The following is a 54339-nucleotide window of genomic DNA, read 5'->3' as shown; positions in this document are numbered from 1 at the left end:
TCCCCGCGCCGAGCGCGGTCAGGATGCCGTCGCGGCATCCTTCCACTGCGAGACGAAGGTGCGCACGTCGGTGAGCTCCTGCTCGGAGATGCTGTGCGTGAGGCCCTGATAGACGCGACCGGACAGCTCGGAGTGATCCGGCAGCCACTGCGCGGTGTGGTCGATCAGGTGCGGCGGGATGACGTCGTCGTGCGTGCCGCGGCCCCAGAACACCCGTGGCCTCGTCTCCCGCAGCAGGGGGTCGTTCGGCAGATCGCCCGGCGCGACGTACCCGCTCAGCGCGACCACCGCGCCGAAGCGCGACGGGTCGAGCCGGAGCGCCTGCAGCGAGACAGCGGCTCCCTGCGAGAACCCGAGCAGGGCGACGGATGCCGCACCGCCGGCCTCCTCGTCGAGCCACGCCAGCACGGATTCGGCCGCCGTCGTGATCGCCGCCGCACTGCGCGACTGCAGATCATCGATCGGGTACCAGGAGCGGCCGGGCATCGGCCACGGCGGCGTCAGCGGCGCGGCGAGCGCAGCCACGGCGATGCCGTCGGGCAGGTAGGGCACCAGGCCGAACAGGTCGCGCTCGTCGGCGCCGTAGCCGTGCAGCAGCACGAGCAGCGGCCTGCCTTCGCGCGGGCCGTCCGACCACAGGGTCGCGGCGGGATCGATCGAGAGGCTCACTCCTTCATCCTGCCAGCGACCGGGGACGCTGATAGAAAGGACCCATGACCGTGCGCACCCCCGACCCCGACCCGGACGGCGACTTCGGCTTCGACGACGTGCCCGCCAGCCAGTCGAACCCGGCGTGGCTGAGCGACATCGAGCTCGAGGAGGCGCGGCGCCGGTTGCCGATGCTGTACGTCGAGGCGATCCCGGTGCGCACCGACGGATCGGGTCAGGTCACCGCGGTGGGTGCGCTGCTGCGCTCGACGCCGCTCGGGGAGATGACTCGCACGGTCGTGTCGGGCCGCGTGCGCTATGGCGAGACGATCCGCGACGCCCTGTTCCGTCACGTCGAGAACGACCTCGGCCCGATGGCGTTCCCGCTGCTGCCGCCCGCGCCGGTGCCGTTCGCGGTCGCCGAGTACTTCCCGATCCCCGGCGTGAGTGCCTACCACGACGACCGTCAGCATGCGGTGTCGCTCGCGTTCATCGTCCCGGTCACCGGCACGTGCGAACCGCGGCAGGATGCGCTCGAGGTCACCTGGTTCTCTCCCGAGGAGGCGGGGTCCGACGCGGTTTCCGCCGAGATGGAGGGCGGCCGCGGCACACTGCTTCGGCAGGCGCTCGCGCACCTCGGCCTGCTCCGGTAGATCGCGGGACGGCTCCCGGCGCCCTGACACCCCGGCATGAGCGCTGACACCCCGCCTACGCGCGGAAACCCCGGGTTGCGAACGCGTGAAACGCGGGGTGTCGGCGGTAAGTCGGGGTGTCGACACCGCAGTCGCCTAGGCTCGGGCGGGTGACCGACCCGATCGCCTTCCCCACCGCCCCCGCCGACTGGCTCGATTTCGTGAACACCCGGGTCTCCGAGCGTCTGGAGCGAGCCGCCGCGCTCGCCGTACAGCTCACAGACGGCGCCACGCGCACGACCCTGCAGATCCTTTCACTGTGGAACGACCTGCAGATCGAGCTGCGCCGCGCCCGCGACGAGGCCGACGTGCTGTGCGAAGTGCATCCCGATCCCGGTGTGCGCGCCGCGGCCGAGAAGGCGGTCGCAGCCGCCAAGGACGCCGCCGCCGCTCTGTTGGCGGATGCCGAAATCGCGGCCGTCTTCACAGCGGCCGACCCGGACGGGTTGGACGCGGATGCCGCACGCTTGCGCGAACGCATCCTGCGCGAATTCCGCCGGGGCGCGGCGGACCGCGATGAGGCCACCCGGCGACGAGCCCGCGACCTGGCCGCGCGCGACAGCGAACTCTGCCTCGCGTTCGCGCGGAACATCCGCGAGGGGCGCCGCGAGATCCGGGTCGCCCGGGAGTCTCTGGCCGGACTCCCCGAGGACTTCATCGCGCAGCATCCGATCGGCGACGACGGGCTGGTGGCACTCTCGACCGACGCGATCGATGTCATCACGGTGATGACCTACGCCCGCGACCGCGCCGCCCGCATCGTGATGCGCCGCGCACACGCCGACCTGGCGTGGCCGGCGAACGACGAGGTGCTCTCCGAACTGCTTGAGGTGCGGCGACAGCGTGCCCAGCTGCTCGGGTACGCAAGCTGGCCGGACTACCAGACCGAGACCCTGATGGTCGGGTCGGCCGCCTGCATCGCGTCCTTCCTCGACGAGGTGGACGAGGCGTCGCGTCAGGCGTCGGAGGTCGAGTACGTGCTGCTGCTGGAGCGGCTGCGTGAAGACGAGCCGGACGCTGAATCGGTGACGACGGCCGATCAGCACTACCTGCTGGAACGGTTGCACGACGAGCGTTTCGCCGTCGACGCGCAGGAGGTGCGTCGGTACCTGCACTTCGAACGGGTGCTGACCGGGCTGCTCGACATCACTGGCAGGCTGTTCGATATCGCGTACGTGCCGTCGTCGGATCCCGCCTGGCATGACGATGTGCGCAGCTTCGACGTCGTCCGCGCCGGCACCCGGATCGGACGGGTCCATCTCGACCTGCATCCGCGGGAGGGCAAGTTCAACCACGCGGCAAGCTTCCCGCTCGCGCCCGGTGTGCGCGGGCGGGTGCTGCCCGAAGCGGCCCTGGTGTGCAACTTCCCGCGCGGACTGATGGAGCATCGGCAGGTGCAGACGTTCTTCCACGAGTTCGGCCACCTCGTGCACGATATCCTCGGCGGCGATCAGGAGTGGGTGGATTTCTCCGGCATCGCGACGGAGTGGGACTTCAGTGAGACACCCAGCCAGATGCTCGAGGAATGGGTGTGGGACGCCGGTGTGCTCGCCACGTTCGCCCGCGACGAGGCGGGAAAGCCGATTCCGGCCGACCTCGTCGAGCGGATGCGCGAGGCCGACGCGTTCGGGCGCGCGCTGCTGGTGCGCACACAGCTCGGGCACGCGCGCGTCTCCTACCAGCTGCACATGGACCGTCCCGCCGACCTGGCCGCGGCGACCGAGCACTGGTACGCCGTGTCGACGCCGGTCGCGCGGCTCGACGGCGCGCACACCTACGCGGCGTTCGGGCACCTGACCGAGTACGGCTCGTGCTATTACACGTACCAGTGGAGCCTCGTGATCGCGCGCGACCTGCTGACCGGCTTCCGGGGGCTCATGGATCCGGCATCCGCCACCCGCTACCGACGCCAGATCCTCGAACCAGGGGGCAGCCGCGACGCCGCCGATCTCGTGGAGTCGTTCCTCGGACGCCCGTTCGCGGTCGATGCCTACCGGGAGTGGCTCGGGGCGCACTGACACCTCGACATGAGCGCTGACACCCCGCCTACGCACCGACACCCCGGGTTGCGAATGCGTGCAACGCGGGGTGTCGGCGGTAAGTCGGGGTGTCGGCGCCCCAGCCGCGAGGCTCAGGCGGTCGTCAGGCGAGAGAGCTCCGCGACGAATGCGTCGACGTCGGACTCCTGCGTGTCGAACGAGCACATCCAGCGCACTTCGTTGCGTGCGGCATCCCAGTCGTAGAAGCGGAACGCCTCGCGCAGGCGGTCGGCGACGCCGTCGGGCAGCGTGGCGAACACGCCGTTCGACTGCGTCGGCTGCGTGAAGGCGACGCCGCGGATGCTGCCGTCGGCGATCCCGCGCTCGATCGAGGCCCGCAGTCGCTGCGCCATCGCGTTGGCGTGCCGCGCGTTGCGCAGCCACAGGTCGCCCTCGAGCAGCGCGATCAACTGCGCCGACACGAAGCGCATCTTCGAGGAGAGCTGCATGTTGAACTTGCGGGAGTAGATCAGGCCGTCGGACGCCTCGGGGTTCAGCACCACGATCGCCTCGCCGAGCATGGCGCCGTTCTTGGTGCCGCCGAAGCTGAGCACGTCGACGCCGGCGTCGCGGGTGAACGCGCGAAGCGGGAGATCGAGGGCCGCGGCCGCGTTCGACAGGCGTGCGCCGTCGAGGTGCAGCTTCATGCCGCGCTCATGCGCGTGGTCCGCGATCGCACGGATCTCGTCGGCGGTGTACAGGGTGCCCAGCTCGGTCGACTGGGTGATCGAGACGACCAGCGGCTGCGCGCGGTGCTCGTCGCCCCAGCCCCACGCCTCCTGGTCGATCAGCTCCGGGGTGAGCTTGCCGTCCTCGGTCGCGACGGTGAGCAGCTTGAAGCCGCCGATGCGCTCTGGAGCGCCCCCCTCGTCGACGTTGATGTGGGCGCTGGATGCCGAGATCACCGCGCCCCAGCGCGGGAGCATCGACTGCAGGCCGGTGACGTTGGCTCCGGTGCCGTTGAAGACCGGGAAGGCCTGCACGCCCTCGCCGAAATGCTGCTGGAACACCTCCTGCAGGCGGGCGGTGTAGACATCCTCCCCATATGCGACCTGGTGGCCGTCGTTGGCCGCCGCGATCGCGGCGAGGACCTCGGGATGGATGCCGGAATAGTTGTCGGATGCGAAGCCTCGGACGGCGGTGTCATGCAGAACGCTCACCGAACAAGCCTATTGCCTGAGAGGGCCGCTGCCCGCCCGCAGACAGGCTGCCGAGAGGTGCCCCTGTCGGATGTCGGAGGCGGTGATTACGCTCGGATCCGTGATGGACACAGCTGGTTCTCCACGTGCGGACAGCGCCGATGCGGGCGCGGTGATCCCGGGTGATCCGCGCGCCACCCGGGCGTTCACGAACGTCCTGGTCAACACGCTCATCGCGAACGTGACGACCAGCTTCCTCTGGTTCGCCCTGACGTTCTGGGTGTACATCGAGACGCAGTCGGTGCTCGCGACGGGCATCATCGGCGGCGCCTACATGCTGTTCGTCGCCTTCTTCTCGATGGTGTTCGGCACGATCGTCGACCGCAATCGCAAGCACACCGTGATGCTGCTGTCGAGCCTGGTGTCCGCGGGCGCTTTCGCGGTCGCCGGAGGCATGTACCTGTGGCAGCCGGAATCGGCACTGCTCGATCTGGGTGCCCCCTGGTTCTGGCTGTTCTCCGGCGTCATCCTGTTCGGCGGGGTGATCGAGCAGCTGCGCAACATCGCACTGTCCACGACCGTCACCCTGCTCATCCCCGAGGAGCGCCACGCGAACGCCAACGGCCTCGTCGGCACCGTGCAGGGCATCGCATTCCTGGTGACGAGCGTGTTCTCCGGCCTGTCCATCGGCTTCCTCGGCATGGGCTGGACGCTGGTGATCGCGATCGCGGCGATGGGCCTGACGTTCGCGCATCTGCTGTTCATCCGGATCCCCGAGGACAAGCCGCAGCCCGACCCCGACGCCCCCAGCGCCCTCGACTTCCACGGCAGCGTGCGCGCCATCCGCCTGGCGCCCGGCCTGTTCGCGCTGATCATCTTCTCCACGTTCAACAACCTCATCGGCGGCGTCTACATGGCGCTGATGGACCCGTACGGCCTGACCCTGTTCAACGCGCAGCTGTGGGGGTTCGCGCTGGCGTTCTCGTCGACCGGGTTCCTCATCGGCGGCGCACTGGTGGCGAGGTTCGGCCTCGGCAAGAAGCCGGTGCGCACCCTGCTGTTCGTGGTGATCGCGATGGGTGTGCTCGGGTCGCTCTTCATGATCCGGGAATGGTGGCCGCTCTTCGTGGTCGGTATGTGGATGTACATGACCCTCATCCCGCCGGCCGAGGCGGCGGAGCAGACGATCATCCAGCGGGTCGTCCCGTTCGAACGCCAGGGGCGGGTGTTCGGCGTCGCCGCGGCGATGGAGGCGGCCGCAGCTCCCGTGACGGCGTTCCTGATCGCTCCGATCGCCGAGTTCTTGATCATCCCGTACATGAAGGGCGAGGCGGGTCAACGGCAGTGGGGCTGGCTGCTCGGCGGCGGTGAGACGCGGGGCATCGCGCTGATCTGCTTCTTCGCCGGGATCGTCATCGTCGTGGCGGCGGTGCTCGCCTTCTTCACCCGCTCGTACCGGAAGTTGAGCGACCTGTACGCCCGCGCGCCCGAACCCGCACCGGAAGAGGGCGGGGGAGCGGATGCCGGAGCCGCTGCAACACCGGAGCAGGAGGCTCCACCCGCCCTGCCCGACCCGGTCACAGCACGGGGCGGGTTCGCGGAACCGCGCCGTGCTGAGGCGCCCGACGACGCGAACGACCCCGACGCCGCCCGTGGATGAGGCGATTGACACGCGCGTGCGTGTCGTCGCGGCGAACCGCGTGCCGTGGGACCATCTGCAGACGATCCTCACCGGCACCGCCCGCCGCTGTCAGTGCGAACGTCAGCGGCTCGGCGACGGCGACTGGTGGCACATGCCCGAGGAAGAGCGCGCGGCCCTGTTCCGCAACGAGCTCGGGTGCGACGATCCGCGCACCGAGGACACCATCGGCGTCGTCGCCTACCTCGACGACGAACCGGTCGGCTGGTGCGCGGTCGACCGCCGCAGCGTGTACGCCCGGCTGCGCGGGTCGCCGGTGCCGTGGCTGGGGCGCTCGGAGGACAAGGACGACGACGCGGTGTGGGCCATCCCGTGCCTCATCGTCAGGCCGGGATTCCGCGGGCGCGGTCTGAGCTACCCGCTCATCGCCGGCGCGGTCGAGCATGCGCGCTCCCGCGGCGCCCGTGCGATCGAGGGCTATCCCATGCTCACGGGAGGCGCCAAGGTCACCTGGGGTGAGATGAACGTGGGCGCCGTCGGCCCGTTCGCGGCGGCCGGGTTCACCGAGGTGAGCCGCCCGACCGTGCGCCGGGTCGTCATGCGGCTGGAACTCTGACGGGTGGTCGGCGCCCTAGTGGTCAGAGGGTGATCACCCGGTCGTTCAGCTCTCCGGCATCCGTGTCCCACAGCGAGACCACGGCGGCGGCGAGCGCGTCGGGGTCGAGCGCCTTGACCCGCAGCACGACGGATGCCGCGCGCAGCGGCTCACCGGCATCGCGCGCGGCCTTCGCGAAGCCCTGCGCGACGGCGCGGGCCCACGCCTCGCTGGCCGCCTTCACGGCGGTGTAGTTCGCGCCGCCCGCGAGCGGTCGCTCCACGGTGGTCGAGGAGACGATCGCGAAGCGTCCGGCATCCGCTGCCTTCAGCGCCGCGTCGAAGGCCCTGCTCGTGGCGCGGACCGCCTGGAGCGCCGGCAGCAGCGCGGCGAAGTCCTCGTCGGTCTGCCCGGCCAGGCCCCCACCGCCGCGCCACCCGCCGACCAGGGGGAGTACGCCGTCGACGGCGCCGAGGCGCTCGGCGAGGGCGGACATCTCGGCGAGTGAGGTCGCATCCGCGACTTCGGTCTGCGCGCCGGCATCCGTCAGCGGCGCGAGCCGCTCGTAGGAACGTCCTGTCGCGACGACCCGCGCGCCGGCCGCAACCAGCGCGCGGGTCGTCGCCAGGCCGGCCGCGCTCGTCGCCCCGGCGAGGACGACGGTGCGACCGGCGAGACGGCTGTCAGTCATCGGTGCCGCGGATGCCGACGGTCGACTCGATGACCGGCTTCATCTTCTTGTCGAGGGTCTCGAAGAACATCGACAGCGGGAACTCGTCGTCCATGACCGCGTCGGTGTACCCCTTCGGGGCGCCCGCGAGGATCTCGTCGCTCAGGCCGCGCGCCCACTTCGAGGCGGGGTGCGGGGTCAGGACGCTGCGCACCAGGTCGTAGGCCGCGAGCCAGTGCGCCACCTTCGGGCGGTCGATCGAGTGCCAGTACAGGTCGTCGATCGCGTCGCCGAGGGCGACGACCGCGTCGGGCACGTTCTCCCAGTCGAACGCGAGGGCGGTGTCGGTCCAGTGCAGCACGCCGCGCTGGTGCAGCCACGCGAACAGCAGCTGACCGCCGACCGCGTCGTAGTTGCGGACGCGGTTGCCGGTGATCGCGAAGCGGAAGATCCGGTCGAAGATCACGGCGTACTGCACGAGAGGCGCGTGCTCGAGCATCTCCTGCTCGGCCGGGGTGAGCTCCTCACCCGCCTCGACGCGTGCGGTCAGCGCGCGCTGGATCTTCACCGACTCGCGGAACGCGGTCATGTCGCAGCGCATCTCCTCGAGGGAGTACAGGAAGAACGGCATCCGCTGCTTGATCATGAACGGGTCGAACGGCAGGTCGCCGCGCATGTGGGTGCGGTCGTGGATGATGTCCCACATCACGAACGCACGCTCGGCGAGCTTCTGGTCGTCGAGCATCGCGGCGGCGCGCTCGGGCAGCTCCAGGTTGGTGATCTCGGATGCCGCTCGGACGACGCGACGGTAGCGCGCAGCCTCGCGGTCCTGGAAGATCGCGCCCCAGGTGAACGATGGGATCTCGCGCATCGCCACGGTCTCGGGGAACAGCACCGCCGAGTTGGTGTCGTAGCCGGGCGTGAAGTCCACCAGGCGCAGCGAGACGAACAGCTTGTTGCCGTAGTCGCCGGCTTCGAGCGCCGCGATGAACTCCGGCCAGATCGTCTCGACGATCAGCGCCTCGACGAGACGGTCGCTGGAGCCGTTCTGGGTGTACATCGGGAACACGACGAGGTGTCGGATGCCGTCGATGCGGTGCTGCTGCGGCTGGAACGCCACCAGCGAGTCGAGGAAGTCCGGAACGCCGAAGCCCTCGGCGGCCCAGCGGTCGAAATCGGCGATCGACGCGGTGAGGTACTCGGCGTCGTGCGGGAAGGCGGGGGCCAGGGCGCGGATGCCGGAGGTGATCGCGGCAACGAGCTCACGAGCCCTGTCGTGATGCTCGGCGTCAGGGATCGAGCCGTCCTTCACCTGCAGTTCGCGGATCGCGATCGCCGCAGCCTTGAGCTGCGCCCAGGCGGCGGAGTTCTCAGCGGTGGAGGCGTCCTCGACGACCTCGGGCTCGCCGATGATGGCCTGGTTGCTGGTGATGATGGACATCGGACCCTCCGATCGTGAGGTAAGCGGAAAATTTCCGGCGTTCAGTGGATGTATCCGATATTATTCCATGCATGGACGATTCTGTCGACCGCGCCATCCTCACCGCGCTCTCCCGCGACGGGCGGGCCACGCTCGCGCAGCTGTCCGAGGCCGTCGGCCTTTCGGTGTCGGCCGTGCAGTCCCGCCTCAAGCGGCTGGAGACGCGCGGCGTCATCGCGGGGTACCGGGCGATGCTCGACCCCGAGCAGGTGGGGACGCCGCTGTCCGCGTTCATCGAGATCACCCCGCTGGACCCGGCGCAGCCCGACAATGCCCCGGAACTGCTGGAGCATCTGGAGGCGATCGAAGCCTGCCACTCCATCGCCGGGAACGCGAGCTACATGCTGTTCGTGCGGGTGCCGTCGCCGCGCGCCCTCGAGGAACTGGTGCGCGACATCCGTCTCGCTGCGAACGTCAGCACTCGCACCACGGTCGTGCTGCAGACCTACTACGAGCACCGCCCGATCATCCCCGTGGGGAAGTAGCGCTCAGCCGCCTGGCATCCGCGCGCCCGCTTCCAGGCGTCCGCGTGTCGTGGGAGCCGAAGGCAGGTTCCGGGGCGTTCCCACCGGACTTCGGCTCCCATGCTGCGCCCGCCGCCGCACGCTGCGCCCCGCCGCCACCCGCCGGATCCCTCATCGCCGCGCTCGCTAGGATGCCTGCGTGGCAGCATCCTCGAAGCAGAAGAAGGCGAAGCGGCGCAGCGGCGGAAGCGCATCCCGGCGACCGGTAGGCAACCCGGCGAAGCGCCCGACCACCACGACCCGCGAGCCGGTCACCGCGAAGGACTGGATCGGCGCCGCGCGGCTGCGCACGCTCCCCCTGGCCGTCGCTCCCGTGGTGCTCGGCACCGGCGCGGCGCAGGTGGTCGATCGCAACCTGCACTGGGTCATCGCACTGGCCTGCCTCGCCGTCGCCGTGCTGCTGCAGATCGGCGTGAACTTCGCCAACGACTACAGTGACGGCATCCGCGGCACCGACGCCGACCGGGTCGGCCCCGCCCGCCTCACCGCCTCGGGCCGGGTCCCGGCCAAACGGGTCCTGATCGTCGCGCTGGCCTTCTTCGCGCTCGCCGCGTTGGCAGGGTTGGCCATCGTCGTCCGCACCCAGCAGTGGTGGATGCTGGCGGTCGGCGCCACGTGCATCGTCGCCGCCTGGTTCTACACCGGCGGCAAACGGCCGTACGGGTACAACGCCCTCGGCGAGGTGTTCGTGTTCGTGTTCTTCGGACTCGTCGCCACGCTCGGCACCACCTGGGTGCAGGCGTTCGCGCTGCCGCTGGAGGCCTGGCTCGGCGCCGTCGCCGCGGGACTCTTCGCGTGCGCGGTGCTGCTCGCCAACAACCTGCGCGACATCGACCAGGACCGCGCGGTCGGTAAGCGCACCCTGACCGTGCTGATCGGCAAGCGGGCCACGCAGCTGCTCTTCACCCTGTTCGTCATCGTGCCGTTCGTGTTCGCGGTGTGGTTCGCGCTGCTCTACCCGATCGCGTGGATGTCGCTGCTGGCGCTGCTCGCCGGCATCCCGGCCATCCTCATCGTGTGGACCTACCGGCAGCCGCGCGAACTCGTGATCGCGCTGGGACTCACCTCGCTGACAGCCCTCGGCTACGCCGCGTTCGTCTACTGGGCGCTGGTCGGCTGACACGTGGAGGTCGCGTCCTTCTCCCTGCCGGCCCGTGCCGGCCTCGAGAGCGAGGACGCGCTCGCCGTCGGCGACGGGGTCGTCGTGGTCGTGGACGGCGCCGGCCTGCCGAAGGCGATGCGGAGCGGATGCCGTCACTCGGTCGCCTGGTACGCCCGCGTCCTGGCCGAAGCGTTCCGCGAACGCCTCGAGGATGCCGGCACGGCCATGAGCGATGCGCTCGCCGACACCATCGCGCACGTCACCGCCGCGCATGCGCACACCTGCGACCTCGACGCAGGTTCCCCCAGCGCCACGGTCGCGGCCTGGCGGCTCACCGGCGACGAGGTCGAGCACCTCGTGCTGTGCGACGCGTCGATCGTGCTGATCGCCCGCGACGGCACGGCTCGCGAGATCACCGACGCCCGCGTCGACGCGGCGGCGCAACGCGGGGCCGCCTACATCCTGGGAGACGGTCCGCACACCGACGAGCAGATCGCCGCGGCCCGATTCGCCGCCCTCGACGCCGCGCGCAACACCGCGGGCGGGTTCTGGTGCTGCCACACCGACCCGGATGCCGCGCAGCACGCCCTCACCGGACGCACCGCCCTCACGGACCTGGCGGCCATCGTCGCCGCCTCCGACGGCGGCACCCGCGGGTTCCAGCTGCTGGGCGCGCACTCGATCGAGGAGTTCGCGCGGCTGGCATCCGCTCGTCTGCTCGACGAGATCGCCGCGGCGATCCGCGCTGCGGAGGGCGGCACCGATCTCCGCCTCACGAAGAGGCATGACGACATCACGCTCGCGGTGGCGAGCTTCTGAGGCTCAGGCCTCGCGGCCGTCCTCGACGTCCTCATCGCTGGGGCCCGCGGTGCGGGCAGCGCGCTTCTCGTGCAGCTGACGCGACACGTCCGAGAGTGGGGCGCGCAGGAAGAGCAGCGAGATGCTCATGCCGATCAGCGCCGCGAACAGCGCCGCCAGCCACCAGTACTCCCGGAAGATCGGGAAGAGCCACAGGATCCCGAGCGGGACGAGGAAGGCCAGCAGCCGCAGCACGGTGTACACGAGGAGGGGCGGCAGCTTCACCCGTCCAGTCTAGGTCGGTGAGGATAAGCGTCGGCTGGGTGGGCGCAGCGGCGAAGGTCGTGCACTCGTCATTCGCGGAAACCAGACGTCACGCTCTGCAACCTCCGACCCCCGTGTCCCACCCGGTGGGTAGCGTCGAACCCATCGCGGCGTTCCGGGTGGTCCCGGGCCTCAGCTCATACCTGACGGCGCTGCGGGTTCGATTCCCGCCGTCGCGTCCGATCCGCAGTCCGCTCCGGACCCGCCGCGCCCCCGCGGACCTACACTGGAAGCATGGCCCGAGTGCTGATCGTCGGCGGGTTCCTGGCCGCCGCGTTCTGGATCTTCAGCATCGTCGACTGCGCTGTGCAGCCGGCGGCGCGGCACCGTGGCGTGTCCAAGGCGCTGTGGGTGGCGATCGTCGTGCTCCTTCCCGTCATCGGCGGCATCCTGTGGTTCGCCATCGGCCGGCGTCGGGCCGACCACGGCGACGCACCGCTGATCGCGCCGGACGACGACCCCGAGTTCCTCCGCGGGCTGAACCGCACCGAGCAGGACGAGCGGATCCGCCGCCTCGAGGAGGAGCTCGCGCGCCTCGAGGACGAGTCCGACGGCTCGGACCCTCGCCCGTGACGGCATCCCCGGCCAGCGACCAGGCCGCAGCCCTCCTCGGCGAGCTCATCGCGAACGGCGTGCGCGACCTCGTGCTCGCCCCCGGCTCCCGCTCGCAGGCGCTGGCGCTCGCCGCGACCGCGCTCGCCCGTGACGGGATGCTGCGCGTGCACGTCCGCATCGATGAGCGGGTCGCCGGTTTCACCGCACTCGGCCTCGCCCGCGAGACCCGCGTGCCCGTCGCCGTGGTCTGCACGTCGGGCACCGCCGCGGGCAACCTGCTCCCCGCCGTGATGGAGGCGTTCCACGCCGGCATCCCGCTGCTGCTGCTCACCGCCGACCGCCCGCCGGAGCTGCGCGGGGTCGGCGCGAATCAGGCGACGATCCAGCCCGGCCTCTTCCGCTCGTTCGTGCGGATGGAAGCGGATGCCGACGTGCCGGCGCCCGTGGAGGCGGGCCCTTCGACCGGCCCTGCGGCCCACCCTGGCGCGGCCGCGCCGGGAACCTGGACCGGACTGGGCGTCCGCGCCGTGCACGCCGCCCTCGGCCTGGAAGGCGACGGGATTGCCGGGGTCCCGGGCCCGGTGCACCTGAACCTGCCGATGCGAGAGCCGCTGTCCGGAACGTCGACGGTCCACGCCCAGCCGGGCGCCGCCCCCGCGTTGCACTCTCCTGCCCCGGTGGTGCTCACGCGCGGACCGCGCACCGTGGTCGTCGCGGGCGCCGATGCGGGGCCGGCGGCGGAGGCGCTGTCGTACGACGGCGGCTGGCCGCTGATCGCCGAGGTGGTCAGCGGGTCGCGGTACGGTCGGCTGCTCGTGCACGGCTACCGTCAGCTGCTGCGCGAGCCCGAGCTCGGCGGACGGATCGAGCGGGTGGTCGTGTTCGGGCACCCCACCCTCAGCCGCGAGGCGGCCGCTCTGCTCGCGCGCGTCGACGTGGAGGTCGTCGCGGTGCGCGCCGGCGGCGAGGCGCTCGACCTGAACGGGCGCTCGCGCCCCGTCCCGGCCGTCGCCGTCGAACCCGGACCGGCGGATCGCGACTGGCTGGGCGCGTGGATGACGGCATCCGCGGCGGCCGCCGTCGATCTCAGCCCGCCCGCCCCGGACCAGGCCGGCCTCTACTCCGATGACAAGAATGCCCGGCTCGGCGCGGTGCGTGCCGAGCTCGAGGCCGTGCGGCGGCGGCTCGATCGCGCGCTGCTCGCGGACGCGGTCTGGCGCGCCACCTGGCCGCACGATCGGCTCGTGTTCGGCTCGTCGCGGCTGGTGCGCGTCGCCGATCAGGTGCTGGGTGGCAAGAAGGTGCCCGTGCACGCCAACCGCGGCCTCGCCGGCATCGACGGCACGATCGCGACGGCGATCGGCATCGCGCAGGCCAGCCAGGCCGACGGCGCACCCGGGGTCACCCGCGTGCTGCTCGGCGACCTCGCCTTCCTGCACGACGTCGGAGCTCTGCTGATCCCCGGCGACGAACCCACACCGCGCCTGCAGGTCATCGTCGGCAACGACGGCGGCGGCACGATCTTCGACGGCCTCGAGGTGGCGGGATCCGCCCCTTCGGGTGACCTCGACCGCGCGTTCTACACTCCGCAGACGGTCGACCTGAGTCAGGTGGCCGCCGCGTACGGCTGGGAGTTCGCCCTGGTCACCACCCGTTCGGCGCTCGACCAGGCCCTCACCACGGCCGTCACCCGACCGCAGATCATCGAGGTTCCGCTGGAGCGTTGAGCGGGGCATGCTGGTCGGATGAGCATCCCGGTCTGGACCGCGCTTCCCACCGCCACGCTGCGCGTCGACGCAGGGTTCCGCCTGGACGACGTCGACGCCGACGCGACCCCGGGTTTCGAGGGCGACAAGGCGACGGGCAAGGCCGAGCTCGCCTCGCGCCGCAAGGTGCTGAGCGACCTGCAGGAGCGGCTGTACGCCGAGAGTCGAGCCGGGGAGGCCGAGGACGGCGTGCTGCTGGTGCTGCAGGCCATGGACACGGCCGGCAAGGGCGGCATCATCCGGCACGTCGTCGGCGGCGTCGACCCGCAGGGCATCGAGCTCGCCGCGTTCAAGGCGCCCACCGCCGAGGAGCGCGCGCACGACTTCCTGTGGCGGATCGAGAAGCGGCTGCCGCGCCCGGGCTTCATCGGCGTCTTCGACCGGTCCCACTACGAGGACGTGCTGATCGCCCGCGTCCACGCGCTCACCGACGCGAGCGAGATCGAACGGCGTTACGACGCGATCGTCGAGTTCGAGCGGACGGTCGTCGCGTCCGGCATCCGTCTGATCAAGGTGATGCTGCACATCTCGCCGGACGAGCAGAAGAAGCGCCTCATGGAGCGCCTCGAACGACCGGACAAGCACTGGAAGTACAACCCCGGCGACGTCGACGAACGGCTCCGGTGGCCCGACTACATGGCGGCCTACCAGACCGCGATCGAGCGGACGGCGACCCCCGACGCGCCCTGGTACGTGGTGCCGGCGAACAGCAAGTGGTACGCGCGGCTCGTCGTTCAGGAACTGCTCATCGCCGCGCTCGAGGACATCGACCCGCGGTGGCCCGCCGCCGACTTCGACGTCGAAGCCGAGAAGAAGCGCCTCGCGGCGTCGTGAGAGCGCCCGGCCCCTGTCAGGCGGACGGCTTGCGCCCGCGGTGCAGCGCGACGATGCCGAAGCTGAGGTTGCGGTAGGCGACGTCGGTCCAGCCGGCCTCGCGCAACCAGCCGGCGAGCGTGCGCTGGTCCGGCCAGTCGCGGATGGACTCGTTCAGGTAGTCGTACGCGTCGCCGTTCGTACCGGCGACGCGGGCGATCCGAGGCAGCACCTGCCCGTTGTAGAACCGGAAGAACGCCCGGAACAGCGCACCCGGCGGGGTGGAGAACTCGTTGATCACGATCCTCCCGCCGGGCTTGGTGACCCGGTACAGCTCCCGCAGCGCCTTCTTCGGATCCTGCACGTTGCGCAGCCCGTACGACATCGTCACCGCGTCGAACTCGGCGTCTCCGAACGGCAGGTTCATCGCGTCCGCCTCGACGAACGTGATGTTCGGCAGGTGCCCGTGCCGGCGCCGGCCATCGGCCAGCATCCCGGGGGAGAAGTCGGCGGCGACGACGTCCGCGCCGCTCGCCGCGAGCGAGGCCGACGACGATCCGGTGCCGGCGGCGAGGTCGAGGATGCGCTCGCCGCGTTTCGGGGCGACCGCGCGGGTCGTCGCGGCCCGCCAGAACGCGTCGTTCCCGAACGTCATGACGGTGTTGGTGCGGTCGTACCCCGGCGCGACCTGGTCGAACATGCCGCTCACGCGCGACGGGTCCTTGCCGAGGTCGGCGCGGTTCGGCTCAGACGCGGTCATGCCTCGAGTCTAGATCGCGCGGGGCGGGGCGGATGCTGGGCCGTAGACTCGCCGGGTGAGCGCGCACCGTCCCGAACCGGGCACCCCGATGACCTTCCGCTGGCGCAAGTGGGACGGCTCACCGCACTGGGCCAACGAGGGCGTCTACCTGGGAGCGGACCAGTGGGGCGACTGGGTGGGCCAGCCCGTCGGCTGGCGGAGCAGACGCCCCGGCCGCGAGTTCACCGCCGAAGGCCCGAACGTCACGCTCATCCCGCATCCGTCCGCGGAGACCGGCGCTGCCGACTTCGCCCTCACGGTCAACCGGCGGCACCCGAAGGGCGTGCGGATCTACATCGACCTCGGCTGGGACGTGCGCTGGGGACCCGATGCGGATGCCGTCGAGACCGAACTCCCGGTGCACGCGACCGGCATCGACATGGATCTGGACGTGGTGCGCGTCGACGGCGAGCGGGGCACCTGGGTGGACGATCGCGACGAGTGGGCCGAGCACCTGGTGCAGTACCGCTACCCGGCCGATGTGATCGCACATCTGGAGGCGCTCGCACTCGACCTGGAGCACCGGGTGCGCGCGCAGGTGCCGCCCTTCGACGCGGCGACCGGCGACGTGTGGCTGGACGCGCTGGAGGCGCTCGGCCTCGACCGCGACCCCGGTCGCTGACCGCTTCCCGTGCGCGGATCACCGACCGTGCGGCTGCCCTCGCTCCGCGCCGGGGAGGAGCCGCCGGCGGATAGGCTGGAGCGGTGAGCCGCCCCCGTCTGATCGCGCAGACCCGCGAGATCGACCCCGTCGAGGATCTGCTGGCGCACACCTCCGCAGACCGACCGCTCGCCTGGCTGCGCCGCGGCGACGGCATCGTCGCCGCCGGATCCGGGGCACCGGTCGTGATCCGCGTCGGCGCCGGCGAGGCGGCTGCGGCCGGGTCGCGCGCTGCGGCCCTGGCGACGGCCTGGCGGGAGCTGACCGCGGATGCCGAGATCGACGATCCCGTCGGTCTGCCCGGCACCGGGTTGGTGGCGTTCGGCGCGTCGACCTTCGACGAGGACTCCGCGGCCGACAGCATCCTGGTCGTGCCGTCGACGGTCGTCGGCCGGCGCGGCGGCCGAGGCTGGATCACCCGCATCCGCACCGCCGAGGAAGCGGCCGACGGCGCCCGCCTCGTCGAGCCCGCGCCGTACGGATCGCACTGGGCCGGCCGCGTGGGCCCCGGCGCGCAGACGCCGCAGAGCTACCAGGAGCGGGTGCGCGACGCACTCGACGAGATCGCCGCCGGCAGACTGAGCAAGGTCGTGCTCGCCCGCGACCTCACCGGCACGGTACCCGCCGACGCCGACCTGCGGCGGCTGGTGCGCGCCCTGGCGACCGGCTATCCCGACACCTGGACCTTCGCCGTGGACGGGCTCATCGGCGCGAGCCCCGAGACCCTCGCCACCGTGCACGAGCGCACCGTCACCGCGCGGGTGCTGGCGGGCACGACCGCACGCGGCGCGGACCCCGACGGCGACACGGCCGCGTCCGCAGCGCTCGCCGCGAGCGTGAAGGACCTCGACGAGCACGAGTACGCCGTGCAGAGCGTACTCGCCGCGCTCCGCCCGCACACCCGGGCGCTCGCCGCGAGCGAGCAGCCCTTCCTGCTGAAGCTGCCGAACCTGTTCCACCTGGCCACCGACGTCGAGGGGGAGCTCAGCGACGCGGCATCCGCTCTCGATCTGGTCGGCGCCCTGCACCCCACCGCCGCCGTGGCCGGCACCCCGACGCCGGCCGCCGTGGCGGCGATCCGGCGGCTGGAGCCGTTCGACCGCGGCCGTTACGCCGGTCCGGTCGGCTGGGTGGACGCCGCCGGAGACGGCGAGTGGGCCATCGCGCTGCGTTGCGCGCAGTTCGCCGACGCGGCGGACGACTCCGGCGCGCGACGCGTCACCGCGTACGCCGGCGCGGGCATCGTCGCCGGCAGCGACCCCGAGTCGGAGCTGCTAGAGACGCGGGTGAAGTTCCGCCCACTCGTCGACGCCCTGGCCTGAGCCCGCGCGTGCACCGCGGAGGACTTCGCCGAGGCCGCGCGCGGGTAGGCTTGATGACGTGACTTCGAGCCCCGCCGCCCCGGGCACGCGACTTGCGAGCCGACTCGGCTTCAGCGACCGCGTCTTCCTCGGCCCGGCGGCGCGCCGTGTCGCGAAAGCGGTCGAAGACGGCCTCGACCTCGTCGAGACGGGCCTGGCGGACGACCTGAAGGTCGCCGACTCGGTGGCCGACGCCGCCAGCCGCTACCTGTACGAGGCGGGCGGCAAGCGGATCCGTCCGGTGCTCGCGCTGCTCACCGCGCAGCTGGGCGAGGGCAACATCCCGGCGGTCATCGACATCGCGAAGGCGCTCGAGCTCACCCACCTCGGCTCGCTGTACCACGACGACGTGATGGACGGTGCGGACAAGCGCCGCGGCGTCCCCGCGGCCCACGCGGTGTGGGGCAACAGCGTGGCGATCCTCACCGGCGACATCCTGTTCTCGCGGGCGAGCCAGATCATGTCCCGCTACGGCGACAGGGCGATCCGCCTGCAGGCCGACACCTTCGAGCGGCTCGTGCTCGGTCAGATGCACGAGACCGTCGGTCCGCAGCCGGGTGACGACCCGATCGAGTTCTACATCCAGGTGCTCGCCGACAAGACCGGATCGCTGATCGCCGCCGCCACGCAGGGCGGAGTGATCTTCTCGAACGCGCCGGTCGAGTACGAGGAGCCGATGCGCGTGTACGGGGAGAAGGTCGGGGTGGCGTTCCAGCTGCTCGACGACGTGATCGACCTCTCCGCCGACCCGGGCGAGACCGGCAAGGTGCCAGGGACCGACCTGCGCGCGGGCGTGCCGACGATGCCGTCGCTCCTTCTCGGGGCGGGGACGGATGCCGGTGACGCCGAGCTCGCGCAGCGCATCGACGACGGCGTGGCGCGCATCGCCGAGGGCGAGGATCCCGCGATCCTCGACGGCCCGCTCGCCGAACTGCGCGACCACGCCGCGACGCGGCGCACCATGGACCTCGCCCACGCCTGGACCGCGGACGCGATCGCCGCGCTCGAGCCGCTGCCCAAGGGCCCGGTGCGCGACGCGCTGACCCGGTTCGCAGAGACACTCGCTGATCGCAGCAGCTGACGGAAGGAACCCCATGACCAAGCTCCGGCTGGCCATCGTCGGGGCGGGACCGGCAGGCATCTACGCCGCCGACATCCTGCTCAAGGCGGAGCGCAAGTTCGACGTCTCGATCGACCTGTTCGAACAGCTTCCCGCGCCGTATGGGCTCGTCCGCTACGGGGTCGCGCCCGACCACCCTCGTATCAAGGGCATCATCACGGCTCTGCGCGACGTGCTCGACCGCGGCGACATCCGCATCTTCGGCAACGTCCGCTTCGGCGAGGACATCACCCTCGACGATCTCAAGCACCACTATCACGCGGTGATCTTCGCCACCGGCGCGATCCGTGATGCAGACCTGAACATCCCCGGCATCGAGGCGGTCGCCTCGTACGGCGCCGCCGACTATGTCAGCTGGTTCGACGGGCACCCCGACGTCCCGCGCGAGTGGCCGCTCGACGCGGCATCCGTCGGCGTCATCGGCAACGGCAACGTCGCGCTCGACGTGTCGCGGATGCTGGCCAAGCACGCCGAGGACCTGCTCGTCACCGAAGTGCCCGACAACGTGTATCAGGGCCTGAAGGCCAGCAAGGTGACCGACGTGCACGTGTTCGGCCGTCGCGGCCCGGCGCAGGTGAAGTTCACCCCGCTCGAGTTGCGCGAGCTCGGCGAGCTGCGCGACGTCGACATGGTCGTCTACGACGAGGACTTCGACTACGACGAGGCATCCCGCGACGCCGTGGCCAGCAACAAGCAGGTCATGGTGATCGATAGGATCCTGCAGTCCTGGCGCAAGCGGGACTCCGTCAACAACGCCGGCGGCACCGCGTCGCGGCGGCTGCACCTGCATTTCTGGGCCCGCCCCGTCGAGGTGAAGACCGACGAGAACGGTCGCGTCGCAGCGCTGGTCTACGAACGCACCAAGTCCGACGGCGCCGGCGGCATCATCGGCACCGGCGAGATGCGCGAGGTGCCGATGCAGGCGCTGTACCGCGCGGTCGGCTACTTCGGGTCGCCGCTGCCCGGTGTGCCGTTCGACAAGAAGCACGGCGTGATCCCGAACCGTGAGGGTCAGGTGCTCGAGGCGAAGTCGAACCAGCGCGTGCCCGGCGTGTACGCGACCGGCTGGATCAAGCGCGGCCCGGTCGGTCTCATCGGCCACACCAAGTCGGATGCCATGGAGACGGTGCGTCACCTGATCAACGACCAGGGCTCCTGGTGGCAGCCGGTCGACCCGTCGGAGGCCGCGATCCCGGCCCTGCTCGAGTCGCGCGGCGTGCGCTGGACCGATCTCGACGGATGGCACCGCCTCGACGAGCACGAGATCGCGCTCGGCGCCCCGCAGGAGCGCGCGCGGATCAAGGTCGTCCCCCGCGAGGACATGGTCCGCATCTCCCGCGGAGAGTGACCCGGGGCTCGCGGTGGTGGGTCCCTGAGCTTGTCGAACGGCCCGCGATAGGGTGGCGCCATGGGGGAGTGGGTTGCCGACATCCTCGGCGGCGAGTTCCAGCAGCAGACGCTCTGGCTGGGTGACGACGCGGAGGGCGAGGTGGTCGCGACCGTCGTCCGCGCCCTGCCGCAGTCCGCGCCGTGGTGGTGGTTCGGGCAGGACGACCGGCCCCTGGCAGGCGTGGACGTGCTCTACGTGCACGGCTGGTCGGACTACTTCTTCCAGACCCGGCTCGCCCGTTTCTGGACCTCCCGCGGCGCGCGGTTCTTCGCCCTCGACCTGCGCAAGTACGGCCGCAGCCTGCGTCCGGGGCAGACACCCGGGTTCATCACCGACCTGAGCACGTACGACGACGACATCGCCGCCGCACTCGATGCGCGAGGGGATGCCGGAGGGCGCCGCCTCGTGCTCCTCGGCCACTCCACCGGTGGCCTGATCCTGAGCCTGTGGGCGTCCCGGCACCCCGGCGAAGCGGATGCCGTGATCCTGAACTCGCCGTGGCTGGAGTTCCAGATCGCGCGGACGGCGGTCGCGCCCATGGTGGGGCTGCACGCCAAGCTGTGGCCGCGCGACATAGCGCCGCAGGTCGACCTCGGGTTCTACACGCGCGCGCAGCTGGAGGTCGCCGATCCGGACGACCCGGTGGACGTGAACCTGGAGTGGCGTCCCGAGCAGACGATGGCCGTGCACGCGGCGTGGCTGAACGCCGTGCTCGCCGGGCATGCTGCCGTGTCCCGGGGCGTGGGCATCGACGCACCCGTCTGCGTGCTGCTCTCGGCGCGATCCGCGATCCCCAGCCGTTGGTCCGACGAGCTCACCCGTGCCGACAGCGTGCTGCTCGTCGATGACATCGCCCGTGCCGCGCTGAAGCTCGGCTCATCCGTCACCGTCGAACGCATCGACGGCGCTCTGCACGACGTGTTCCTGTCGGCGCACGACGCGCGCGAGGACGCCTACGCCCGGCTGGCACGCTGGGTCGCCGGATGGCGGGCGACGCTCACCGGCAGCTGAAGATTCGCGGCCCAATGATCGGCTGGCGTTGGGAGCTTGGTCTGCGGGCGGGGAACGACGCCGGCTGAGCCGCGACAGCTTCCGGATGTATCCATGCGGAATCGACGTCGTCGGGCCTTCTACCAGCGGGATAGGAACTTCTCGCCTGGCTCGGCAGTTCCACCCTGAGGAGGGGTAAGAGTCCAGCCTTCGGTGCGCAGCACATCTGCGACTTCGGCCTGCATGTCTCGCGCGATCGTGCGTGCTTGGATGACGCGGTAGCGTGCACGGCTCTCGTGGATGGCACTCTTCCATCCACCGACGGTGTCGAACGCGCATTCCTTGACCAAGAACTCAAGCAGGTCATCAACGCCGGGGCGCATCCGTGCTCCGCCCACGGGGAAGTGCAGTGAACTGAGGGAATGGGGCTTGACGTTCTTGCCAGCCGCGAGGGCGAAACCGAGCAAGTGAGAGAACGCTCCGCGCTCTGCATGGAACTGCCAATGCGCGATCGGTGCCGTGTGCATGTTGTCATCGAACTCATAGCGCACCAGCGGAAGCTTGTCCGTATTGGCAAGCAGCGTGAAGCCAGACCGCATCACCTTGAGGTAGCTGCCGGAGTGGTCCCAGTTCACCGACATTGTCAGCTTCCAGTCGGCCACATGGTTGCCGCGAATGAACAACGGCAGACGAGCAACTTTCTGTTGCTCATCGAAGACTGAGATCAGGATATGAGGTGGAGCGACCAGCATCGCCTGAAAGACGGGCGCTTTGGGCAAGACAGCCTGGACGGTCTGGGTCAACTCAGCCGCGAACGCCTTGGCTGTTTCGTGGGCGTCGTCCGCCATCGCTCAGTCGACGAACTGCTGCTCGTTCAGCAAGAACGCAATGGAGTCCAGGTCGTCCCTGACATCCCATTCCTCGCCAGACAGCTCGCTCTCGGCCGCCCGACGGAGATACTCCTCAAGCGTCAGGCCAAGCCGGGCAAGGATCGCGTCACGTCGTGCAACGAGTTCTTCGCGCGTTACCTCAATCACAGGTGCCATGATGTCCCCTTCCAGCCCTTGTACGGATAGTAGACCACTGGCCACCGACATCGGCCGGCAAGCGGCACTGCGATCTGGAATCGCCTAGCGCTTGCGTAGCGCCAGTCGGGGGGATTCGTGTCACGTTCGGCTGCGTATCCAATGACAACCGGACTTCGGCGGCGGCATCCGCCGGGTCGATCATCGACGCCAGGAAAACCCAGGTCAGCGGGTAGCTCTAGCGGTAGTTGATGAACTGCAGGTCGATGTCGAGGTCGCTGCTCTTGAGCAGCGCGATCACGGCCTGCAGATCGTCGCGGCTCTTGGACTGCACGCGCAGCTCGTCGCCCTGGATCTGGCTCTTGACGCCCTTCGGGCCCTCGTCGCGGATGATCTTGCCGATCTTCTTCGCGTTCTCGCTCGAGATGCCGTTCTTCAGGCTCGAGACGATGCGGTACTCCTTGCCGCTGGCGACCGGGTCGCCGGACTCCAGGCTCTTCAGCGAGATGCCGCGCTTGATCAGCTTCGATTGGAACACGTCCAGCACCGCCTTGGCGCGCTCCTCGGAGTTCGCGACGATCACGATCTGCTCGCCGCTCCATGAGATCGACGCACCTGTGCCCTTGAAGTCGTAGCGCTGCTCGACCTCCTTGCGGGCCTGGTTGAGGGCGTTGTCGGCCTCCTGGTGGTCGACTTTCGAGACGATGTCAAAGGAGCTGTCAGCCATACAGGCAGTGTATCCGCGCGGGCGAGAAAGGCACGATATGCCTGGAAACGCTTCCACGCAGCGTACCTCGACCCTAGCCCACAGGGTCACAGGTTGATATCGGTCGACGCCGCTGTTGCGGAACATCGACCGCACTGGGCATACTGTAAGCGCTTGCAGTTCCGCAGGCCACAAGCATCGAGAGAGGCAACACCAATGAAGGTGACCAAGAAGGGCATCCTCGCGTTCGGCGCCATCGCAGCCACCTCCGCGCTGGCACTCGCCGGTTGCGCATCGTCCAACGACTCCGGCGACTCGGGCGACAACGCCGAGTTCTCCGGCAAGATCACCGTGTGGGTGGATGCCGACCGTGCCGCCGTCCTCAAGGACGCCGCCGCCGACTTCACCAAGGACACCGGCGTGAAGGTCTCGCTCGTGCAGAAGGAGTTCGGCGAGATCCGCGACCAGTTCGTCCAGCAGGTGCCGACCGGGAAGGGCCCCGACGTGGCCGTCGGTGCGCACGACTGGCTGGGCGTCCTCGTGGACAACGGCGTCGTCGCCCCGGTCGAGCTGGGCGATCGCGCCGAGGAGTTCCAGCAGGTCGCGGTCGACGCGTTCAGCTACGACGGTCAGGTGTACGGCGTCCCCTACGCGATCGAGAACATCGCGCTGCTGCGCAACACCGACCTCGCCCCCGAGGCGCCCACCGACTACAACGACATGATCGCCAAGGGCAAGGCGGCCGGCACCGAGTTCGCCTTCCTCGTCGGCCTCGACCCGGAGGCCGCCGACCCGTACCACCTCTACCCGTTCCAGACCTCGTTCGGCGCCCCGGTCTTCGGCACGAACGCCGACGGCGGATACAACGCCGACGACCTGCAGATCGGCAACGACGGCGGCAAGGAGTTCGCCACCTGGCTCGCCGAGCAGGGCAAGGCCGGGGTGCTGAACACCAACATCACCGGTGACCTCGCGAAGGAGAACTTCATCGCGGGCAAGGCGCCGTTCTTCCTCACCGGCCCGTGGAACGCCCCCGCGGCCGTCGACGCCGGCCTGAACGTCGCGGTCGACCCGATCCCCTCTGCGGGCGGCGAGGACGCACAGCCGTTCGCCGGTGTGCAGGGCTTCTTCCTCAGCGCCGAGAGCAAGAACAAGCTCGCCGCCAACGAGTTCCTGCTGAACTACGTCGGCTCCGAAGAGGTGCAGACCGCGCTGTACGAGGCGGGCGGCCGTGCGCCGGCACTGACCGCCGCCTTCGAGGCCGCCGTCGAGAACGACCCGATCACCGCCGGCTTCGGCGAGGTGGGCGCGAACGCCGTGCCGATGCCGAGCATCCCCGAGATGGGCGCCGTGTGGGAGTACTGGGGCGTGACCGAGGCCGCCATCATCAAGGGCTCCGGCGACCCGGTCGCCCTGTGGGACAAGATGGCCGCCGACGTGCAGGGCGCGATCAGCAAGTGACGCCGCGGCGGGACGGCATCCGTGCCGGGTGCCGTCCCGCCCGCCTGCGCCCGAGAGGTGAGGGAATCCGATGACGATGACGACTGAGGACCGCGAGGTCGCGGCGGAGCAGCCGACCGCACGCCAGCGGCGCGCCGCCCGCATCGCGGAGGCGGCCGGAGGAGGCCTGGGGCTGATCATCCTCAAGGTGGTCCTGCTGGGACTGATCCTCGCGCTGGCGGTCTACGCCGCACTTGTGCTCTTCCGCACCGGGCAGTGGGTGGCCGCCGCGCTCGTGCTCGCCGTCGCGCTGCTGGCGGTCTGGGTGTACATGGGCCGCGGCAGACTGCCCGCCAAGTACCTCATGCCGGGCCTGATCTTCCTGTTCCTGTTCCAGGTGTTCGCCGCGCTCTACACCGGCTACGTCGCCTTCACGAACTACGGCACCGGGCACAACAGCACGAAGGACAGCGCCGTCAACGCGCTCATGCTGTCGGCGCAGGAGCGCGTTCCCGACTCGGCCGCCTACGACCTCACGATCGTCGAGCAGCTCGGCGACTTCTCGTTCCTCGTCACCGACCCCGACGGCGAGGTGTCCATCGGCGGCGCCGAACGGCCGCTCGAAGAAGTCGACGGGGCCGAGATGCGCGGCGGCAAGGCGGTCGCGCTCGACGGCTACAACACCCTTCAGTTCGGGGACATCGTCGCGAACCAGGAGAAGATCGCCGAGATCGCCGTGCCGCTCAGCGACGACCCGAACGACGGTGCACTGCGCACGCCGGACGGCTCGAAGGCCTACGTCTACGTCTCCAAGCTCGTCTACGACGAGGCCGCGGGCACCATGACCGACACCAGCACCGGGAAGGTGTACTCGGACGTCGGCACCGGAGCCTTCACGGCCGAAGACGGCACCGAGCTCAAACCCGGCTGGCAGATCATGGTCGGCTTCGACAACTTCGTCCGTGCGTTCTCGGAGCAGTCCATCCGGGGGCCGTTCTTCTCCGTGCTCGCGTGGACCTTCGCCTTCGCACTTCTCTCGGTCCTCACCTGCTTCGCCCTCGGCCTGTTCCTCGCCATCGTGTTCAACGACCCGCGCATGAAGTCGAAGAAGTACTACCGGGTGATCATGATCCTGCCGTACGCCTTCCCCGGGTTCCTGTCGGCGCTGGTGTGGGCGGGCATGATGAACCAGGAGTTCGGGTTCCTCAACGTGGTCCTGTTCGGCGGAGCCGACATCCCCTGGCTCACGAACGAGTGGCTGGCGAAGTTCAGCATCATCCTGGTGAACCTCTGGCTCGGGTTCCCGTACATGTTCCTCATCTGCACCGGGGCGTTGCAGTCCATCCCCGACGACGTGCAGGAGGCCGCCCGGGTCGACGGGGCGAACGCGTGGCAGGTGTTCCGCTCGATCAAGCTCCCGCTGCTGCTGGTCGCGGTCGCGCCGCTGCTCATCTCGTCGTTCGCGTTCAACTTCAACAACTTCAGCCTGATCTACATGCTCACCGGCGGCGGTCCCCGTGACGCGTCGGCCGGAGTGAACGTCGGCGCCACCGACATCCTCATCACCATGGTCTACAAGGTGGCGTTCGTGGGATCGAGCGCCGACTACGGGCTGGCGAGCGCGTTCTCGATCATCATCTTCATCCTGGTCGCCACCATCTCCGTCATCGCGTTCCGGCGCACCAAGGCACTGGAGGATCTGAACTGACATGAGCACCTCGCAGATCACCGAGACGGCCTCCACCCGCGCGATCGTCGCCGGCGCCGGGGTCCGAGGCGAGGCACCGGAGCCCCGCCGCCCGTTCGGCAAGTACTTCCGCGAGACTGGGTGGCGTCACATCGTCGGCCTGTTCGCACTGGTCTTCGCCCTCTTCCCACTGCTGTACGTGCTGAGCGCCTCGTTCAACCCGGGCGGCACGCTGCTCACCGCGAACTCGCTGTTCAGCACGTTCAGCCTGGAGAGCTACCTGACCCTGTTCCAGAGCGAGACCCACCCGTACGGGGCGTGGTTCGTGAACACCCTCATCGTCGGGCTGACCACGTCGGTGTTCACCGTGCTGCTCGGCGCGCTCGCCGCGTACTGCTTCTCGCGGATGCGGTTCACCGGGCGCCGGTTCAGCCTCACAGCGCTTCTGGTCGTGCAGATGTTCCCGCAGATGCTCGCCATGGTCGCCATCTTCCTGCTCATGGTGACGATCAGCGACATCTTCCCGGCGATCGGGCTGAACACCCAGATCGGCCTGATCATGGTGTACCTCGGCGGCGCGCTCGGCGCGAACACCTACCTGATGTACGGGTTCTTCAACACCGTCCCCGCCTCCATCGACGAGGCCGCGAAGATCGACGGCGCAGGCCACGCCCGCATCTTCTTCACGATCATCCTCCGCCTGGTAGCCCCCATCCTCGCCGTCGTCGGTCTGCTCAGCTTCATCGGCACGTGCAGCGAGTTCGTGCTCGCGAGCGTGATCCTCGTCGACCCCGAGAAGCAGACGCTGGCCGTCGGGCTCTACCGGTTCGTCTCCGACGAGTTCTCCAAGAACTGGAGCGTGTTCGCCGCGGGCGCGGTGCTCGCGTCGATCCTGCCGGTCGCCCTGTTCCTGGCGCTGCAGCGCTACATCGTCGGCGGGCTCACCGCGGGCAGCGTCAAGTGACCCTCGCGCGACCCGCGTCGCGCGAGACTTGCTGATACACAACTGAAGGGCTCTGTCACGGCCGCGGTCGTGCAACCACGTCGAACTCCGGCGGGTTGCACCGCCGTTCCCGCAGAAAGGCCCTGACATGTCCGCACTCCTCCCTCACCACGACGGCTCGCCGCTGCACGTGTCCGATGACGCCCCCGCGCTCGGCGATACCGTCACGGTCCGGCTGCGCGTCCCTCTCGGGTACGGGCCGCTCGCCGCGGTGCGCACCCGCTCCAACCCCGACCACGAGCCGGAATGGACGGATGCCGTCCGCACCGGCGTCATCGACGGATGGGAGTGGTGGGAGGCGCCGATCACCGTCCGCAACCGCCGGCACGGGTACCGCTTCCTGCTGATCCACGAGGACGCCGACGGGTCGAAGGGCCGGGTGGAATGGCTGAACCAGACCGGCATCCACCGCATCGAGACGCTGGATGCCGAGGATTTCGCGCTCGTGGCGCATCCGGCGCCCCCGGCCTGGCTGCACGACAGCGTGATCTACCAGGTGTTCCCCGACCGGTTCGCGCGCTCGGCACAGGCCGACCGGCATCCCACCCCTGAGTGGGCGATCCCTGCCGCCTGGGACGACCCGTTCGAGCCGGTGCTGCCGGGCCGGTCGCAGCAGTTCTACGGCGGCGACCTCCCCGGCATCATCGAGCGCTTGGACCACCTCGTCGGACTCGGGGTGAACCTGCTCTACCTGACCCCGATCTTCCCCGCCGCGTCCAACCACCGCTACGACGCGGCGAGCTTCGAGCGCGTCGACCCGCTGCTCGGCGGCGACGAGGCGTACATCCGGCTCATCGAGGAGGCGCACGCCCGCGGCATCCGCGTCATCGGTGATCTCACCACCAATCACTCCGGCGATCGGCACGAGTGGTTCCAGGCCGCCTACGGCAATCCGGGGGCTGCCACCGAGACGTTCTACTACTTCACCGACGACGCCAACACCGAGTACGAGAAGTGGCTCGGCACGCCCACCCTGCCGAAGTTCAACTGGTCGTCGCCGGCGCTGCGCGAGCGCTTCATCACCGGCGAGGACTCCGTGGTCGCGAAGTGGCTGAAGCCGCCGTACAACGCCGACGGCTGGCGCATCGACGTCGCGAACATGACCGGGCGCCTGGGCGACATCGATCTGAACGCCGAAGTGCGGCAGCTGATGCGCGAGACGATGCACACGATCGCCCCCGACACCATTCTGCTCGGCGAGTCGACCAACGATGCGGCGAGCGATCTGCAGGGGGACGGCTGGCACGGCGCGATGACCTACCCGTCGTTCACGCGGCCGCTGTGGGGGTGGCTGTGCGAACCGAACGGAGAGCCGTATCTCACCGCCGAAGGGGAGTGGCGCACCGAGCCGTGGTTCTTCGGCCAGCCGCTGGGCGGCATGCCCCGGTACACCGCCCGCGACGTCGCCGACGCGGTGGTGCGATTCACGGGCAGCATCCCGTGGCGGGTGCGGCTGGGCAACATGCAGGCGCTGGACACCCACGACACCGGCCGGTTCGCCACCCACACCCTGCCCGGAACGGTTCCCGTCGCGGTGGGGCTGTCGGTGACGCTCCCCGGCGTGCCGGTGGTGTTCGCGGGCGATGAGTTCGGGCTCACCGGTGTCGACGGCGAGGCGAGTCGCACGCCCATGCCGTGGGGCACCGAGAGCGAGCCCGACGTCGCCGAGCGGCTGGCGCTGTACCGGGAGCTGATCCGATTGCGTCGAGAGCACCCGGCGCTCGGAACCGGCGGCCTGCGCTGGCTGCACGTGGACGACGAGACGATCGTGTTCGTCCGCGAGTCGGCTGCCGAGTCGGTGCTGGTGCTCGCGACGCGCGGGGGAGCGGATGCCGTGCTGCCGGCCGGTGGGCTCGTCGGGGCGCCGCTGGCCCAGCCGTTGTACGGGGATGCCGGGTTGTCGGTCCGTCCCGACGGGGCGACCGCGCTCACGGCATCCGGCCCGGCGTTCGCGGCCTGGCGGCTTCCCGGCGTGACCGCACCCATCGTCGGCGACAGCGGGGAGGCACGCGCATGACGACACCGGAGCGCTTCGAGGCGCTGAGCAACGGTCTCGTCGACGGCGTCCGCGAGCGGGACGGCCTGATCGGACTGGTCCTGCTCGGCTCGGCATCCGAGCAGGCCCGGTCCCGGCGCGACGAGTGGTCGGACCACGACTTCTTCGCCCTCATCGAGCAGGGGCGAGGACGCGAGATCCGTCTGGACCTGTCGTGGCTGCCCGACCAGGAGCGGATCGTGCTCACCGCCCGGGAGGGCGAGATCGGTTTCGTCGCCGTCTACGACGACGGGCACGTGTTCGAGTTCGCGTTCTCCGAGGCGGGGGAGCTCGACGGGGCGGTCGCCGGCGACGCGAGCGTCGTGGTCGACGACGAGCGGGGGACCACCGCCGCTCTGATCGATGGTGCCCGCCGTCGCGCGGCGGAACTCGACCGCTTCGACCCGGCGAACGACGCCCGGCTGGTACTGGTGAAGCTGCTCATCGGGGTCGGGCGGGTACGCCGCGGCGAGCGGCTCAACGGCGGACTCTTCATCCGGCAGTGGGCGGTGCAGCTGCTGGTGCGCACCATTCGCGCGCGGGAGTCGGGGCGTTCCACGTCGCTGCGCGACGTCATCGACCCGATGCGTCGCTTCGAGCAGGACTACCCCGACTGGGCTGCCGAGATCGCCGACGCGCTCAGCGCGCCCGAGGAGGAGGCCGCGCGGGCGCTGTTCGAGATGCTGCGCCGGCTCGAGCCCGGCTGGCTCGACTTCCCGAGCACGGCCGCGGATGCCGTCGCCGCCCGCCTCGGCTGGGAGTAGCGGCCGGCGGCGGCAGGTTCCCGGGCGGCGACCGGCGACACGCTCGCACCTCCGCATCGAGTGCGTCCGAAGGGCGTACCCTCTCGCCATGACCGCACGTGTGGGGGGCCGCAATCCGGTGATCAGCTGGATCGTCGGCATCCTGTGCGCGGCGGTGGTCGGCGCCCTGCTCTGGTTGTCGCTGCCCGCCGGTCCCGGCATGGTCGCGCTCATCCTGCATCTGCTCGACGGGAGCGTGCCGAGGTAGCCGGGCACTGATCCGGGGCGGGCCCGACGACACGTCGGCACGCCTGCGCTCCGCTGCACCCTCGCGGGGATACCCTCGCACTGCACCACTTCAGGAGAGGCGACCCCATGAGCGACCCCGAGGTTCCCCAGCACAAGCAGCCGCACGACGTCGATCACGTCGTGGGCAGCGCCAACGAGGGACTCGACGCCGCCGCCGCGGCCCGCGCCGAGGTTCCAGGCCCGAACGCCGAGCGCGACACCGTCGACCCCGACCTCGCCGCGTTCGAGGAGGCCGAGCGCGAGCACCCCGGCACCTTCTCGTCCTCGGGTGACGACCGAGACGCCGGCGCCGCCCCCGGATCCGCCGCCGACGGCGATGTGCTCGCCGCCGACCAGCGCGAGGCCGATGTCGACGCCGCGGACGAGCGTGCGGCAGCGGATCGTGCCGCGGATGAGCGTGCGGCAGCGGATCGTGCCGCGGATGAGCGGGCCGCAGCCGACGCCCGCGCCGTCACCGACGCCCGCGCCGCCACCGACGCGGATGCCGAGACGAGCGTGCTCGACCGCCCGCACCACCACTCCGTCGCCGACACCGCGTACGCGGCATCCGCTCCAGACGCGCACACCAGGGTCGTCCCGGCCGAGCCGCTCGAGGCGCCCGTCGCCGCACCCGCGCCGCAGCCGATCTTCGTGCAGGCGCCGGAACCGCCGCGCGAGCTGAACAACCGCGGCGCGGCCGGCGGTATCGGCCTGGTCGCCACGCTCTGCTTCGCGCTGCTCCTCCTCGGCGCGATCCTCGGGCTCGGCGCGCTGGAGGGCGAGGTCACCACCGAGAACATCGCGGATGCCGCGCTCGCGCCGCTCACCACCTGGTCGTTCTGGGTGCCGGTCGTCGTGTTCTTCCTGTCGTTCTGGCTGCTCGGGGCCTTCATCAACCGCGGGCGCTGGGGCAAGTGGGTCATCTTCGGCCTGTTCGTCGCCGCCGCGACCTACGGCGGGTACCTGCTCGGACAGCTGTTCCAGGCGCCGTTCTGGCGGATCCCGCCGACAGAGGCGGCAGAGCTGGTCAACGAGCAGCTGTTCGCGCCGCTGGCGATCGCCGCGTTCCTGTTCGCCCGCGAGCTGACCATCTGGTTCGGTGCGTGGGTGGCGAGGAGCGGCGCGCGCAAGAAGGCGCTGAACGCCGAGGCGCAGGCCGAGTACGAGCGCACGCTCGAGGCCGGCCCCGCCGCGCTGCGGTGAGGCGCAGACCGTCATGAGCATTCGAGACCCCCGGGGACAGACGCCCTCGGGGGTCTCGGCGCCTCTGGCACTGGTGATCGGCGTCGTCTGCTTCCTCGCGCTCGCCATCCTGGGCCTGGGGATGCTGTCGTACTTCGCGAACGTCGACATCATCTCGGTCGAGGGCATCGGGCTGTGGCCCGGCATCCTCGGAATGGCGGTCGCGATCGCCGTCCTGGCCGGCATGCTCTGGAGCCAGGTGCGCCGCGGCCATCCCGCGTTCCCGCCGGTGCTGCTGACCGCGCTGCTGACCGCGCTCACGCACCTCGCGGCCGTGTGGGTGTTCGCCGCCGGCGCGGCCGGGATCGTCCACGCCTCCGCCGCCGTCTCGCAGCTCGTCGTGCGCGGATCGAGCGTGGTCGTGCTGCTCGCCGCCGCTGTCGCGGCATGGATCGCGGTGGCGCTGCGGCGCACGCGCGCCCGTCCGCCGCACTGGCCGTGGGAATCGGAGAACGACGAGTGACGCTCGTTCCGCGCGCCACGAGTGCGCGGCATTCCGCGCCGGCCGGCTGCGGCAGTCGTACCCTGTAACCGTGGAGCGCTCGCTGGAGACGCAGGTGAGCCAGGCCGTCGACGCCTGGCTGCGCTGGGTGCCCCGCTGGACGCCCGCCACGCACCGCGGTCGCGTCGCTCCGTGCCGACGCTGTCTCGGCTCGCCCATCCTGTCGGCCGCCGGGATCGGCGCCAACGTCCCGCACGGCGTGCAGCACGGGCTGTCCACCCGCATCAAGGCGATCGTCGACCAGGCGGTGGCCGAGTACACCGCCCGCAACCTGCCGATGCTGCAGGCCGAGCTCGACCAGCAGGCCGATCGCAACCGCGCCCGCTCGTACCGTCCGGCGGAGGGCCTCGACCCCGAGTTCGAGGGGATGCCGCTCGACCCCGACCCGGTGCCCGGCGCTCCCTTCCTGTTCACCGTCGCCGGCATGGCCGACGAGGCCGCCGCCGAGCTGCCTCCGCTGCCGCCGTTGAGCGACGAGGCGAAGGCGGCGTTGCGGCACGAGGTGGCGCTGGCCGACGAGTACGCCAACATGATCGGCCGGGAGATCTGCGGTCTGCTGCTGCGCCACCGGCTGCATGTCCAGGCGGCCATCTCACAGTACGTGGAACCGCAGATCGAGGCCATGCTCGCTGAGCTCAGCGAGGCACTCGACTCGCCGTTCGATCCCGACACCCCCTGATCGCCGCCGGCCGTCACGCTGTCATTTGACCGGCGACGCGCCCGGCGCGTACACTTGATCGGGTGTGCGCACGCCTGTGCGCGCTCGCAGGGCGCCGGCACCGCCGGTTCGCCCCCACGGCATACCCATCACACCAAAAGCGCGGCGATTCCGTCGTGCCGGTGGGTCATGATGTGAAACCCATCACGCTGTCACCGTGCAGCACTATGAGGAGAGAACGTGCCAACTATTCAGCAGTTGGTTCGCAAGGGTCGTACGCCCAAGGTCTCGAAGACCAAGGCGCCCGCTCTGAAGTCGAACCCGCAGCAGGCCGGCGTGTGCACCCGTGTGTACACCACCACCCCCAAGAAGCCGAACTCGGCGATGCGCAAGGTCGCCCGTGTGAAGCTGCGCAACGGCACCGAGGTCACCGCCTACATCCCCGGCGAGGGCCACAACCTGCAGGAGCACTCGCTCGTGCTGGTCCGCGGCGGTCGTGTGAAGGACCTCCCCGGTGTGCGTTACAAGATCGTCCGTGGCGCCCTGGACACCCAGGCCGTCAAGAACCGTAAGCAGGCTCGTTCCCGCTACGGCGCGAAGAAGGGTTGAGTTAGATGCCTCGTAAGGGTCCGGCCCCCAAGCGCCCCGTCGTCAACGACCCGGTCTACGGCGCTCCGATCGTCACCTCGCTCGTGAACAAGATCCTCGTCGACGGCAAGAAGTCGCTCGCCGAGTCGATCGTCTACGGCGCCCTCCGCGGCGTCGAGGCCAAGAGCGGCCAGGACGCCGTCGCCACGCTCAAGAAGGCGCTCGACAACGTGCGCCCCACCCTCGAGGTCCGCAGCCGCCGCGTCGGCGGCTCGACCTACCAGGTTCCCGTCGAGGTCAAGCCGCACCGCGCGAACACGCTCGCGCTGCGCTGGCTCGTCAGCTACGCGAAGGGCCGTCGTGAGAAGACGATGACCGAGCGCCTGCAGAACGAGATCCTCGACGCGTCGAACGGCCTGGGTGCCGCGGTCAAGCGCCGCGAGGACACCCACAAGATGGCCGAGTCGAACCGCGCCTTCGCCCACTACCGCTGGTAATGGGCAGAGCGGATGCCGCCACCGCGGCATCCGCTCACCTTCTCTGATCGTTCCTGAACCATCCCGGAGGAACCCCCGTGGCACAAGAAGTGCTCACCGACCTGAGCAAGGTCCGCAACATCGGCATCATGGCCCACATCGATGCCGGCAAGACCACCACCACCGAGCGCATCCTGTTCTACACGGGTGTCAACCACAAGCTGGGCGAGACGCACGACGGCGCCTCGACGACCGACTGGATGGAGCAGGAGAAGGAGCGCGGCATCACCATCACGTCCGCCGCCGTGACCTGCTTCTGGAACAAGAACCAGATCAACATCATCGACACCCCCGGTCACGTGGACTTCACCGTCGAGGTGGAGCGCTCGCTCCGCGTCCTCGACGGTGCCGTCGCCGTCTTCGACGGCAAGGAGGGCGTCGAGCCCCAGTCCGAGACCGTGTGGCGTCAGGCAGACAAGTACAACGTCCCCCGCATCTGCTTCGTCAACAAGATGGACAAGCTGGGCGCGGACTTCTACTACACCGTCGACACCATCGTGAACCGCCTCGGCGCCAAGCCGCTGGTGCTGCAGCTGCCGATCGGCGCCGAGAACGACTTCGTCGGCGTCGTGGACCTCATCGAGATGCGCGCCCTGGTCTGGCCGGGCGACGCCAAGGGTGACGTGACCATGGGTGCGCAGTACGAGATCCAGGAGATCCCGGCCGACCTCAAGGACAAGGCCGAGGAGTACCGCCAGCAGCTGCTGGAGACCGTCGCCGAGACCGACGACGCGCTGCTGGAGAAGTTCTTCGGCGGCGAGGAGCTGACCGTCGCCGAGATCAAGGGCGCGATCCGCAAGCTGGTCATCGCCTCGGAGATCTACCCCGTGCTGTGCGGCTCGGCGTTCAAGAACCGCGGTGTGCAGCCGATGCTCGACGCCGTCATCGACTACCTCCCCTCCCCGCTGGACGTGCCCGCCATCGAGGCGCACGACCCGAAGGACGAGGAGAAGATCATCGAGCGTCACCCGGACGCGAAGGACCCCTTCGCGGCGCTGGCGTTCAAGGTCGCCGTTCACCCGTTCTTCGGTCGTCTGACCTACGTGCGCGTCTACTCGGGCGAGCTCGAGTCCGGTGCCCAGGTCATCAACTCGACCAAGGGCAAGAAGGAGCGCATCGGAAAGATCTTCCAGATGCACGCCAACAAGGAGAACCCGGTCGACAAGCTGACCGCCGGCAACATCTACGCCGTCATCGGCCTGAAGGACACCACCACCGGTGACACCCTCGCCGACATCGCGCAGCCGGTCGTGCTCGAGTCGATGACCTTCCCGGAGCCGGTGATCGAGGTCGCCATCGAGCCGAAGACCAAGGCCGACCAGGAGAAGCTGGGTCTCGCGATCCAGAAGCTCGCCGAGGAGGACCCGACCTTCCGCACCGAGCTCAACCCCGAGACCGGTCAGACGACCATCAAGGGCATGGGCGAGCTGCACCTCGACATCCTCGTGGACCGCATGAAGCGCGAGTTCAAGGTCGAGGCGAACGTCGGAAAGCCGCAGGTCGCGTACCGCGAGACGATCCGCAAGGCCGTCGAGAAGCACGACTACACCCACAAGAAGCAGACGGGTGGTTCGGGTCAGTTCGCGAAGATCCAGTTCACCATCGAGCCCCTCGAGGTCACGGCCGACAAGACGTACGAGTTCGAGAACGCCGTCACCGGTGGTCGCGTCCCGCGCGAGTACATCCCGTCGGTTGACGCCGGCTTCCAGGACGCCATGAACGTCGGCGTGCTCGCCGGCTATCCGATGGTGGGCGTTAAGGCGACCCTCGTCGACGGCGCCTCGCACGACGTCGACTCCTCGGAGATGGCGTTCAAGATCGCCGGTTCGATGGGCTTCAAGGAGGCTGCGCGCCGCGCCAACCCGGTGCTGCTCGAGCCGCTGATGGCCGTCGAGGTCCGCACCCCCGAGGAGTACATGGGCGACGTCATCGGCGACCTGAACTCCCGTCGTGGTCAGATCCAGTCGATGGAGGACGCGCAGGGCGTCAAGGTCGTGCGCGCCTCGGTGCCGCTGTCCGAGATGTTCGGCTACATCGGCGACCTGCGCTCGAAGACCTCCGGCCGTGCCGTCTACTCCATGGAGTTCGACAGCTACGCCGAGGTCCCGAAGGCCGTCGCCGACGAGATCATCCAGAAGGCCAAGGGCGAGTAAGCCCTTCCCTCCCCGGGTCGCTGAGCGAGTCGAAGGGCCCGGGGAGGGCTCCCCACAACTTCACACATTCGGTTGTTGAGCGAAGCCCATCAGGGCTGAGCCGAAACACACTAAACTGAGAACCTATCCCGTAGCGAACCGGTCGCAATCCAGTGCCCGGAATCACTACACGATCGTCCTGAGGAGGACCCAGTGGCCAAGGCCAAGTTCGAGCGGACCAAGCCGCACGTCAACATCGGTACCATCGGGCACGTCGACCACGGCAAGACCACGCTGTCGGCCGCGATCTCGAAGGTGCTTGCCGACACGTACCCGTCGGAGACCAACGTCAAGCGTGACTTCGCCTCGATCGACTCGGCGCCCGAAGAGCGTCAGCGCGGTATCACCATCAACATCTCGCACATCGAGTACGAGACCCCGAAGCGTCACTACGCTCACGTCGACGCCCCCGGCCACGCCGACTACGTCAAGAACATGATCACCGGTGCCGCTCAGATGGACGGCGCGATCCTCGTGGTCGCCGCCACCGACGGCCCGATGGCCCAGACCCGTGAGCACGTCCTGCTCGCCAAGCAGGTCGGCGTCCCCTACCTGCTCGTCGCGCTGAACAAGGCCGACATGGTCGACGACGAGGAGATCCTGGAGCTCGTCGAGCTCGAGGTCCGCGAGCTGCTCTCGTCGCAGGGCTTCGACGGCGACAACGCTCCCGTCGTGCGCGTCTCCGCTCTGAAGGCCCTCGAGGGCGACGAGAAGTGGACCCAGTCCATCCTCGAGCTCATGCAGGCCGTCGACGACAGCGTTCCGGACCCGGAGCGTGACCGCGACAAGCCGTTCCTGATGCCGATCGAGGACGTCTTCACGATCACCGGTCGTGGCACCGTCGTCACCGGCCGCGCCGAGCGCGGTACCCTCGCCATCAACTCCGAGGTCGAGATCGTCGGCATCCGCCCGACCCAGAAGACCACGGTCACCGGTATCGAGATGTTCCACAAGCAGCTCGACGAGGCATGGGCCGGCGAGAACTGCGGTCTTCTCCTCCGCGGCACCAAGCGCGAGGACGTCGAGCGCGGCCAGGTCGTCGTGAAGCCGGGTTCGATCACCCCGCACACGAAGTTCGAGGGCACCGCGTACATCCTGTCCAAGGACGAGGGTGGCCGCCACAACCCCTTCTACACGAACTACCGTCCGCAGTTCTACTTCCGCACCACCGACGTCACCGGCGTCATCACGCTGCCCGAGGGCACCGAGATGGTCATGCCCGGCGACACCACCGACATGTCGGTCGAGCTGATCCAGCCGATCGCCATGGAGGAGGGCCTCGGCTTCGCGATCCGTGAGGGTGGCCGCACCGTCGGCGCCGGCACGGTGACCAAGGTCGTCGAGTAAGCACTGCTTCGAAAAGGGGTCGGGCCTTCGGGTCCGGCCCCTTTTGCGTGCCCCAGCGGATGCCGCATCGCGCGGCTCTGTTGCAACCGGTGCCCGATCGCGTAGAAAGGTACCTGGTGCGACATCTCGCATCGCAGAAAAGGGGAGGAGACCCATGGGTATCGAGGACATCGTGAACCAGGGCAAGGAACTGTTCGACCAGAACAAGGACAGGATCGACGACGCGATCCACAGCGAGCAGGCGGAGGGGATCAGCGACCAGATCCTCGACGGCGTCGCCGGCTTCGCGAAGAAGGTCGCGCCCGGCGCGGCCGAGCACATCGACGGCGTCCGTGACAACGTCGACAAGGCAGTCGGCACGGAGTGATCTGAGTACACCTCGGCGGAGGCGGCGCACCCATTCGGGGCGCCGCCTCTTTATTGTCCGAGCCCCGAGGACCTGCGGGAACTTTTCCCGCGGTGGTGACGCCTTCTGCCCTAGACTGTGATCGCCGCCTGGGGAAATGCGCGGCAGTCGGGCGTCCGGGAAGACGCCCGGTATGAATGGGGATTCATCTTGGGGAACAGCGTGCTGAGCGCGCGGGGACACCGCCGGTGCATCGCCATGCCCGCGCGGCCGAAAGGCCGCGCCCATGAACGAGGCAGCCGGCATCCCTTCTCGTCGCTGCCTCCCGTCCGGTGTGCCCCCTCCCACCGGACATCCCAAAGCGCGGGATGGGGCATGGGGATGCCCCATCCCGCGCGTCTCCGAGGCCCCTCGCCGAGCGCGACACGCCCGGGTTTGCAGTAGCCGAACACGCCATGGCAGAATAGACAGGTTCCACATTCCTGCGCGTTGCGCGCGGGATCACTGCCAGGGCAGTGCATAGACGGCGCCCTCTCCCGAGAGGCATGCGCAGGGATCTAGGCCGCGGGCAGCAGAACACACAATCCGACACCTCCTGATGGGGATCCCGGCGTGCCTGCACATCGGGGGTCGGCATCCGCATGCCTCGGTGTGCGGCTGACAGCAGAACAGTGGTGCAGCCCTTCGACGGGCTCGGAGATCCTGATCCGAGAGTCCGAGAAGCGAGTGCCGTGGCGTGAACAGCGCCGACGTGCGTCCAATGCCCCAGGGTCACCCGGCCCCGGACGGTAAGACGCCTTAAAGAGAGTGAGCAGACAATGGCGGGACAGAAGATCCGCATTCGCCTGAAGTCGTATGACCACGAGGTCATCGACACGTCGGCGCGCAAGATCGTCGACACCGTGACCCGTGCGGGCGCGACTGTCGTCGGCCCCGTGCCGCTTCCGACCGAGAAGAACGTCGTGTGCGTCATCCGGTCGCCCCACAAGTACAAGGACAGCCGCGAGCACTTCGAGATGCGCACCCACAAGCGTCTGATCGACATCGTCGACCCGACGCCCAAGGCCGTGGATTCGCTGATGCGCCTCGACCTTCCGGCAGACGTCAACATCGAGATCAAGCTGTAAGGATCGACATGGCTGACATCAACGCAAAGATTTCCAAGGGCATGCTCGGCACCAAGCTCGGCATGACCCAGGTGTGGAACGAGAACGGCAAGCTCGTTCCCGTGACCGTCATCGAGCTGGCTCCGAACGTGGTCACCCAGATCCGTACCCCCGAGAAGGATGGCTACAAGGCCGTTCAGATCGCCTACGGCCAGATCGACCCCCGCAAGGTCAACAAGCCCCTGACCGCCCACTTCGAGGCCGCCGGCGTCACGCCGCGTCGTCACGTCACCGAGATCCGCACCGCGGATGCTGCTGACTACTCACTCGGTCAGGAGCTGACGGTCGACGGTCTGTTCCAGGCCGGTCAGCTGGTCGACGTCGTCGGCACCAGCAAGGGCAAGGGCACCGCGGGTGTCATGAAGCGCCACAACTTCAAGGGCGTCTCGGCATCGCACGGTGCGCACCGCAACCACCGCAAGCCCGGTTCGATCGGCGCATCGTCGACCCCGAGCCGCGTCTTCAAGGGCATGCGCATGGCCGGCCGTATGGGTGGCGAGCGCGTGACCGTCCTCAACCTCACGGTGCACGCCATCGACGCCGAGAAGGGACTCATGCTCGTCAAGGGCGCCGTCCCCGGCGCGCGCGGCCGCATCGTCTACGTCCGCAACGCAGTGAAGGGTGCCTGATCATGGCCGACTCGACTCTCGCGCTCGACGTCCTCGCTGTCGACGGCAAGAAGGCTGGCTCCATCGAGCTTCCCGCCGCGATCTTCGACGTCAAGACCAACGTCCCGCTGATCCACCAGGTCGTCGTCGCGCAGCTCGCCGCGGCACGCCAGGGCACCCACTCGACCAAGCGTCGCGGTGAGGTCTCCGGCGCCGGCCGCAAGCCGTTCAAGCAGAAGGGAACCGGTAACGCCCGTCAGGGTTCGATCCGCGCCCCGCACATGACCGGTGGTGGCATCGTCCACGGCCCGAAGCCGCGCGACTACTCGCAGCGCACCCCCAAGAAGATGATCGCCGCCGCCCTCCGTGGCGCGCTGAGCGACCGCTTCCGCGGTGAGCGCCTGCACGCCGTCGAGGCCTTCGTCGCCGACAGCACTCCTTCGACCAAGACCGCGGCCGCGCTGCTCGCCGGCATCGCGCCGTCGAAGAACGTCCTGGTCGTCATCGAGCGCGACGACGAGCTGACCGTGAAGAGCGTCCGCAACCTGGCGAACGTGCACGTGCTCAGCTTCGACCAGCTGAACGCCTACGACGTGGTCGTCTCCGACGACATCGTCTTCACCAAGGCCGCTCTCGAGGCGTTCATCGCCTCGAAGACCGGTGCAACCGAGGAGGTTTCGGCATGACCGAGCAGAACATCCTCGCGACGGCCCTGAACAAGGACCCGCGCGACATCATCCTGGGCCCGGTCGTCTCCGAGAAGAGCTACGGTCTGATCGACGAGGGCAAGTACACCTTCCTGGTGGACCCCCGCGCTTCGAAGACCGAGATCAAGCTCGCGATCGAGAAGATCTTCGGCGTCAAGGTCGCCTCGGTGAACACGATCAACCGCGTCGGCAAGGCCCGCCGCACCCGCTTCGGCACCGGCAAGCGCAAGGACACCAAGCGCGCCATCGTGTCGCTGAAGTCGGGCTCCATCGACATCTTCACGGCAGTCGGCTGACCGGGGGATAAGGACAGATAATGGCTATTCGCAAGTACAAGCCCACGACCCCTGGTCGCCGCGGTTCGTCGGTGGCCGACTTCGCCGAGATCACCCGATCGACGCCGGAGAAGTCGCTGCTGCGCCCGCTCTCGAAGACCGGTGGCCGCAACAACCAGGGCCGCATCACCACCCGCCACATCGGCGGTGGCCACAAGCGCCAGTACCGCGTCATCGACTTCCGTCGCAACGACAAGGACGGCATCAACGCCAAGGTCGCTCACATCGAGTACGACCCCAACCGCACCGCACGCATCGCGCTGCTGCACTACTTCGACGGCGAGAAGCGTTACATCCTCGCGCCGAACAAGCTGAAGCAGGGCGACATCATCGAGTCCGGTGCCGCTGCGGACATCAAGCCGGGCAACAACCTGCCGCTGAAGAACATCCCCACCGGTACCGTGATCCACGCGATCGAGCTGCGTCCCGGCGGCGGAGCGAAGATGGCCCGTTCGGCCGGCGCCTCCGTGCGTCTGGTCGCGAAGGACGGCCCCTACGCTCAGCTGCGTCTGCCCTCCGGCGAGATCCGCAACGTCGATGCGCGCTGCCGCGCGACCATCGGCGAGGTCGGCAACGCCGAGCAGTCGAACATCAACTGGGGCAAGGCCGGCCGCAAGCGCTGGAAGGGCGTCCGCCCGACCGTGCGCGGTGTCGCCATGAACCCGGTCGACCACCCGCACGGTGGTGGTGAGGGCAAGACGTCCGGTGGACGTCACCCCGTCTCCCCGTGGGGCCAGGCTGAGGGACGCACCCGTCACGCCAACAAGGAAAGCGACAAGTACATCGTCCGTCGCCGCACCGCTGGCAAGAAGCGCAAGTAGGAGTAGAGGAAGATGCCACGCAGTCTCAAGAAGGGCCCCTTCGTCGACGAGCACCTGCTTCGCAAGGTGGTCGGGCAGAACGAAGCCGGTACCAAGAACGTCATCAAGACCTGGTCGCGCCGTTCGATGATCATCCCGGCCATGCTGGGTCACACCATCGCCGTGCACGACGGTCGCAAGCACATCCCCGTGTTCGTGACCGAGACCATGGTCGGCCACAAGCTGGGCGAGTTCGCGCCCACCCGCACCTTCCGCGGCCACGAGAAGGACGACAAGAAGGGCCGTCGCCGCTGACGCGGGGACGATAGAGGAGAGAGAAATGGTGGAGTCCATCGCACGCGTGCGACACATCCGCGTGACCCCTCAGAAGGCTCGTCGTGTCGTCGCCCTCATCAAGGGCAAGCAGGCGCAGGAAGCCCTGGCCATTCTGAAGTTCGCACCGCAGGGTGCCAGCGAGCCGATCTACAAGCTCGTGCACGCTGCCATCGCGAACGCACAGGTCAAGGCCGACCGCGACGGCGAGTTCCTGGATGAGCAGGACCTGTACGTGAAGAACGCGTACGTCGACGAGGGCACGACGCTCAAGCGTTTCCAGCCACGCGCTCAGGGTCGCGCATTCCAGATCAAGAAGCGCACGAGCCACATCACGGTCGTGCTGGCCACGCCCGAGGTCGCTGACGCGGCCCCGGTGGCCGAGACGAAGAAGGCGAGCAAGTAATGGGACAGAAGGTAAACCCGTACGGCTTCCGCCTCGGCATCACCACGGACCACGTGTCCCGCTGGTTCTCCGACTCGACGAAGCCGGGCCAGCGTTACGCCGACTACGTGGCCGAGGACATCAAGATCCGTCGCCTGCTGCAGACGCAGCTCGACCGCGCCGGTGTCAGCAACATCGAGATCGAGCGGACCCGTGACCGCGTGCGTGTGGACATCCACACGGCGCGTCCCGGCATCGTCATCGGCCGCCGCGGCGCCGAGGCGGAGCGCATCCGCGGCGACCTCGAGAAGCTGACCGGCAAGCAGATCCAGCTGAACATCCTCGAGGTGAAGAACCCCGAGGCCGACGCTCAGCTCGTCGCGCAGGGCATCGCCGAGCAGCTGTCTGCTCGTGTGGCGTTCCGTCGCGCGATGCGCAAGGGTCTGCAGGGCGCCCAGCGCGCCGGCGCCAAGGGCATCCGCATCCAGGTCTCCGGCCGTCTCGGCGGCGCGGAGATGAGCCGGTCGGAGTTCTACCGCGAGGGTCGTGTGCCGCTGCACACGCTGCGCGCGAACATCGACTACGGCTTCTACGAGGCCAAGACCACCTTCGGCCGCATCGGCGTGAAGGTCTGGATCTACAAGGGCGACCTCACCAACAAGGAACTCGCGCGCGAGCAGGCCAACCAGAAGTCGTCGCGCGACCGTGGCGACCGTCGTCGCGCCCCGCGCAACGAGGCACCTGTCGCAGAAGGAGCGTCGGCATAATGCTCATCCCTCGCAAGGTCAAGTACCGCAAGCAGCACCACCCGAAGCGTTCGGGCCAGGCGACCGGTGGCACGAAGGTCTCCTTCGGCGAGTTCGGCATCCAGGCACTGACCCCCGCATACGTGACCAACCGTCAGATCGAGTCCGCTCGTATCGCGATGACCCGTCACATCAAGCGTGGTGGAAAGGTGTGGATCAACATCTACCCCGACCGTCCGCTCACGAAGAAGCCGGCCGAGACCCGCATGGGTTCCGGTAAGGGCTCCCCGGAGTGGTGGGTCGCAAACGTCAAGCCGGGCCGCGTCCTCTTCGAGGTCGCGGGCGTGAACGAGCAGCTCGCTCGCGAGGCGCTCACCCGGGCCATTCACAAGCTGCCGCTCAAGGCACGCATCATCAAGCGCGAGGAGGGCGACGCGTAATGGCGATCGGCACCAAGGAGCTCGCACCCGCCGAGCTCGACACGTTCGAAGACCAGCGCCTCGTCGAGGAGCTGCGCAAGGCCAAGGAGGAGCTGTTCAACCTCCGCTTCCAGTCGGCCACCGGCCAGCTGGAGAGCCACGGCCGCATCCGCGCCGTCAAGCGCGACATCGCGCGCCTGTACACCGTGATCCGCGAGCGCGAGCTGGGCATCCGTGCGACGCCCGCTCCGGTCGAGGCTCCGGCCAAGAAGGCGTCCAAGTCGAAGGCGAAGAAGGCCGATGAGGCCGAGGCGCCGAAGGAGGAGGCCGAGTAATGGCTGAGAAGAAGGTTGCAGAGGCCGGCCACGAGTCCGCCGAGCACGACGTGCGCGACGAGAACGCCCGCGGTTACCGCAAGGCGCGTCGTGGTTACGTCGTCAGCGACAAGATGGACAAGACCATCGTCGTCGAGGTCGAGGACCGCGTGAAGCACCCGCTCTACGGCAAGGTCATCCGCCGCACCTCCAAGGTGAAGGCGCACGACGAGAACAACACCGCCGGCATCGGCGACCTGGTCCTCATCAACGAGACCCGGCCGCTGAGCGCCACGAAGCGCTGGCGTCTGGTTGAGATTCTGGAGAAGGCCAAGTGATTCAGCAGGAGTCCCGCCTCAAGGTCGCCGACAACACCGGTGCGAAGGAGCTGCTCACGATCCGTGTCCTCGGTGGTTCGCGCCGCCGGTACGCCGGTCTGGGCGACACCATCGTCGCGACGGTGAAGGACGCGATCCCGGGCGGCAACGTCAAGAAGGGCGACGTCGTCAAGGCGGTCATCGTCCGCACCAAGAAGGAGACGCGTCGTCCCGACGGCTCGTACATCAAGTTCGACGAGAACGCCGCCGTGATCCTGAAGAACGACGGGGAGCCCCGCGGCACCCGTATCTTCGGGCCGGTCGGTCGTGAGCTTCGTGACAAGAAGTTCATGAAGATCGTCTCGCTCGCCCCGGAGGTCATCTGATCATGGCGAACATCAAGAAGGGTGACCTGGTTCAGGTCATCACCGGTCGCAAGCAGGACAAGGGCGGCGACCGCGGCAAGCAGGGCAAGGTCCTCGAGGTCCTCGTCGAGCAGAACCGCGTCGTGGTGGAGGGCGTCAACTACGTCACCCGTCACACCCGCGTCGGCCAGACGCAGCGCGGCTCCAAGACCGGTGGCATCGAGACCGTCGAGGCCCCGATCCACATCTCCAACGTCGCCCTGGTCGACCCCTCGAGCAAGAAGCCGACCCGTGTCGGTCACCGCGTCGAGGAGCAGGTCAAGGATGGCGTGAAGCGCACGGTCCGCGTGCGCTACGCGAAGAAGAGCGGTAAGGACCTCTGATGAGCGACACCACTGCCGCGGTGGCTGGCAAGATCCAGCCCCGCCTGAAGCAGAAGTACAACAACGAGATCAAGAAGGCTCTGCAGGACGAGTTCGGCTACAAGAACGTCATGCAGATCCCCGGTCTGGTCAAGGTCGTCGTCAACACCGGTGTCGGTGAGGCGGCTCGTGACAGCAAGGTGATCGAGGGTGCGGTCGACGACCTCACCAAGATCACCGGCCAGAAGCCGATCGTCACCAAGGCTCGCAAGTCGATCGCGCAGTTCAAGCTGCGCGAGGGCCAGCCCATCGGTGCGCACGTCACCCTCCGCGGTGACCGCGCCTGGGAGTTCCTGGACCGCCTGGTGAACCTCGCGCTGCCCCGCATCCGCGACTTCCGCGGGCTGTCGGGCGAGCAGTTCGACGGGAACGGCAACTACACGTTCGGTCTCCAGGAGCAGAGCGTGTTCCACGAGATCGACCAGGACAAGATCGACCGCGTCCGCGGTTTCGACATCACCGTGGTGACGACCGCCAAGACGGACGAAGAGGGCCGCGCACTCCTGCGCCACCTCGGCTTCCCGTTCAAGGCCGCCGACGCCCCGGCCTGACGCGATGCAGGATGCCGGACGCCCGCCGTCCGGCATCCTGTCATGCGTGCCGTACAATTGAAGATTGCGTGTTCATCGCAGGCCGTCTGTCGTGTAACGGCAGCCGGAACCTCATGATCGAAAGAAGAAAACAATGACAATGACAGACCCGGTCGCAGATATGCTGACCCGTCTGCGCAACGCGAACTCGGCGCACCACGACTCCGTGACCATGCCGTCGAGCAAGCTCAAGACGCACATCGCCGAGATCCTCCAGCAGGAGGGCTACATCGCCGGCTTCGAGGTCACCGACGCCCGCGTCGGCAAGAACCTCACACTCTCGCTCAAGTACGGCCCGAACCGTGAGCGCTCCATCGCCGGGATCAAGCGCGTCTCCAAGCCCGGTCTTCGCGTCTACGCGAAGTCGACCGAGCTGCCCAAGGTCCTCGGCGGCCTCGGCGTTGCGATCCTGTCCACCTCCTCCGGTCTTCTCACCGACCGTCAGGCTGAGCAGAAGGGCGTGGGCGGAGAAGTTCTCGCCTACGTGTGGTGATCTGACATGTCGCGTATCGGACGTCTTCCCATCGAGATCCCCGCGGGTGTGACCATCACGGTCAACGACCGCGAGGTCGCGGTGAAGGGCCCCAAGGGTGAGCTCACCCTCACGGTGGCCAGCCCCATCGAGGTCGTGGTCGAGGAGAACCAGGTTCTCGTCACCCGTCCCGACGACGAGCGTGAGTCGCGGTCGCTCCACGGCCTGACCCGCACGCTCATCAACAACAACATCATCGGCGTCACCCAGGGCTACACCAAGGGCCTTGAGGTCGTCGGCACCGGTTACCGCGTGCAGCAGAAGGGCAGCTCGGTCGAGTTCGCCCTCGGCTTCTCGCACCCCGTGCTCGTCGACCCGCCGGCCGGCATCACGTTCACGGTCGAGGGCACGAACAAGCTCACCGTGAGCGGCATCGACAAGCAGGCCGTCGGTGAGGTCGCCGCCAACATCCGCAAGATCCGCAAGCCCGAGCCGTACAAGGGCAAGGGTGTGCGCTACGCCGGCGAGGTCGTGCGTCGCAAGGCCGGAAAGGCTGGTAAGTAACCATGGCTGTGAAGTCCAAGTCCGCCGCCCGCGCGCGTCGCCACGCACGTCTTCGCAAGAAGGTCGTCGGCACCGAGGTGCGTCCGCGTCTGGTCGTCACCCGTTCTGCACGCCACGTGTTCGTGCAGCTCGTAGACGACAGCAAGGGCCACACCGTGGCCTCCGCGTCCACGCTCGAGACCGACCTGCGTTCCTTCGACGGTGACAAGACCGCCAAGGCCCGCAAGGTGGGCGAGCTCGTCGCCGAGCGTGCGAAGGCCGCCGGCGTTTCCGAGGCAGTGTTCGACCGTGGCGGCAACCGCTACGCCGGTCGTGTCGCCGCCATCGCCGATGGCGCCCGTGAAGGGGGGCTGGCACTGTGAGTGACAACAAGGAGAACGAAGTGACCGAAGCGGCTGTTGCCACTTCCGAGACGGCGGCCGGCACCACGCAGGCCGAGCCGACTCGTGATCAGCGCGACGGCCGTCGTGGTGGTCGCGACCGCAACCAGGGTCGCGACCGCAACTCGCGCGACCGTGGCGACAACCAGTTCCTGGAGCGCGTCGTCACCATCAACCGCGTCTCGAAGGTCGTGAAGGGTGGTCGTCGCTTCAGCTTCACCGCTCTCGTGGTCGTCGGTGACGGCAACGGTCTGGTGGGCGTCGGCTACGGCAAGGCCCGCGAGGTGCCCCTGGCGATCTCGAAGGGTGTCGAGGAGGCCAAGCGCAACTTCTTCCGCGTGCCCCGCGTCGGCTCGACCATCCCGCACCCGGTGCAGGGTGAGGCCGCTGCCGGTGTCGTGCTGCTGCGTCCGGCTGCCGCCGGTACCGGTGTCATCGCCGGCGGTCCCGTCCGCGCCGTGCTCGAGTGCGCCGGCATCCACGACGTCCTGTCGAAGTCGCTCGGCTCGTCGAACACGATCAACATCGTGCACGCGACCGTCGAGGCGCTGAAGGGCCTCGAGGAGCCGCGCGCCGTCGCCGCTCGCCGTGGTCTCGACTACGACGCGGTCGTGCCGGAGATCATCATCCGCAACGAGGCGAAGGCTGCTGCCGCCGCCGCCGCGCAGAAGGTAGGTGCCTGATGGCTGAGCGCCTCAAGGTCACGCAGATCAAGTCCAAGGTGAGTGAGAAGCAGAACCAGCGCGACACGCTGCGTTCGCTCGGCCTCAAGCGGATCGGCGACTCGGTCGTCCGTCCCGACGACGCGCAGACGCGCGGGTACGTCCGCACCGTCGCTCACCTCGTCAAGGTTGAGGAGATCGACTAATGGCTGAGAAGAACGAAGCCGTCGAGGCAGAGAAGTCCGCCAAGAAGGCGGCGCCGAAGGCGGCCGCCGAGAAGAAGGCCGCTGAGAAGCCGGCCGAGAAGAAGACCGCGGAGAAGAAGCCCGCCGCGAAGAAGGCTCCGGCCAAGAAGGCGGAGGCGAAGACGGATGCCGTGGCATCGCGTCCCGCCGTGCTGAAGGTCCACCACCTGCGTCCCGTCCCCGGCGCCAACACCGCGAAGACCCGTGTCGGTCGCGGTGAGGGCTCGAAGGGCAAGACCGCCGGTCGCGGCACCAAGGGCACCAAGGCCCGCAACACCGTGCGCGCCGGCTTCGAGGGTGGGCAGATGCCGCTGCACATGCGTACCCCGAAGCTGCGCGGGTTCAAGAACCCGTTCCGCGTCGAGTACCAGGTCGTGAACCTGGCGAAGCTCGCCGAGCTCTACCCGCAGGGTGGGGACGTCACCGTCAGCGACCTGGTCGCCAAGGGTGCCGTGCGCAAGAACGAGAAGGTCAAGGTCCTGGGTGACGGGGACATCTCCGTCAAGCTCACGGTCTCGGTCGACAAGGTCTCGGGCAGCGCCGAGCAGAAGATCGTCGCCGCCGGCGGGTCGGTCAAGTGACACGTCAGTGATCAACGCTGGGAGGGGTCGGAGATTCTCCGGCCCCTCCCGTGCGTTACCCTGGACTTTCGGCCGTTCTTCGAGGTACGGCAATCCCTTCAGGAGGAACGCCCTTGTTTAGCGCCATCGCGCGAATCTTCCGCACGCCAGACCTGCGGCACAAGATCCTTTTCACGATCGGGATCATCGCCCTCTACCGTCTGGGCTCGAACGTGCCCGCCCCGTTCGTGCACTTCCCGAACGTCGAGGAGTGTCTGGCGGCCAACGCCGGCACGGAGGGTCTGCTCGGGCTGGTCAACCTGTTCTCCGGCGGCGCGCTGTTGCAGCTGTCGATCTTCGCTCTGGGCGTCATGCCCTACATCACCGCGACGATCATCACGCAGTTGCTGCGCGTGGTGATCCCGCACTTCGAGACCCTCCACAAGGAGGGCCAGGCCGGCCAGGCCAAGCTGACGCAGTACACGCGCTACCTGACCATCGCGCTCGCGCTGCTGCAGTCCACCACGCTGGTCACCGTGGCGCGGAGCGGCCAGCTGTTCGGCACCACCGACATCGCCGCCTGCCAGAACCTGCTGACCAACGACGTGTGGTGGGCGCAGCTGCTCATCATCATCGCGATGACCGCCGGCACAGGCCTCATCATGTGGTTCGCCGAGCTCGTCACCGAGCGCGGCATCGGCAACGGCATGTCGCTGCTGATCTTCACCTCGATCGCGGCCACCTTCCCCGGCGCCATGTGGGGCATCTGGGAGGCGAAGGGCTTCGAGACCTTCCTGCTGGTGCTGCTCATCGGCGTGGTCGTCATGGGCATGGTCGTGTTCGTCGAGCAGTCGCAGCGACGGATCCCCGTGCAGTACGCCAAGCGCATGGTCGGCCGGCGCACCTACGGCGGCACCAACACGTACATTCCGATCAAGGTGAACATGGCGGGCGTGATCCCGATCATCTTCGCCTCTTCGCTGCTGTACATCCCGATGCTCGTCGCGCAGTTCAACACCCCCACCGACGGCAGCGAGCCGCCCGCCTGGGTGGCGTGGGTGTCGACCTACTTCACGACGGGCGATCACCCGCTCTACATGGCGGTGTACTTCCTGCTCATCATCGGATTCACGTACTTCTACGTCGCTATCACGTTCAACCCGGTCGAGGTCGCCGACAACATGAAGAAGTACGGCGGGTTCATCCCCGGCATCCGCGCCGGCCGCCCGACGGCCGAGTACCTGGACTACGTCCTCACCCGCATCACGTTCCCCGGTTCGCTCTACCTCGGCATCGTCGCGCTGATCCCGCTGATCGCGCTGGCGACCGTGCAGGCGAACCAGAACTTCCCGTTCGGTGGCGCCTCGATCCTCATCATCGTGGGTGTCGGCCTCGAGACGGTGAAGCAGATCGACGCGCAGCTGCAGCAGCGCCACTACGAAGGGCTCCTCCGATGACCGAAGGAACGCGAACCGCCGCTCGACTCCTCATCGTCGGCCCGCAGGGATCCGGCAAGGGCACCCAGGGTGTCCGGATCGCCGAATCGTTCGGCATCCCGGTGGTCTCCACGGGCGACATCTTCCGCGCCAACATCAAGCAGGGCACCGAGCTGGGGCAGAAGGTCACCGCCATCCTCGACGCCGGCGACCTCGTCCCCGACGAGCTCACCAGCGAGATCGTGCGCGACCGGCTGTCGCAGGAGGACGCCGAGAACGGCTTCCTGCTCGACGGCTACCCCCGCAACACGACCCAGGTGGGGCACCTCGACGAGTTCCTCGCCGGCCGCGGTGAGGCGCTGGATGCCGTCATCCTGCTCGACGTCCCCCGTGAGGAGAGCATCGCCCGCCTGCGCCTGCGCGCGGTGGAGCAGGGCCGCTCGGATGACACCGAGGAAGCCATCGCACACCGCCTCGACATCTACGAGAACGAGACCGCGCCGATCATCTCGGTGTACGAGGAGCGCGGCATCGTCGACCGGGTCGACGGCGTCGGTTCGCTCGACGAGATCACCGAGCGCATCTCCGCCGCGCTGACCGCGCGCGGGCTGCGCGAGCTGGTCTGACCATCTCGATGTTCCGCAGGTCGATCTACAAGACGCCGCCGCAGCTGCGCGCGATGGTCGAGCCGGGGCTCATCACCGCCGCAGCCCTGGACGCCGTCGAGGCGCAGGTGCGCGTCGGCGTCACCACGGGTGAGCTGGACGCCATCGCCGAGCGGGTGATCGCCGAGCGGGGTGCCGAGCCGAACTTCAAACTCGTCCGTGGGTACCACCACACCACCTGCATCTCGGTGAACGAGCAGGTCGTGCACGGCATCCCGGGCGATCGGATGCTGCAGGCCGGCGACATCGTGTCGGTCGACTGCGGTGCCCAGTACCAGGGCTGGAACGGTGACAGCGCGCGGACCTTCGTGGTGCCCGATGCATCCCGGCCCGAGCTCGTGGAGCGGCGGCGCGAGCTCTCCCGCGTCACCGAGGGGTCCATGTGGGCGGGCATCGCCGCCATGGCGACGGCGTCGCACATCGGCGGAATCGGTGCGGCCATCCAGGACTACATCGAGGCGCAGGGCGTCTCGGACGTGTCGGGCGAGACGTACGGCATCCTGCGGGAGTATGTGGGGCACGGCATCGGACGCAAGATGCACGAGGCGCCCAGCGTCTTCAACTACCGCACGCCCGACCCCGGCGCTGAGATCCGCCCCGGCCTCGTGCTCGCCATCGAGCCGATGGTGACCGCCGGGGGAGAGGCGACGTTCGTCGAGGACGACGACTGGACCGTCTCCACGGAGGACGGCACCGACGGGTCGCACTGGGAGCACAGCGTTGCCCGCCACGACGACGGCATCTGGGTTCTGACGGCCGCCGACGGCGGCGCGGCGGGGCTCGCCCCGTTCGGCGTGGTCCCCGTCCCCATCCCGTAGCGCGTCATCCTTCTGGCGCCCTCGTTCCCCGCGAGACTTCTCATCCAGCGCGAGACAGCACGACTGTCCAGCGAGACTTCTCTTCCAGCGCGAAACAGCACGACATTCGTCATGCCTCATGCGGAAAGGTAAGTCTCGCGGGCTGCGGGCCCCGCTCACGTGAGCGGTGCGCGAGCGTTGCGAGCATGCCCGGCTGTTCCGGATGCCGTCGGGGCACGCCTGCGGCGACGAGCGCCCGGCGCAGGGGCGTCACCTTCCAGGCATCCGACAGCTCCCAGCGTGAGAACGGATGCCCGTGGCGGCGGAGCCGGTCTTCGCGGCGCTTCTCGTCGGCGAGGAGTGCGCGGGCCCTCGCGGGGTCCTCGAGCTGATACTTGCCCCAACCGTCGGCCTCGCCGATCGCGCGGTTCGAGGGGAAGAGGAAGTCGGCGCGGTCGGTGTGGCCGTCGTAGTGGAACTCTTGCTGCAGTTCCGGCGTCTCGAACCCGCACCACTCGATCACGGCGCGGCTCACGCTCTCGGCCGGCGATTCGGACCTCGGGTCGGCGCGGGCCCACAGCCATCGCTGTCGCGCGCGGCCGCGCGGGTTGCGCTGGGCGGCGGCGCGCCACTGCAGGTCGGAGACCAGGAGGGAGCCGCCTTGCGCCGGGGAGATCGCGCTGTCGACGACCGCGAGCCCGCGGGCGGGCGGCAGCACGCGAGCGAGGTCGGCGACGGTGTCGAGCAGCGAGGTCACGAGGATGCCGTGGAGTTGGATCACCTCTCGGGGATCCACGCTGGTGTGCACGCACACGTCGCCGAACCGCTGCGAGGTCGCGAGTCCGGGGTCGTACACGTGAATGTCGCGGGCCTCCCCGAACAGCGGCAGCCCGTGGACCACCGCGGCGGATTCCAGGCACAGCACGGCGGCCGGGTGCTTGCGGACGAACGCGTGGACGCGCACGGCGTATCGTTCCCACGGCTTGAGGGCGAGATACGTCGCGCGCTCGACGTGGACGCCTCGGCGGATGCGGAGGTACGCGGAGCCGTGGACATCGACGCCCAGCATCCGGGCCTCATCGGTCGTGATCAGAGGAACGGGAGCGGCGAGCACGGCGCGGTCGGTGAGCTGCAGCATCCGCCCATCCTGCGTCCCCGGCACGCGACGCGTCGCCCGCAATCCCGGCCGATGTGCACAACTCTCCGCACCCGCCTACCTGTGCAGAACGCACCCCCCGCCCGCGAGACTTCTATTCCAGCATGAGACTGCACGACAGCGGGCGTGTCTCACGCTGGAACATAAGTCTCGCGAAGGGGGGAGGGGCGGAGGGGAGGGGAGGGGTTCACATGCGGGGCATAGCGACGGCGGGGCAGAATGGATCCGCGCTGTTCCTGCACAGAATGGATCTCCAATGGCACACGCCCAGGGCAAGACCAACTGGTTCGCCATCGTCATCTCCGCCGTCGTCGTCGTGGTGCTCGTCGCCCTCGGCGCCATCGTGATCTGGCTGAACAACCAGGCGACTGACGCGGGGCCGGCGCCCAGCGGGGACATCGTGAACGCCGAGACCGGCGCGATCTCGTTCGGCGAGGGCGAGGACACCGTCGCGGTGTTCATCGACTTCATGTGCCCCATCTGCAACCAGTTCGAGCAGAGCTACGGGCAGCAGCTGCGTGCCGCCGCCGAGAACGGCGACATCACCATCGAGTACCACCCGATCGCGATCCTTGACCGGTTCTCGCAGGGCACCGACTACTCGTCGCGCGCGGCGGGCGCGATGTTCTGCGTCGCCGAGGAGGCGCCCGACAAGGCCCTGGACTACATGGACGCGCTGTTCGAGAACCAGCCGGCTGAGAACACCCCCGGCCTGACCGACGAGCAGCTGGCGCAGTACGCCACCGAGGTGGGCGCGGAAGGCGCCGCCGACTGCATCACCGAGGGCACGTACAAGAAGTACGGCGTCGCACAGGCCGACGCCCACGAGATCGCCGGAACTCCGACCGTGGAGATCAACGGCGAGCGGCTGGATCTGCAGAAGCAGACCGACTTCAAGAAGTTCACCGACCTGCTCGGCTGAGCCGCCGCCGCCGAGTTGCCGGACGGGCGCGATCGGTCTAACATAGATCTTTGGTGCCTTGCGCCTTCAACAGGCGTGTCTTCGAAAGACGGCACCACCCCACCCATCCACCGCAGATCGGCCGATCTGCAGAAGCGTCAGCGAGGCTATGGCTAAGAAAGACGGTGTCATCGAGATCGAGGGCGTCGTGTCCGAGGCTCTGCCCAATGCGATGTTCCGCGTTGAGCTCAGCAACGGTCACAAGGTTCTGGCAACGATCTCCGGAAAGATGCGGCAGAACTACATCCGCATCATCCCCGAGGACCGCGTGGTCGTGGAGCTCAGCCCCTACGACTTGACTCGCGGCCGCATCGTCTACCGCTACCGCTGATCGGTCGAGAAGTAACGGCCGCACTGGACCGGGGCCCTTCGACGGGCCCAGGCACCCAGATGCAGCACGAAGACAGCGAACAGGAAAATCATGAAGGTCAACCCGAGCGTCAAGCCCATCTGCGACCACTGCCGCGTGATCCGTCGTCACGGACGCGTCATGGTGATCTGCAAGAGCAACCCGCGCCACAAGCAGCGACAGGGTTGAGCCGGAGCGGATCACGGCGGCGCAGCCGCCTTGATGCGCTCGCGGCTCAAGATCGAGCGAGGACGCCGAAGGCGACCGAGTCGAAACTCGCGCACAACTGAATACATACCGGACACGTTTCGTCTCGGTCGCTGCGCGTCCTCGCTCAACGACCGGTGGTCACGACCGGAAACTCACAGGCAGGATCGCAACCCGCAAGGGGGACACCTCGGGACGGAGGCCCGAGCACAGATCCTGCTCCAAACCTCCACAACACTCCAGGAGAACCGCATGGCACGTCTTGCCGGCGTCGACATCCCGCGCGACAAGCGCGTGGTGATCGCACTCACGTACATCTACGGCATCGGCCGCACCCGCTCCGTCGAGATCCTCAAGGCGACCGAGATCGACGAGTCGATCCGCGTCAAGGACCTGACCGACGACCAGCTCGTCGCACTGCGCGACTACATCGAGGGCAACTACAAGGTGGAGGGTGACCTCCGTCGCGAGGTCGCCGCAGACATCCGCCGCAAGGTCGAGATCGGCTCCTACGAGGGCCTTCGCCACCGTCGTGGCCTCCCGGTCCGCGGTCAGCGCACCAAGACCAACGCGCGCACCCGCAAGGGCCCGAAGCGCACGGTCGCCGGCAAGAAGAAGGCCCGCTAAGCGGCCAGGGATTAGGAGAGAATCATCATGGCTGCACCCAAGGCCGCCGCGCGCAAGCCGCGCCGCAAGGAGAAGAAGAACATCGCGCTGGGCCAGGCCCACATCAAGTCGACGTTCAACAACACGATCGTTTCGATCACCGACCCGTCCGGCGCCGTCATCAGCTGGGCCTCGTCCGGTGGCGTGGGCTTCAAGGGCTCGCGCAAGTCGACGCCGTACGCCGCCGGTATGGCAGCGGAGTCCGCCGCCCGCCAGGCTGCGGAGCACGGCGTCAAGAAGGTCGACGTCTTCGTGAAGGGTCCGGGTTC

67 protein-coding genes and 1 pseudogene (1 of these 68 running past the window's edge) are annotated in these 54339 nt (G+C 68.8%); 58 read left to right on the top strand and 10 right to left on the bottom strand.

What is annotated here, in order from left to right:
* Positions 1–18: 18 nt before the first annotated feature.
* Positions 19–669 carry an alpha/beta hydrolase gene (locus RIF65_RS07920; RefSeq protein WP_309066741.1) on the bottom strand — a complete coding sequence of 217 codons (651 nt, stop codon included), beginning with the start codon at positions 667–669 and terminating at the stop codon, positions 19–21.
* A gap of 44 nt (positions 670–713) precedes the next feature.
* On the opposite strand from RIF65_RS07920, the gene RIF65_RS07915 reads away from it, so the two are divergent.
* Entirely contained in the window at positions 714–1301 is a 588-nt protein-coding gene (locus RIF65_RS07915) for an NUDIX hydrolase family protein (protein WP_309066742.1), read from the top strand.
* 149 nt (positions 1302–1450) lie between these two features.
* Positions 1451–3358 (top strand): M3 family metallopeptidase, encoded by a 1908-nt coding sequence (locus RIF65_RS07910; protein WP_309066743.1) that lies wholly within the window; start codon positions 1451–1453, stop codon positions 3356–3358.
* 113 nt (positions 3359–3471) lie between these two features.
* Here RIF65_RS07910 and RIF65_RS07905 read toward each other — a convergent pair whose 3' ends face one another.
* Positions 3472–4539 (bottom strand): threonine aldolase family protein, encoded by a 1068-nt coding sequence (locus RIF65_RS07905; protein ID WP_309066744.1) that lies wholly within the window; start codon positions 4537–4539, stop codon positions 3472–3474.
* A gap of 103 nt (positions 4540–4642) precedes the next feature.
* On the opposite strand from RIF65_RS07905, the gene RIF65_RS07900 reads away from it, so the two are divergent.
* Both RIF65_RS07900 and RIF65_RS07895 read left to right on the top strand, forming a co-directional pair.
* Complete coding sequence (locus tag RIF65_RS07900) at positions 4643–6178, top strand: MFS transporter (protein ID WP_309066778.1); 1536 nt, start codon at positions 4643–4645, stop codon at positions 6176–6178.
* Positions 6171–6773, top strand: coding sequence for a GNAT family N-acetyltransferase (locus RIF65_RS07895; RefSeq protein ID WP_309066745.1), 603 nt, complete (start codon positions 6171–6173; stop codon positions 6771–6773). The genes RIF65_RS07900 and RIF65_RS07895 overlap by 8 nt, the downstream gene beginning before the upstream one ends.
* Positions 6774–6795: 22 nt before the next feature.
* On the opposite strand, the gene RIF65_RS07890 is transcribed toward RIF65_RS07895, so the two are convergent.
* Together RIF65_RS07890 and RIF65_RS07885 are read right to left on the bottom strand one after the other, a co-directional pair.
* Complete coding sequence (locus RIF65_RS07890) at positions 6796–7443, bottom strand: SDR family oxidoreductase (protein WP_309066746.1); 648 nt, start codon at positions 7441–7443, stop codon at positions 6796–6798.
* Entirely contained in the window at positions 7436–8863 is a 1428-nt protein-coding gene (locus RIF65_RS07885) for a DUF6421 family protein (protein ID WP_309066747.1), read from the bottom strand. Before RIF65_RS07885 ends, RIF65_RS07890 begins: the two co-directional genes overlap by 8 nt.
* Positions 8864–8934: 71 nt before the next feature.
* On the opposite strand from RIF65_RS07885, the gene RIF65_RS07880 reads away from it, so the two are divergent.
* From RIF65_RS07880 to RIF65_RS07870, 3 genes are all read left to right on the top strand, one after another.
* Positions 8935–9387, top strand: a complete 453-nt coding sequence (locus RIF65_RS07880; RefSeq protein WP_309066748.1) for an Lrp/AsnC family transcriptional regulator — start codon at positions 8935–8937, stop codon at positions 9385–9387.
* Between the two features lie 178 nt (positions 9388–9565).
* Positions 9566–10546 carry a 1,4-dihydroxy-2-naphthoate polyprenyltransferase gene (locus tag RIF65_RS07875; RefSeq protein ID WP_309066749.1) on the top strand — a complete coding sequence of 327 codons (981 nt, stop codon included), beginning with the start codon at positions 9566–9568 and terminating at the stop codon, positions 10544–10546.
* A gap of 3 nt (positions 10547–10549) precedes the next feature.
* On the top strand, positions 10550–11347 hold the full coding sequence (locus tag RIF65_RS07870) for a protein phosphatase 2C domain-containing protein (protein ID WP_309066750.1): 798 nt from the start codon (positions 10550–10552) through the stop codon (positions 11345–11347).
* A gap of 3 nt (positions 11348–11350) precedes the next feature.
* Here RIF65_RS07870 and RIF65_RS07865 read toward each other — a convergent pair whose 3' ends face one another.
* On the bottom strand, positions 11351–11611 hold the full coding sequence (locus RIF65_RS07865; protein ID WP_309066751.1) for a DUF4229 domain-containing protein: 261 nt from the start codon (positions 11609–11611) through the stop codon (positions 11351–11353).
* Positions 11612–11756: 145 nt separating this feature from the next.
* On the opposite strand from RIF65_RS07865, the pseudogene RIF65_RS07860 reads away from it, so the two are divergent.
* From RIF65_RS07860 to RIF65_RS07845, 4 genes and pseudogenes are all read left to right on the top strand, one after another.
* Positions 11757–11829: pseudogene (locus RIF65_RS07860) on the top strand.
* Positions 11830–11884: 55 nt separating this feature from the next.
* Positions 11885–12223, top strand: coding sequence for a PLD nuclease N-terminal domain-containing protein (locus tag RIF65_RS07855; protein ID WP_309066752.1), 339 nt, complete (start codon positions 11885–11887; stop codon positions 12221–12223).
* Positions 12220–13932 carry a 2-succinyl-5-enolpyruvyl-6-hydroxy-3-cyclohexene-1-carboxylic-acid synthase gene (menD, locus tag RIF65_RS07850; RefSeq protein WP_309066753.1) on the top strand — a complete coding sequence of 571 codons (1713 nt, stop codon included), beginning with the start codon at positions 12220–12222 and terminating at the stop codon, positions 13930–13932. Before RIF65_RS07855 ends, menD begins: the two co-directional genes overlap by 4 nt.
* 18 nt (positions 13933–13950) lie before the next feature.
* Positions 13951–14805, top strand: a complete 855-nt coding sequence (locus tag RIF65_RS07845) for a polyphosphate kinase 2 family protein (RefSeq protein WP_309066754.1) — start codon at positions 13951–13953, stop codon at positions 14803–14805.
* A 16-nt stretch (positions 14806–14821) separates the two neighbouring features.
* Here RIF65_RS07845 and ubiE read toward each other — a convergent pair whose 3' ends face one another.
* Positions 14822–15544: a bifunctional demethylmenaquinone methyltransferase/2-methoxy-6-polyprenyl-1,4-benzoquinol methylase UbiE gene (ubiE, locus tag RIF65_RS07840; protein ID WP_309066755.1), complete on the bottom strand. Its 723-nt coding sequence runs from the start codon at positions 15542–15544 to the stop codon at positions 14822–14824.
* A gap of 55 nt (positions 15545–15599) precedes the next feature.
* On the opposite strand from ubiE, the gene RIF65_RS07835 reads away from it, so the two are divergent.
* The 5 genes from RIF65_RS07835 (at position 15600) to RIF65_RS07815 (ending at position 21126) form a co-directional block, all read left to right on the top strand.
* On the top strand, positions 15600–16205 hold the full coding sequence (locus tag RIF65_RS07835; protein WP_309066756.1) for a hypothetical protein: 606 nt from the start codon (positions 15600–15602) through the stop codon (positions 16203–16205).
* A gap of 83 nt (positions 16206–16288) precedes the next feature.
* Entirely contained in the window at positions 16289–17566 is a 1278-nt protein-coding gene (locus tag RIF65_RS07830) for an isochorismate synthase (RefSeq protein ID WP_309066757.1), read from the top strand.
* Positions 17567–17624: 58 nt separating this feature from the next.
* Positions 17625–18686 carry a polyprenyl synthetase family protein gene (locus RIF65_RS07825; RefSeq protein ID WP_309066758.1) on the top strand — a complete coding sequence of 354 codons (1062 nt, stop codon included), beginning with the start codon at positions 17625–17627 and terminating at the stop codon, positions 18684–18686.
* A gap of 13 nt (positions 18687–18699) precedes the next feature.
* Positions 18700–20073, top strand: coding sequence for an FAD-dependent oxidoreductase (locus RIF65_RS07820; protein WP_309066759.1), 1374 nt, complete (start codon positions 18700–18702; stop codon positions 20071–20073).
* A gap of 60 nt (positions 20074–20133) precedes the next feature.
* Positions 20134–21126 (top strand): alpha/beta hydrolase, encoded by a 993-nt coding sequence (locus RIF65_RS07815; RefSeq protein WP_309066760.1) that lies wholly within the window; start codon positions 20134–20136, stop codon positions 21124–21126.
* A gap of 119 nt (positions 21127–21245) precedes the next feature.
* Here RIF65_RS07815 and RIF65_RS07810 read toward each other — a convergent pair whose 3' ends face one another.
* The 3 genes from RIF65_RS07810 to RIF65_RS07800 all read right to left on the bottom strand — a co-directional run bounded on the left by RIF65_RS07810 (position 21246) and on the right by RIF65_RS07800 (position 22857).
* Positions 21246–21953 carry a hypothetical protein gene (locus RIF65_RS07810; RefSeq protein WP_309066761.1) on the bottom strand — a complete coding sequence of 236 codons (708 nt, stop codon included), beginning with the start codon at positions 21951–21953 and terminating at the stop codon, positions 21246–21248.
* Positions 21954–21956: 3 nt separating this feature from the next.
* Entirely contained in the window at positions 21957–22151 is a 195-nt protein-coding gene (locus RIF65_RS07805) for a hypothetical protein (protein ID WP_309066762.1), read from the bottom strand.
* 217 nt (positions 22152–22368) lie between these two features.
* A complete protein-coding gene (locus RIF65_RS07800) occupies positions 22369–22857 on the bottom strand; it encodes a YajQ family cyclic di-GMP-binding protein (RefSeq protein ID WP_309066763.1) in 489 nt (162 codons plus the stop codon).
* 195 nt (positions 22858–23052) lie between these two features.
* On the opposite strand from RIF65_RS07800, the gene RIF65_RS07795 reads away from it, so the two are divergent.
* The 37 genes from RIF65_RS07795 (at position 23053) to map (ending at position 50752) form a co-directional block, all read left to right on the top strand.
* Positions 23053–24297: a sugar ABC transporter substrate-binding protein gene (locus tag RIF65_RS07795; RefSeq protein ID WP_309066764.1), complete on the top strand. Its 1245-nt coding sequence runs from the start codon at positions 23053–23055 to the stop codon at positions 24295–24297.
* Positions 24298–24373: 76 nt separating this feature from the next.
* A complete protein-coding gene (locus tag RIF65_RS07790; RefSeq protein ID WP_375142139.1) occupies positions 24374–25984 on the top strand; it encodes an ABC transporter permease subunit in 1611 nt (536 codons plus the stop codon).
* 1 nt (position 25985) lies between these two features.
* Entirely contained in the window at positions 25986–26927 is a 942-nt protein-coding gene (locus RIF65_RS07785) for a sugar ABC transporter permease (RefSeq protein WP_309066766.1), read from the top strand.
* Between the two features lie 127 nt (positions 26928–27054).
* On the top strand, positions 27055–28983 hold the full coding sequence (locus tag RIF65_RS07780) for a glycoside hydrolase family 13 protein (protein WP_309066767.1): 1929 nt from the start codon (positions 27055–27057) through the stop codon (positions 28981–28983).
* Entirely contained in the window at positions 28980–29765 is a 786-nt protein-coding gene (locus RIF65_RS07775; RefSeq protein WP_309066768.1) for a hypothetical protein, read from the top strand. Before RIF65_RS07780 ends, RIF65_RS07775 begins: the two co-directional genes overlap by 4 nt.
* An 88-nt stretch (positions 29766–29853) precedes the next feature.
* A complete protein-coding gene (locus tag RIF65_RS07770; RefSeq protein ID WP_309066769.1) occupies positions 29854–30012 on the top strand; it encodes a hypothetical protein in 159 nt (52 codons plus the stop codon).
* 107 nt (positions 30013–30119) lie between these two features.
* Positions 30120–31235, top strand: a complete 1116-nt coding sequence (locus RIF65_RS07765) for an ABC transporter (protein WP_309066770.1) — start codon at positions 30120–30122, stop codon at positions 31233–31235.
* A gap of 13 nt (positions 31236–31248) precedes the next feature.
* A complete protein-coding gene (locus tag RIF65_RS07760) occupies positions 31249–31737 on the top strand; it encodes a hypothetical protein (RefSeq protein ID WP_309066771.1) in 489 nt (162 codons plus the stop codon).
* A 70-nt stretch (positions 31738–31807) separates the two neighbouring features.
* Complete coding sequence (locus tag RIF65_RS07755) at positions 31808–32455, top strand: spermidine/putrescine ABC transporter substrate-binding protein (RefSeq protein WP_309066772.1); 648 nt, start codon at positions 31808–31810, stop codon at positions 32453–32455.
* 219 nt (positions 32456–32674) lie between these two features.
* On the top strand, positions 32675–33043 hold the full coding sequence (rpsL, locus tag RIF65_RS07750) for a 30S ribosomal protein S12 (RefSeq protein WP_029145644.1): 369 nt from the start codon (positions 32675–32677) through the stop codon (positions 33041–33043).
* A 5-nt stretch (positions 33044–33048) separates the two neighbouring features.
* Complete coding sequence (rpsG, locus tag RIF65_RS07745; protein WP_179410053.1) at positions 33049–33519, top strand: 30S ribosomal protein S7; 471 nt, start codon at positions 33049–33051, stop codon at positions 33517–33519.
* A 77-nt stretch (positions 33520–33596) separates the two neighbouring features.
* A complete protein-coding gene (gene fusA, locus RIF65_RS07740) occupies positions 33597–35711 on the top strand; it encodes an elongation factor G (RefSeq protein ID WP_309066773.1) in 2115 nt (704 codons plus the stop codon).
* Positions 35712–35903: 192 nt separating this feature from the next.
* On the top strand, positions 35904–37097 hold the full coding sequence (tuf, locus tag RIF65_RS07735) for an elongation factor Tu (RefSeq protein WP_309082513.1): 1194 nt from the start codon (positions 35904–35906) through the stop codon (positions 37095–37097).
* 154 nt (positions 37098–37251) lie between these two features.
* The gene (locus tag RIF65_RS07730; RefSeq protein ID WP_309066775.1) at positions 37252–37464 is read left to right on the top strand and encodes a hypothetical protein; all 213 of its coding nucleotides are present in this window, start codon (positions 37252–37254) and stop codon (positions 37462–37464) included.
* A 797-nt stretch (positions 37465–38261) separates the two neighbouring features.
* Positions 38262–38570: a 30S ribosomal protein S10 gene (gene rpsJ, locus RIF65_RS07725; RefSeq protein WP_017201594.1), complete on the top strand. Its 309-nt coding sequence runs from the start codon at positions 38262–38264 to the stop codon at positions 38568–38570.
* Positions 38571–38578: 8 nt separating this feature from the next.
* Positions 38579–39238 (top strand): 50S ribosomal protein L3, encoded by a 660-nt coding sequence (gene rplC / locus RIF65_RS07720; protein WP_309066776.1) that lies wholly within the window; start codon positions 38579–38581, stop codon positions 39236–39238.
* A 2-nt stretch (positions 39239–39240) separates the two neighbouring features.
* Complete coding sequence (gene rplD / locus RIF65_RS07715) at positions 39241–39903, top strand: 50S ribosomal protein L4 (protein ID WP_309082512.1); 663 nt, start codon at positions 39241–39243, stop codon at positions 39901–39903.
* Positions 39900–40220, top strand: a complete 321-nt coding sequence (rplW, locus tag RIF65_RS07710) for a 50S ribosomal protein L23 (protein ID WP_309082511.1) — start codon at positions 39900–39902, stop codon at positions 40218–40220. The genes rplD and rplW overlap by 4 nt, the downstream gene beginning before the upstream one ends.
* 20 nt (positions 40221–40240) lie before the next feature.
* Positions 40241–41080, top strand: a complete 840-nt coding sequence (rplB, locus tag RIF65_RS07705; RefSeq protein WP_309082510.1) for a 50S ribosomal protein L2 — start codon at positions 40241–40243, stop codon at positions 41078–41080.
* A gap of 12 nt (positions 41081–41092) precedes the next feature.
* Positions 41093–41374 carry a 30S ribosomal protein S19 gene (rpsS, locus tag RIF65_RS07700; RefSeq protein WP_223170705.1) on the top strand — a complete coding sequence of 94 codons (282 nt, stop codon included), beginning with the start codon at positions 41093–41095 and terminating at the stop codon, positions 41372–41374.
* Between the two features lie 25 nt (positions 41375–41399).
* The gene (gene rplV, locus RIF65_RS07695) at positions 41400–41798 is read left to right on the top strand and encodes a 50S ribosomal protein L22 (RefSeq protein WP_309082509.1); all 399 of its coding nucleotides are present in this window, start codon (positions 41400–41402) and stop codon (positions 41796–41798) included.
* Complete coding sequence (gene rpsC, locus RIF65_RS07690) at positions 41798–42544, top strand: 30S ribosomal protein S3 (protein ID WP_309082508.1); 747 nt, start codon at positions 41798–41800, stop codon at positions 42542–42544. Before rplV ends, rpsC begins: the two co-directional genes overlap by 1 nt.
* On the top strand, positions 42544–42963 hold the full coding sequence (gene rplP, locus RIF65_RS07685) for a 50S ribosomal protein L16 (protein WP_099194600.1): 420 nt from the start codon (positions 42544–42546) through the stop codon (positions 42961–42963). Before rpsC ends, rplP begins: the two co-directional genes overlap by 1 nt.
* A complete protein-coding gene (gene rpmC, locus RIF65_RS07680) occupies positions 42963–43277 on the top strand; it encodes a 50S ribosomal protein L29 (protein WP_309082507.1) in 315 nt (104 codons plus the stop codon). Before rplP ends, rpmC begins: the two co-directional genes overlap by 1 nt.
* Positions 43277–43594 (top strand): 30S ribosomal protein S17, encoded by a 318-nt coding sequence (gene rpsQ / locus RIF65_RS07675; RefSeq protein ID WP_309082506.1) that lies wholly within the window; start codon positions 43277–43279, stop codon positions 43592–43594. The genes rpmC and rpsQ overlap by 1 nt, the downstream gene beginning before the upstream one ends.
* Complete coding sequence (rplN, locus tag RIF65_RS07670) at positions 43591–43959, top strand: 50S ribosomal protein L14 (RefSeq protein WP_025102399.1); 369 nt, start codon at positions 43591–43593, stop codon at positions 43957–43959. Before rpsQ ends, rplN begins: the two co-directional genes overlap by 4 nt.
* Positions 43960–43961: 2 nt before the next feature.
* Entirely contained in the window at positions 43962–44321 is a 360-nt protein-coding gene (gene rplX, locus RIF65_RS07665) for a 50S ribosomal protein L24 (RefSeq protein WP_309082505.1), read from the top strand.
* Complete coding sequence (gene rplE, locus RIF65_RS07660; RefSeq protein ID WP_309082504.1) at positions 44321–44911, top strand: 50S ribosomal protein L5; 591 nt, start codon at positions 44321–44323, stop codon at positions 44909–44911. The genes rplX and rplE overlap by 1 nt, the downstream gene beginning before the upstream one ends.
* A gap of 133 nt (positions 44912–45044) precedes the next feature.
* Complete coding sequence (gene rpsH, locus RIF65_RS07655; protein WP_309082503.1) at positions 45045–45443, top strand: 30S ribosomal protein S8; 399 nt, start codon at positions 45045–45047, stop codon at positions 45441–45443.
* A 6-nt stretch (positions 45444–45449) separates the two neighbouring features.
* Entirely contained in the window at positions 45450–45986 is a 537-nt protein-coding gene (gene rplF, locus RIF65_RS07650; protein WP_309065516.1) for a 50S ribosomal protein L6, read from the top strand.
* 2 nt (positions 45987–45988) lie between these two features.
* Positions 45989–46348, top strand: coding sequence for a 50S ribosomal protein L18 (gene rplR / locus RIF65_RS07645; RefSeq protein ID WP_309065515.1), 360 nt, complete (start codon positions 45989–45991; stop codon positions 46346–46348).
* A complete protein-coding gene (gene rpsE, locus RIF65_RS07640; RefSeq protein ID WP_375142138.1) occupies positions 46345–47049 on the top strand; it encodes a 30S ribosomal protein S5 in 705 nt (234 codons plus the stop codon). Before rplR ends, rpsE begins: the two co-directional genes overlap by 4 nt.
* Positions 47049–47234 carry a 50S ribosomal protein L30 gene (rpmD, locus tag RIF65_RS07635; RefSeq protein ID WP_193596799.1) on the top strand — a complete coding sequence of 62 codons (186 nt, stop codon included), beginning with the start codon at positions 47049–47051 and terminating at the stop codon, positions 47232–47234. Before rpsE ends, rpmD begins: the two co-directional genes overlap by 1 nt.
* Entirely contained in the window at positions 47234–47854 is a 621-nt protein-coding gene (rplO, locus tag RIF65_RS07630) for a 50S ribosomal protein L15 (RefSeq protein WP_309065513.1), read from the top strand. Before rpmD ends, rplO begins: the two co-directional genes overlap by 1 nt.
* Before the next feature lie 113 nt (positions 47855–47967).
* A complete protein-coding gene (secY, locus tag RIF65_RS07625) occupies positions 47968–49290 on the top strand; it encodes a preprotein translocase subunit SecY (protein ID WP_309065512.1) in 1323 nt (440 codons plus the stop codon).
* Positions 49287–49895, top strand: a complete 609-nt coding sequence (locus RIF65_RS07620) for an adenylate kinase (RefSeq protein ID WP_309065511.1) — start codon at positions 49287–49289, stop codon at positions 49893–49895. Before secY ends, RIF65_RS07620 begins: the two co-directional genes overlap by 4 nt.
* 8 nt (positions 49896–49903) lie before the next feature.
* A complete protein-coding gene (gene map / locus RIF65_RS07615; RefSeq protein ID WP_309065510.1) occupies positions 49904–50752 on the top strand; it encodes a type I methionyl aminopeptidase in 849 nt (282 codons plus the stop codon).
* Positions 50753–50861: 109 nt separating this feature from the next.
* Here the strand turns inward: map and RIF65_RS07610 are convergent, their stop codons facing one another.
* Positions 50862–51869 carry a hypothetical protein gene (locus RIF65_RS07610; protein WP_309065509.1) on the bottom strand — a complete coding sequence of 336 codons (1008 nt, stop codon included), beginning with the start codon at positions 51867–51869 and terminating at the stop codon, positions 50862–50864.
* A gap of 274 nt (positions 51870–52143) precedes the next feature.
* Between RIF65_RS07610 and RIF65_RS07605 the strand changes: the two genes are divergently transcribed.
* The 5 genes from RIF65_RS07605 to rpsK all read left to right on the top strand — a co-directional run.
* Complete coding sequence (locus RIF65_RS07605) at positions 52144–52809, top strand: DsbA family protein (RefSeq protein WP_309065508.1); 666 nt, start codon at positions 52144–52146, stop codon at positions 52807–52809.
* A gap of 148 nt (positions 52810–52957) precedes the next feature.
* Positions 52958–53179 carry a translation initiation factor IF-1 gene (gene infA / locus RIF65_RS07600; protein ID WP_018171468.1) on the top strand — a complete coding sequence of 74 codons (222 nt, stop codon included), beginning with the start codon at positions 52958–52960 and terminating at the stop codon, positions 53177–53179.
* Between the two features lie 90 nt (positions 53180–53269).
* The gene (gene rpmJ / locus RIF65_RS07595) at positions 53270–53386 is read left to right on the top strand and encodes a 50S ribosomal protein L36 (protein WP_071644008.1); all 117 of its coding nucleotides are present in this window, start codon (positions 53270–53272) and stop codon (positions 53384–53386) included.
* 270 nt (positions 53387–53656) lie between these two features.
* Positions 53657–54031, top strand: coding sequence for a 30S ribosomal protein S13 (gene rpsM / locus RIF65_RS07590; RefSeq protein ID WP_309065507.1), 375 nt, complete (start codon positions 53657–53659; stop codon positions 54029–54031).
* Between the two features lie 27 nt (positions 54032–54058).
* Positions 54059–54339, top strand: the 5' portion of a protein-coding gene (gene rpsK, locus RIF65_RS07585; protein ID WP_071644012.1) for a 30S ribosomal protein S11. Its footprint extends 118 nt past the window's final position; 281 of the gene's 399 nt are visible here — the first part of the coding sequence; its start codon is at positions 54059–54061; the stop codon falls past the right edge of the window.

The sequence above is a fragment of the Microbacterium sp. genome (assembly GCF_031180975.1).
Taxonomy (GTDB): Bacteria; Actinomycetota; Actinomycetes; order Actinomycetales; family Microbacteriaceae; genus Microbacterium.
Note: the sequence above shows the minus strand (reverse complement) of the source record. Positions and strands in the feature narration are given on the sequence as shown.

Bases quoted from the DNA above. Each gene is read 5' to 3' on its own strand.
- ubiE (WP_309066755.1), bottom strand. From the start codon at position 15,544: ATGACCGCGTCTGAGCCGAACCGCGCCGACCTCGGCAAGGACCCGTCG.
- RIF65_RS07915 (WP_309066742.1), top strand. From the start codon at position 714: ATGACCGTGCGCACCCCCGACCCCGACCCGGACGGCGACTTCGGCTTC.
- RIF65_RS07810 (WP_309066761.1), bottom strand. From the start codon at position 21,953: ATGGCGGACGACGCCCACGAAACAGCCAAGGCGTTCGCGGCTGAGTTG.
- rpsG (WP_179410053.1), top strand. From the start codon at position 33,049: ATGCCTCGTAAGGGTCCGGCCCCCAAGCGCCCCGTCGTCAACGACCCG.
- rplX (WP_309082505.1), top strand. From the start codon at position 43,962: ATGGCGAACATCAAGAAGGGTGACCTGGTTCAGGTCATCACCGGTCGC.
- rplC (WP_309066776.1), top strand. From the start codon at position 38,579: ATGGCTGACATCAACGCAAAGATTTCCAAGGGCATGCTCGGCACCAAG.
- RIF65_RS07900 (WP_309066778.1), top strand. From the start codon at position 4,643: ATGGACACAGCTGGTTCTCCACGTGCGGACAGCGCCGATGCGGGCGCG.
- rplE (WP_309082504.1), top strand. From the start codon at position 44,321: ATGAGCGACACCACTGCCGCGGTGGCTGGCAAGATCCAGCCCCGCCTG.
- rpsS (WP_223170705.1), top strand. From the start codon at position 41,093: ATGCCACGCAGTCTCAAGAAGGGCCCCTTCGTCGACGAGCACCTGCTT.
- rplV (WP_309082509.1), top strand. From the start codon at position 41,400: ATGGTGGAGTCCATCGCACGCGTGCGACACATCCGCGTGACCCCTCAG.
- RIF65_RS07765 (WP_309066770.1), top strand. From the start codon at position 30,120: ATGAGCGACCCCGAGGTTCCCCAGCACAAGCAGCCGCACGACGTCGAT.
- RIF65_RS07855 (WP_309066752.1), top strand. From the start codon at position 11,885: ATGGCCCGAGTGCTGATCGTCGGCGGGTTCCTGGCCGCCGCGTTCTGG.
- rpmC (WP_309082507.1), top strand. From the start codon at position 42,963: ATGGCGATCGGCACCAAGGAGCTCGCACCCGCCGAGCTCGACACGTTC.
- rpsC (WP_309082508.1), top strand. From the start codon at position 41,798: ATGGGACAGAAGGTAAACCCGTACGGCTTCCGCCTCGGCATCACCACG.
- rpsJ (WP_017201594.1), top strand. From the start codon at position 38,262: ATGGCGGGACAGAAGATCCGCATTCGCCTGAAGTCGTATGACCACGAG.
- map (WP_309065510.1), top strand. From the start codon at position 49,904: ATGTTCCGCAGGTCGATCTACAAGACGCCGCCGCAGCTGCGCGCGATG.
- RIF65_RS07605 (WP_309065508.1), top strand. From the start codon at position 52,144: ATGGCACACGCCCAGGGCAAGACCAACTGGTTCGCCATCGTCATCTCC.
- RIF65_RS07890 (WP_309066746.1), bottom strand. From the start codon at position 7,443: ATGACTGACAGCCGTCTCGCCGGTCGCACCGTCGTCCTCGCCGGGGCG.
- RIF65_RS07730 (WP_309066775.1), top strand. From the start codon at position 37,252: ATGGGTATCGAGGACATCGTGAACCAGGGCAAGGAACTGTTCGACCAG.
- rplR (WP_309065515.1), top strand. From the start codon at position 45,989: ATGGCTGTGAAGTCCAAGTCCGCCGCCCGCGCGCGTCGCCACGCACGT.
- rplB (WP_309082510.1), top strand. From the start codon at position 40,241: ATGGCTATTCGCAAGTACAAGCCCACGACCCCTGGTCGCCGCGGTTCG.
- RIF65_RS07780 (WP_309066767.1), top strand. From the start codon at position 27,055: ATGTCCGCACTCCTCCCTCACCACGACGGCTCGCCGCTGCACGTGTCC.
- RIF65_RS07775 (WP_309066768.1), top strand. From the start codon at position 28,980: ATGACGACACCGGAGCGCTTCGAGGCGCTGAGCAACGGTCTCGTCGAC.
- RIF65_RS07795 (WP_309066764.1), top strand. From the start codon at position 23,053: ATGAAGGTGACCAAGAAGGGCATCCTCGCGTTCGGCGCCATCGCAGCC.
- rplO (WP_309065513.1), top strand. From the start codon at position 47,234: ATGGCTGAGAAGAACGAAGCCGTCGAGGCAGAGAAGTCCGCCAAGAAG.
- RIF65_RS07805 (WP_309066762.1), bottom strand. From the start codon at position 22,151: ATGGCACCTGTGATTGAGGTAACGCGCGAAGAACTCGTTGCACGACGT.
- rpmJ (WP_071644008.1), top strand. From the start codon at position 53,270: ATGAAGGTCAACCCGAGCGTCAAGCCCATCTGCGACCACTGCCGCGTG.
- RIF65_RS07845 (WP_309066754.1), top strand. From the start codon at position 13,951: ATGAGCATCCCGGTCTGGACCGCGCTTCCCACCGCCACGCTGCGCGTC.
- rplW (WP_309082511.1), top strand. From the start codon at position 39,900: ATGACCGAGCAGAACATCCTCGCGACGGCCCTGAACAAGGACCCGCGC.
- rpsQ (WP_309082506.1), top strand. From the start codon at position 43,277: ATGGCTGAGAAGAAGGTTGCAGAGGCCGGCCACGAGTCCGCCGAGCAC.
- rpmD (WP_193596799.1), top strand. From the start codon at position 47,049: ATGGCTGAGCGCCTCAAGGTCACGCAGATCAAGTCCAAGGTGAGTGAG.
- RIF65_RS07820 (WP_309066759.1), top strand. From the start codon at position 18,700: ATGACCAAGCTCCGGCTGGCCATCGTCGGGGCGGGACCGGCAGGCATC.
- RIF65_RS07880 (WP_309066748.1), top strand. From the start codon at position 8,935: ATGGACGATTCTGTCGACCGCGCCATCCTCACCGCGCTCTCCCGCGAC.
- RIF65_RS07760 (WP_309066771.1), top strand. From the start codon at position 31,249: ATGAGCATTCGAGACCCCCGGGGACAGACGCCCTCGGGGGTCTCGGCG.
- RIF65_RS07770 (WP_309066769.1), top strand. From the start codon at position 29,854: ATGACCGCACGTGTGGGGGGCCGCAATCCGGTGATCAGCTGGATCGTC.
- infA (WP_018171468.1), top strand. From the start codon at position 52,958: ATGGCTAAGAAAGACGGTGTCATCGAGATCGAGGGCGTCGTGTCCGAG.
- RIF65_RS07800 (WP_309066763.1), bottom strand. From the start codon at position 22,857: ATGGCTGACAGCTCCTTTGACATCGTCTCGAAAGTCGACCACCAGGAG.
- rplD (WP_309082512.1), top strand. From the start codon at position 39,241: ATGGCCGACTCGACTCTCGCGCTCGACGTCCTCGCTGTCGACGGCAAG.
- rplF (WP_309065516.1), top strand. From the start codon at position 45,450: ATGTCGCGTATCGGACGTCTTCCCATCGAGATCCCCGCGGGTGTGACC.
- RIF65_RS07620 (WP_309065511.1), top strand. From the start codon at position 49,287: ATGACCGAAGGAACGCGAACCGCCGCTCGACTCCTCATCGTCGGCCCG.
- rplP (WP_099194600.1), top strand. From the start codon at position 42,544: ATGCTCATCCCTCGCAAGGTCAAGTACCGCAAGCAGCACCACCCGAAG.
- RIF65_RS07790 (WP_375142139.1), top strand. From the start codon at position 24,374: ATGACGACTGAGGACCGCGAGGTCGCGGCGGAGCAGCCGACCGCACGC.
- RIF65_RS07815 (WP_309066760.1), top strand. From the start codon at position 20,134: ATGGGGGAGTGGGTTGCCGACATCCTCGGCGGCGAGTTCCAGCAGCAG.
- RIF65_RS07610 (WP_309065509.1), bottom strand. From the start codon at position 51,869: ATGCTGCAGCTCACCGACCGCGCCGTGCTCGCCGCTCCCGTTCCTCTG.
- rpsH (WP_309082503.1), top strand. From the start codon at position 45,045: ATGACAATGACAGACCCGGTCGCAGATATGCTGACCCGTCTGCGCAAC.
- RIF65_RS07885 (WP_309066747.1), bottom strand. From the start codon at position 8,863: ATGTCCATCATCACCAGCAACCAGGCCATCATCGGCGAGCCCGAGGTC.
- rpsM (WP_309065507.1), top strand. From the start codon at position 53,657: ATGGCACGTCTTGCCGGCGTCGACATCCCGCGCGACAAGCGCGTGGTG.
- RIF65_RS07785 (WP_309066766.1), top strand. From the start codon at position 25,986: ATGAGCACCTCGCAGATCACCGAGACGGCCTCCACCCGCGCGATCGTC.